Source organism: Marisediminicola sp. LYQ85 (genome assembly GCF_046600695.1).
Classification (GTDB): Bacteria; Actinomycetota; Actinomycetes; order Actinomycetales; family Microbacteriaceae; genus Marisediminicola.
In genome coordinates this window covers 561,389-618,100 of record NZ_JBKIWO010000002.1, presented here as the reverse complement: position 1 = coordinate 618,100, position 56,712 = coordinate 561,389, and the positions used below count along the sequence as shown (strand labels likewise).

At 65.2% G+C, this 56,712-nt stretch carries 54 protein-coding genes and 3 tRNA genes (2 of these 57 only partly in view); 28 read left to right on the top strand and 29 right to left on the bottom strand.

Annotated features, from left to right (window positions below; genetic code table 11):
- Together ACLHG5_RS11315 and ACLHG5_RS11310 are read right to left on the bottom strand one after the other, a co-directional pair.
- A protein-coding gene (locus ACLHG5_RS11315) for an ABC transporter ATP-binding protein (RefSeq protein WP_411318889.1) crosses the window boundary here: on the bottom strand, positions 1–677 show its 5' portion. It extends 91 nt beyond the left edge of the window; only the first 677 of its 768 coding nucleotides appear in the window; the start codon lies at positions 675–677; its stop codon lies off the left edge, out of view.
- Between the two features lie 227 nt (positions 678–904).
- Positions 905–1,843: an AraC family transcriptional regulator gene (locus ACLHG5_RS11310; RefSeq protein WP_411318888.1), complete on the bottom strand. Its 939-nt coding sequence runs from the start codon at positions 1,841–1,843 to the stop codon at positions 905–907.
- Positions 1,844–1,924: 81 nt separating this feature from the next.
- Here ACLHG5_RS11310 and ACLHG5_RS11305 point away from each other — a divergent pair, with 81 nt between their 5' ends.
- The 3 genes from ACLHG5_RS11305 (at position 1,925) to ACLHG5_RS11295 (ending at position 4,610) form a co-directional block, all read left to right on the top strand.
- Positions 1,925–2,731, top strand: coding sequence for an SDR family oxidoreductase (locus ACLHG5_RS11305; RefSeq protein WP_411318887.1), 807 nt, complete (start codon positions 1,925–1,927; stop codon positions 2,729–2,731).
- Positions 2,728–3,159, top strand: a complete 432-nt coding sequence (locus ACLHG5_RS11300; protein WP_411318886.1) for an anthrone oxygenase family protein — start codon at positions 2,728–2,730, stop codon at positions 3,157–3,159. Before ACLHG5_RS11305 ends, ACLHG5_RS11300 begins: the two co-directional genes overlap by 4 nt.
- A 296-nt stretch (positions 3,160–3,455) precedes the next feature.
- Complete coding sequence (locus ACLHG5_RS11295; protein ID WP_411318885.1) at positions 3,456–4,610, top strand: epoxide hydrolase family protein; 1,155 nt, start codon at positions 3,456–3,458, stop codon at positions 4,608–4,610.
- A 34-nt stretch (positions 4,611–4,644) separates the two neighbouring features.
- Here ACLHG5_RS11295 and ACLHG5_RS11290 read toward each other — a convergent pair whose 3' ends face one another.
- The 4 genes from ACLHG5_RS11290 to ACLHG5_RS11275 form a co-directional block, all read right to left on the bottom strand.
- Positions 4,645–5,613, bottom strand: a complete 969-nt coding sequence (locus ACLHG5_RS11290) for a helix-turn-helix transcriptional regulator (RefSeq protein WP_411318884.1) — start codon at positions 5,611–5,613, stop codon at positions 4,645–4,647.
- Between the two features lie 967 nt (positions 5,614–6,580).
- Positions 6,581–7,159 carry a hypothetical protein gene (locus tag ACLHG5_RS11285; RefSeq protein WP_411318883.1) on the bottom strand — a complete coding sequence of 193 codons (579 nt, stop codon included), beginning with the start codon at positions 7,157–7,159 and terminating at the stop codon, positions 6,581–6,583.
- Positions 7,160–7,541: 382 nt separating this feature from the next.
- Positions 7,542–8,147 (bottom strand): helicase associated domain-containing protein, encoded by a 606-nt coding sequence (locus ACLHG5_RS11280; protein ID WP_411318882.1) that lies wholly within the window; start codon positions 8,145–8,147, stop codon positions 7,542–7,544.
- Between the two features lie 399 nt (positions 8,148–8,546).
- Positions 8,547–9,086 (bottom strand): hypothetical protein, encoded by a 540-nt coding sequence (locus tag ACLHG5_RS11275; protein ID WP_411318881.1) that lies wholly within the window; start codon positions 9,084–9,086, stop codon positions 8,547–8,549.
- 91 nt (positions 9,087–9,177) lie between these two features.
- Between ACLHG5_RS11275 and ACLHG5_RS11270 the strand changes: the two genes are divergently transcribed.
- A complete protein-coding gene (locus tag ACLHG5_RS11270) occupies positions 9,178–10,287 on the top strand; it encodes a tyrosine-type recombinase/integrase (protein WP_411318879.1) in 1,110 nt (369 codons plus the stop codon).
- Positions 10,284–12,122 carry a hypothetical protein gene (locus tag ACLHG5_RS11265; protein ID WP_411318877.1) on the top strand — a complete coding sequence of 613 codons (1,839 nt, stop codon included), beginning with the start codon at positions 10,284–10,286 and terminating at the stop codon, positions 12,120–12,122. Before ACLHG5_RS11270 ends, ACLHG5_RS11265 begins: the two co-directional genes overlap by 4 nt.
- Before the next feature lie 229 nt (positions 12,123–12,351).
- On the opposite strand, the gene ACLHG5_RS11260 is transcribed toward ACLHG5_RS11265, so the two are convergent.
- A tRNA-Leu gene (locus ACLHG5_RS11260) sits at positions 12,352–12,438 on the bottom strand.
- 272 nt (positions 12,439–12,710) lie between these two features.
- Between ACLHG5_RS11260 and ACLHG5_RS11255 the strand changes: the two genes are divergently transcribed.
- The 7 genes from ACLHG5_RS11255 to pknB all read left to right on the top strand — a co-directional run bounded on the left by ACLHG5_RS11255 (position 12,711) and on the right by pknB (position 21,583).
- Complete coding sequence (locus tag ACLHG5_RS11255) at positions 12,711–13,427, top strand: FhaA domain-containing protein (RefSeq protein WP_411316620.1); 717 nt, start codon at positions 12,711–12,713, stop codon at positions 13,425–13,427.
- Positions 13,424–13,966 carry an FHA domain-containing protein gene (locus ACLHG5_RS11250; protein WP_411318875.1) on the top strand — a complete coding sequence of 181 codons (543 nt, stop codon included), beginning with the start codon at positions 13,424–13,426 and terminating at the stop codon, positions 13,964–13,966. Before ACLHG5_RS11255 ends, ACLHG5_RS11250 begins: the two co-directional genes overlap by 4 nt.
- Before the next feature lie 6 nt (positions 13,967–13,972).
- Complete coding sequence (locus tag ACLHG5_RS11245; protein ID WP_411318873.1) at positions 13,973–15,217, top strand: Stp1/IreP family PP2C-type Ser/Thr phosphatase; 1,245 nt, start codon at positions 13,973–13,975, stop codon at positions 15,215–15,217.
- A complete protein-coding gene (locus ACLHG5_RS11240) occupies positions 15,210–16,631 on the top strand; it encodes an FtsW/RodA/SpoVE family cell cycle protein (RefSeq protein WP_411316623.1) in 1,422 nt (473 codons plus the stop codon). Before ACLHG5_RS11245 ends, ACLHG5_RS11240 begins: the two co-directional genes overlap by 8 nt.
- Positions 16,631–18,070 (top strand): peptidoglycan D,D-transpeptidase FtsI family protein, encoded by a 1,440-nt coding sequence (locus tag ACLHG5_RS11235; RefSeq protein ID WP_411318870.1) that lies wholly within the window; start codon positions 16,631–16,633, stop codon positions 18,068–18,070. The genes ACLHG5_RS11240 and ACLHG5_RS11235 overlap by 1 nt, the downstream gene beginning before the upstream one ends.
- On the top strand, positions 18,070–19,824 hold the full coding sequence (locus ACLHG5_RS11230) for a protein kinase domain-containing protein (RefSeq protein WP_411316625.1): 1,755 nt from the start codon (positions 18,070–18,072) through the stop codon (positions 19,822–19,824). The genes ACLHG5_RS11235 and ACLHG5_RS11230 overlap by 1 nt, the downstream gene beginning before the upstream one ends.
- A gap of 64 nt (positions 19,825–19,888) precedes the next feature.
- Positions 19,889–21,583, top strand: coding sequence for a Stk1 family PASTA domain-containing Ser/Thr kinase (gene pknB, locus ACLHG5_RS11225; protein WP_411316626.1), 1,695 nt, complete (start codon positions 19,889–19,891; stop codon positions 21,581–21,583).
- A gap of 65 nt (positions 21,584–21,648) precedes the next feature.
- Here the strand turns inward: pknB and ACLHG5_RS11220 are convergent, their stop codons facing one another.
- Genes ACLHG5_RS11220 through ACLHG5_RS11210 form a run of 3 tightly spaced genes read right to left on the bottom strand, consistent with a single transcriptional unit; the run spans position 21,649 to position 23,194 of the window.
- Entirely contained in the window at positions 21,649–22,284 is a 636-nt protein-coding gene (locus ACLHG5_RS11220) for an anthranilate synthase component II (protein ID WP_411316627.1), read from the bottom strand.
- Complete coding sequence (locus ACLHG5_RS11215) at positions 22,281–22,439, bottom strand: hypothetical protein (protein WP_411316628.1); 159 nt, start codon at positions 22,437–22,439, stop codon at positions 22,281–22,283. Before ACLHG5_RS11215 ends, ACLHG5_RS11220 begins: the two co-directional genes overlap by 4 nt.
- The gene (locus ACLHG5_RS11210) at positions 22,439–23,194 is read right to left on the bottom strand and encodes a class E sortase (RefSeq protein WP_411316629.1); all 756 of its coding nucleotides are present in this window, start codon (positions 23,192–23,194) and stop codon (positions 22,439–22,441) included. The genes ACLHG5_RS11215 and ACLHG5_RS11210 overlap by 1 nt, the downstream gene beginning before the upstream one ends.
- A gap of 75 nt (positions 23,195–23,269) precedes the next feature.
- On the opposite strand from ACLHG5_RS11210, the gene ACLHG5_RS11205 reads away from it, so the two are divergent.
- Complete coding sequence (locus ACLHG5_RS11205) at positions 23,270–23,542, top strand: cell division protein CrgA (RefSeq protein ID WP_411316630.1); 273 nt, start codon at positions 23,270–23,272, stop codon at positions 23,540–23,542.
- A gap of 87 nt (positions 23,543–23,629) precedes the next feature.
- On the opposite strand, the gene ACLHG5_RS11200 is transcribed toward ACLHG5_RS11205, so the two are convergent.
- Both ACLHG5_RS11200 and ACLHG5_RS11195 read right to left on the bottom strand, forming a co-directional pair.
- Positions 23,630–24,328 (bottom strand): rhomboid family intramembrane serine protease, encoded by a 699-nt coding sequence (locus tag ACLHG5_RS11200; RefSeq protein WP_411316631.1) that lies wholly within the window; start codon positions 24,326–24,328, stop codon positions 23,630–23,632.
- Between the two features lie 163 nt (positions 24,329–24,491).
- Positions 24,492–25,031, bottom strand: coding sequence for a peptidylprolyl isomerase (locus tag ACLHG5_RS11195; protein WP_411316632.1), 540 nt, complete (start codon positions 25,029–25,031; stop codon positions 24,492–24,494).
- A gap of 122 nt (positions 25,032–25,153) precedes the next feature.
- Here ACLHG5_RS11195 and ACLHG5_RS11190 point away from each other — a divergent pair, with 122 nt between their 5' ends.
- On the top strand, positions 25,154–25,765 hold the full coding sequence (locus ACLHG5_RS11190) for a DNA helicase (protein WP_411316633.1): 612 nt from the start codon (positions 25,154–25,156) through the stop codon (positions 25,763–25,765).
- A gap of 133 nt (positions 25,766–25,898) precedes the next feature.
- On the opposite strand, the gene ACLHG5_RS11185 is transcribed toward ACLHG5_RS11190, so the two are convergent.
- The 10 genes from ACLHG5_RS11185 to dnaA all read right to left on the bottom strand — a co-directional run bounded on the left by ACLHG5_RS11185 (position 25,899) and on the right by dnaA (position 37,071).
- Positions 25,899–25,971, bottom strand: a tRNA-Ala gene (locus ACLHG5_RS11185).
- Positions 25,972–26,024: 53 nt separating this feature from the next.
- A tRNA-Ile gene (locus tag ACLHG5_RS11180) sits at positions 26,025–26,098 on the bottom strand.
- Positions 26,099–26,161: 63 nt separating this feature from the next.
- Entirely contained in the window at positions 26,162–26,569 is a 408-nt protein-coding gene (locus ACLHG5_RS11175; protein WP_411316634.1) for a DUF3566 domain-containing protein, read from the bottom strand.
- A complete protein-coding gene (gene gyrA / locus ACLHG5_RS11170; protein WP_411316635.1) occupies positions 26,562–29,126 on the bottom strand; it encodes a DNA gyrase subunit A in 2,565 nt (854 codons plus the stop codon). Before gyrA ends, ACLHG5_RS11175 begins: the two co-directional genes overlap by 8 nt.
- 66 nt (positions 29,127–29,192) lie before the next feature.
- Positions 29,193–31,238 carry a DNA topoisomerase (ATP-hydrolyzing) subunit B gene (gyrB, locus tag ACLHG5_RS11165; RefSeq protein WP_411316636.1) on the bottom strand — a complete coding sequence of 682 codons (2,046 nt, stop codon included), beginning with the start codon at positions 31,236–31,238 and terminating at the stop codon, positions 29,193–29,195.
- A gap of 162 nt (positions 31,239–31,400) precedes the next feature.
- Positions 31,401–31,892 (bottom strand): DUF721 domain-containing protein, encoded by a 492-nt coding sequence (locus tag ACLHG5_RS11160; protein WP_411316637.1) that lies wholly within the window; start codon positions 31,890–31,892, stop codon positions 31,401–31,403.
- The gene (recF, locus tag ACLHG5_RS11155) at positions 31,889–33,097 is read right to left on the bottom strand and encodes a DNA replication/repair protein RecF (RefSeq protein ID WP_411318867.1); all 1,209 of its coding nucleotides are present in this window, start codon (positions 33,095–33,097) and stop codon (positions 31,889–31,891) included. Before recF ends, ACLHG5_RS11160 begins: the two co-directional genes overlap by 4 nt.
- Before the next feature lie 39 nt (positions 33,098–33,136).
- A complete protein-coding gene (gene gnd / locus ACLHG5_RS11150; protein ID WP_411316639.1) occupies positions 33,137–34,027 on the bottom strand; it encodes a phosphogluconate dehydrogenase (NAD(+)-dependent, decarboxylating) in 891 nt (296 codons plus the stop codon).
- Between the two features lie 77 nt (positions 34,028–34,104).
- Positions 34,105–35,250 (bottom strand): DNA polymerase III subunit beta, encoded by a 1,146-nt coding sequence (dnaN, locus tag ACLHG5_RS11145; protein WP_411318866.1) that lies wholly within the window; start codon positions 35,248–35,250, stop codon positions 34,105–34,107.
- A 405-nt stretch (positions 35,251–35,655) separates the two neighbouring features.
- A complete protein-coding gene (gene dnaA, locus ACLHG5_RS11140) occupies positions 35,656–37,071 on the bottom strand; it encodes a chromosomal replication initiator protein DnaA (protein WP_411318864.1) in 1,416 nt (471 codons plus the stop codon).
- Between the two features lie 314 nt (positions 37,072–37,385).
- Between dnaA and rpmH the strand changes: the two genes are divergently transcribed.
- The 8 genes from rpmH (at position 37,386) to ACLHG5_RS11100 (ending at position 42,630) form a co-directional block, all read left to right on the top strand.
- Complete coding sequence (gene rpmH, locus ACLHG5_RS11135) at positions 37,386–37,523, top strand: 50S ribosomal protein L34 (protein ID WP_010204566.1); 138 nt, start codon at positions 37,386–37,388, stop codon at positions 37,521–37,523.
- An 18-nt stretch (positions 37,524–37,541) separates the two neighbouring features.
- Positions 37,542–37,880: a ribonuclease P protein component gene (gene rnpA, locus ACLHG5_RS11130; RefSeq protein ID WP_411318863.1), complete on the top strand. Its 339-nt coding sequence runs from the start codon at positions 37,542–37,544 to the stop codon at positions 37,878–37,880.
- The gene (gene yidD, locus ACLHG5_RS11125) at positions 37,877–38,209 is read left to right on the top strand and encodes a membrane protein insertion efficiency factor YidD (RefSeq protein WP_411318862.1); all 333 of its coding nucleotides are present in this window, start codon (positions 37,877–37,879) and stop codon (positions 38,207–38,209) included. Before rnpA ends, yidD begins: the two co-directional genes overlap by 4 nt.
- Positions 38,210–38,212: 3 nt before the next feature.
- Positions 38,213–39,178 (top strand): membrane protein insertase YidC, encoded by a 966-nt coding sequence (yidC, locus tag ACLHG5_RS11120; RefSeq protein WP_411316644.1) that lies wholly within the window; start codon positions 38,213–38,215, stop codon positions 39,176–39,178.
- Positions 39,179–39,264: 86 nt separating this feature from the next.
- Positions 39,265–39,744: a protein jag gene (locus ACLHG5_RS11115; RefSeq protein ID WP_411317277.1), complete on the top strand. Its 480-nt coding sequence runs from the start codon at positions 39,265–39,267 to the stop codon at positions 39,742–39,744.
- A gap of 3 nt (positions 39,745–39,747) precedes the next feature.
- Positions 39,748–40,416 (top strand): 16S rRNA (guanine(527)-N(7))-methyltransferase RsmG, encoded by a 669-nt coding sequence (gene rsmG, locus ACLHG5_RS11110; RefSeq protein ID WP_411316645.1) that lies wholly within the window; start codon positions 39,748–39,750, stop codon positions 40,414–40,416.
- A 325-nt stretch (positions 40,417–40,741) separates the two neighbouring features.
- Positions 40,742–41,689: a ParA family protein gene (locus ACLHG5_RS11105; protein WP_411318858.1), complete on the top strand. Its 948-nt coding sequence runs from the start codon at positions 40,742–40,744 to the stop codon at positions 41,687–41,689.
- Complete coding sequence (locus ACLHG5_RS11100) at positions 41,689–42,630, top strand: ParB/RepB/Spo0J family partition protein (protein ID WP_411318857.1); 942 nt, start codon at positions 41,689–41,691, stop codon at positions 42,628–42,630. The genes ACLHG5_RS11105 and ACLHG5_RS11100 overlap by 1 nt, the downstream gene beginning before the upstream one ends.
- A 58-nt stretch (positions 42,631–42,688) precedes the next feature.
- Here the strand turns inward: ACLHG5_RS11100 and ACLHG5_RS11095 are convergent, their stop codons facing one another.
- The 6 genes from ACLHG5_RS11095 to ACLHG5_RS11070 form a co-directional block, all read right to left on the bottom strand.
- On the bottom strand, positions 42,689–43,663 hold the full coding sequence (locus tag ACLHG5_RS11095; RefSeq protein WP_411316647.1) for a D-alanine--D-alanine ligase: 975 nt from the start codon (positions 43,661–43,663) through the stop codon (positions 42,689–42,691).
- 54 nt (positions 43,664–43,717) lie between these two features.
- Positions 43,718–45,052, bottom strand: a complete 1,335-nt coding sequence (locus ACLHG5_RS11090) for a PLP-dependent aminotransferase family protein (protein WP_411316648.1) — start codon at positions 45,050–45,052, stop codon at positions 43,718–43,720.
- Between the two features lie 124 nt (positions 45,053–45,176).
- Positions 45,177–45,503 (bottom strand): thioredoxin, encoded by a 327-nt coding sequence (trxA, locus tag ACLHG5_RS11085; RefSeq protein ID WP_411316650.1) that lies wholly within the window; start codon positions 45,501–45,503, stop codon positions 45,177–45,179.
- 46 nt (positions 45,504–45,549) lie between these two features.
- Positions 45,550–46,500 (bottom strand): thioredoxin-disulfide reductase, encoded by a 951-nt coding sequence (gene trxB / locus ACLHG5_RS11080; protein ID WP_411316651.1) that lies wholly within the window; start codon positions 46,498–46,500, stop codon positions 45,550–45,552.
- Between the two features lie 123 nt (positions 46,501–46,623).
- Positions 46,624–48,300: a murein biosynthesis integral membrane protein MurJ gene (murJ, locus tag ACLHG5_RS11075; RefSeq protein WP_411318855.1), complete on the bottom strand. Its 1,677-nt coding sequence runs from the start codon at positions 48,298–48,300 to the stop codon at positions 46,624–46,626.
- Positions 48,297–50,678 (bottom strand): DUF6049 family protein, encoded by a 2,382-nt coding sequence (locus ACLHG5_RS11070; RefSeq protein WP_411318853.1) that lies wholly within the window; start codon positions 50,676–50,678, stop codon positions 48,297–48,299. Before ACLHG5_RS11070 ends, murJ begins: the two co-directional genes overlap by 4 nt.
- 151 nt (positions 50,679–50,829) lie before the next feature.
- Between ACLHG5_RS11070 and ACLHG5_RS11065 the strand changes: the two genes are divergently transcribed.
- Positions 50,830–52,257: a CCA tRNA nucleotidyltransferase gene (locus tag ACLHG5_RS11065; RefSeq protein ID WP_411316654.1), complete on the top strand. Its 1,428-nt coding sequence runs from the start codon at positions 50,830–50,832 to the stop codon at positions 52,255–52,257.
- A 39-nt stretch (positions 52,258–52,296) separates the two neighbouring features.
- Here the strand turns inward: ACLHG5_RS11065 and ACLHG5_RS11060 are convergent, their stop codons facing one another.
- On the bottom strand, positions 52,297–53,367 hold the full coding sequence (locus ACLHG5_RS11060; RefSeq protein WP_411317279.1) for an inositol-3-phosphate synthase: 1,071 nt from the start codon (positions 53,365–53,367) through the stop codon (positions 52,297–52,299).
- A gap of 149 nt (positions 53,368–53,516) precedes the next feature.
- Between ACLHG5_RS11060 and rpsF the strand changes: the two genes are divergently transcribed.
- The 5 genes from rpsF to dnaB all read left to right on the top strand — a co-directional run.
- A complete protein-coding gene (gene rpsF / locus ACLHG5_RS11055) occupies positions 53,517–53,921 on the top strand; it encodes a 30S ribosomal protein S6 (protein ID WP_411316655.1) in 405 nt (134 codons plus the stop codon).
- A 3-nt stretch (positions 53,922–53,924) separates the two neighbouring features.
- Complete coding sequence (locus tag ACLHG5_RS11050) at positions 53,925–54,446, top strand: single-stranded DNA-binding protein (RefSeq protein ID WP_411318851.1); 522 nt, start codon at positions 53,925–53,927, stop codon at positions 54,444–54,446.
- 47 nt (positions 54,447–54,493) lie between these two features.
- A complete protein-coding gene (gene rpsR, locus ACLHG5_RS11045; protein WP_411316657.1) occupies positions 54,494–54,757 on the top strand; it encodes a 30S ribosomal protein S18 in 264 nt (87 codons plus the stop codon).
- 11 nt (positions 54,758–54,768) lie between these two features.
- Entirely contained in the window at positions 54,769–55,221 is a 453-nt protein-coding gene (gene rplI / locus ACLHG5_RS11040; RefSeq protein ID WP_411316658.1) for a 50S ribosomal protein L9, read from the top strand.
- A gap of 424 nt (positions 55,222–55,645) precedes the next feature.
- Positions 55,646–56,712 carry the 5' portion of a replicative DNA helicase gene (gene dnaB / locus ACLHG5_RS11035; RefSeq protein ID WP_411316659.1) on the top strand. Its footprint extends 325 nt past the window's final position, so only the first 1,067 of its 1,392 coding nucleotides appear in the window; it begins with the start codon at positions 55,646–55,648; the stop codon falls past the right edge of the window.

Here is a 56,712-nt window from a genome sequence, read left to right as displayed (position 1 = left end):
TCAGCGTGGATCTCCCCATCACGGAGTACCAGAACTCTGTCTGCCAGAGCAGCAGCCTCCAGGTCGTGCGTAACCAGCACCACGGAGCGGGTGCCTGTCGCGAGTTGTCGGAGGAGTGAAAGCACCACGGCACTCGTTTGCGTATCGAGAGCCCCGGTGGGCTCGTCGGCGAATATTAGTTGGGGTGACGTGGCGAGTATTCTCGCGATGGCCACCCGTTGCTGCTGCCCGCCCGACAGCTCGCCTGGGAGATGAGATGCCCGCTCTGAAATACCGACGGCAGCCAGCGCTGCGTCGACAACTCGCGAATCAAATCTTCCTTTCCGCAACCGCAACGGGAGTGCGACGTTTTCCCAGGCGGACAACGACGCAATCAAGTTGTAGGCCTGGAAGATGAAGCCCACACGTTTCTGACGTAGGGATGCCAGCCTCCCCGCTGATATCCGCCCCAACTCGGTGCCGAGAAGGGTTACGGCTCCACTGGTGACCTTCTCGAACCCGGAGAGGCAGAACAACAGTGTGGATTTCCCGGAACCGGAGGGGCCGACAATAGCAACCATCTCGCCGGCAGAGACGTCCATCGAGATCTCCCGTAGCACGGTGATGCGGTCAGCACGCTTGCCGTCGCCAAATTCTTTCGTCAGGCCCTGCGCGCTTAGAAGCTTCTCTCGAGTCATTGGCACAATGCTTGCAGCCGAGCGGCCGCCTGGCAGTGGGGAAAACCATACTCTTCGCAGTCTGACCGCCGTATTTGCGGGCGTGAGGGTGAAGGACTCGCGGAAGACGTGATCCATCGCGGTGCGCGCGCTCTTACCCAAGGGGCGTCAAGCAACTGCGGGCGTCATGACCAACGAAGGCCCTGCCGGCTATGCCCGACTGCAAGATTTCGGCCTGCAGGACGCTGTCACCCTGCTGGCGAGAGTGCGGGCCGGCGCCGACGAAACTCCGACGGCGTCACCCCCACTTGGCGCTTGAAGGCAGTACTGAAAGCGAAAGCGTTGCTGTAGCCAACTGTGCGGGCGACGTCGGAAACCGTGACATCGATTGAGAGCAGCAAGTCTCCCGCCAGCGTGAGACGCCAGCGAGTGAGATAGCTCATCGGTGGTTCACCAACGCCGACGCGAAAGCGCGCGGCAAGTGACGCACGCGACGTATTCACTCGGCGGGCAAGCCTCTCGACAGTCCATGCCGCCGCAGGATCGGCGTGGAGGTATCCCAGGGCCTGCGCCACCAAGGGATCACGGCACGTGAGCCACGTCGGTTCCTCAGAGCGGCCCGGATCGTCGACCCAGCTACGGATCGTACTGACGACGAGAATGTCGAGAAGGCGATCGATCACGACCTGGGCCGCGGGGTCGTCATTCGCGATCTCGCGCTCGAGCAGGGCAACTAGAGCACTGTCGGCCTCGTTGTGAGGTACGACTGCCATTCGGGGCAGGGCGCGGGCGACGAGGCCGCCAGCCTCGTCGGGACGCTCATACGTGCCAACGAGAAGGGACGTCTCACCATCCGACGCGTTACCCCACCGCCGGACACCATGTCGGAGTTCATCCTGGAGGTCGCGACCATCGAGGGTGGTGCAGTGCTGCCCTGGGCCAATCTCGATGGAGGGTTCGCTGCCTGCATCATCAGTCACGCTGTACGGCTCAGGCCCACGGATCAGCGCGACATCACCAGCGGTGAGCAGCACCTCGTTGACGAGGGCCCGGCCTCGGCTGACGACGACGACCGTCAGGGCGGCCTCGTCATGAACGGCGAGACCCCACGGGGCGCTCATATTCATCGAAAGGGCGAAAGCTCCCACGGCCCGAGGCCCGTCTAGGAAATGCGTTAGTGGATCCACGTCCGCAAGGTTAGACGATTACGAAGCTTTCTCGCCCTCTCACCCATTCCCCGTCTCGCCAAGCGCATGTGTACTTGGTCCATGACATCTCTCATCCTCGGCGGAGCTGGACGTTCCGGCTCGCGCATCTTCGACCGACTGACCACCATGGGCGTACCCACTCGACTCGCATCCCGCAAAACAGGGTTCGACTGGGACGACCGCGAGACATGGCCCGCAGCCGTCCGCGGCGTCACGGCGGCCTACGTCTGCTTTACGCCTGACCTCGCTTTCCCGGGAGTGCCCGACAAGATGCGCGCCCTGGGCCTTTTGGCTGCGGCGGAGGGGCTCGAACGGCTGGTGCTGCTCTCGGGCCGCGGCGAAGAGGGCGCGAGAGCTAGCGAGGACGCCCTCCGCCATGGCGGGGTTCCGACGACAGTTCTGCGATGCTCCTGGTTCCAGCAGAACTTCTCCGAGCATTTCCTCACCGGTCCGGTTCGCCGCGGACGACTGCGACTACCAGCCCTCGACGTCCCCGAAGCGTTCGTCGATCTCGACGACGTCGCGGACGCTGCCGTCGCCGCCTTGACGCAGCCGGCCCCGCAGAATGCCACCTACGAACTGTCGGGGCCTGAGCTGCTGACGTTCACGCAAGCAGCAGCGATCATCGCCGACGCGTGCGGGCGGCCGGTGACCTTCGAATCGACCGACGTGCCGACCTTCGTCGAGGACCTAGCCGCGGACGGGGTGCCGGCCGAGGAAGCTGAGCCGCTCGCGTACCTTTTCACCGACATCCTCGACGGACGTAACGCGTCTCTCGCTGACGGAGTTCAGACGCTGCTGGGCAGGCAACCATCGTCGCTGCGTAGCTATGCAGCGCGAACGGCGGAATCGGGAGTCTGGTCGTGATTCACGTCGCCGCGGTCGTAGGGGCTGGGTTGCTCAGTGGGGTGTATGCGGCGTTCTCGACGATTGTCGTCCCTGCGCTGCGGTGCCTTGACGATCGTGCTGCGACGGCCGCGATGATCGAAATCAATAGAAGGGCCGAGCGCGGGCCGTTCATAGTGCTTTTCGGATCGGCAGCTGTTGCCGCCGTCGCTCTGGGCATAGGCGCGATACCCCGAGGAGCTGTTCCGGAGCTCGTCATTGCGGGAGCGTCTCTTGCAAGCACTGTCGTGACTATGACCGTCAACGTCCCCCTCAACCGGCGGCTCCACAAAGACGGGGCGGGATTCTGGTCTGAATACAGCCGACGCTGGGCTGCAGCGAACACGGCTCGCGCGGCCTTCGCCGCCACCGCCCTCATCGTCGCCGGCACGCACTGGTCGCTCAAGTGAACCGGCAGCGCCCCTGACTCCCCCAACCCGCAGCTGCATTCTCCGCCTGATAGACGCCCGGCCATGGAATTGATCGCTTTCAGCGGCTCCTGCTGTTGGCTTCGAGCATTGCTCCCCGAGGCGACAGAGCTGCAGTTTTCGTGATTGGTCGATATGAGCGACTCAGAATCAGGGTTTGAAATGAACCTAGGTCTCGACTCTGTCCTGGCGGCGGACAGGTTGTGTCCTCGTTCATTTCTACTGTCGGTGCAGTGGCGTGGCCCGCCTGAGCCCGCACGCGATGGAAGGAAGTTTTGATGAGTGCCGAGATTTTGCCGTTTCGAATCGACATACCGACGAGTTCGGTCGACGACCTCAAGCGCCGATTGGGTGCGACCCGGTTCCCGCCCGCCCTTCCGGGCGATGATTGGCCTGCGGGAGTTCCGGTGAGCTACCTTCATCGACTGGTCGGGTACTGGGCGGAGGAGTTTGACTGGACAGCACAGCAGGCCGCTTTGAACACACTCCCGCAGTTCACGACGGTGATCGAGGGTCAGACGATCCATTTCCTTCACATCCGATCAAAGGTCGACGGGGCTCTGCCCCTGGTGCTCACTCATGGGTGGCCGGGTTCGTTCGTCGAGTTCGTCGATCTCATCGGCCCGCTAACGGACCCCAAGAGACACGGGAGATCCGCTGCGGACGCGTTCGATCTGGTCATTCCTTCGTTGCCCGGGTTTGCGTTCTCGAGCCCGGTTGCCGAGGGTGGTTGGGATGCCGCTCGGATCGGGCGCACGTGGGCGACGTTGATGGAACGCCTTGGGTACGATCGTTACGGCGTGCAGGGCGGGGATATTGGTGCCGCCGTGTCACCGGAGGTGGCCCGCGCGGCACCGACTCACGTGGTTGGTGTGCACGTCAACGGGTCGATGGGGATGCCATTGCAGGCCCCAACCGAGGCTGATCTTGCGTCCTTCACACCGTTGGAGCTCGACCGTCTCGCACGAGTGCAGACGTTCATGCACGAGGAATACGGCTACATCGCGATCCAGTCCACCAGGCCACAAACCCTCGCGGCCGGCCTCGTCGATTCGCCTGCCGGTCAGCTCGCCTGGATCGTCGACAAGTTTCACAAATGGACTGTCCCGCACGAGGCCCTCCCGGAAACGGTAATCCCGCTAGATCGAATCCTGACCAACGTGTCGATCTACTGGTTCACCGAGACTGCCGGCACAGCGGCGTACATCGGGTACGCCCAGCACTCAGCCTGGGGAGCGACCAAAAAGCCCTCCGGTGTGCCGACTGGTGTCATCATGTACGCCCACGACGTGGGTATCCGCAGTTATGCAGAACGAGAGAACACCATCACCCGGTGGACCGACATTACTGATCGCGGCGGTCACTTTGCCGCGCTTGAAGAGCCACAGCTGCTCATCGAAGACATCACCGAGTTCTTCCGGCCGCTCCGCTGACCGAAGTGGGCCGGTTCTCCGGGGCCGGCCCGCTCTAGCCCTGCAGTGATGCTCGGCCCGCCTGTTCCGCGACTCTGCCGAATGCATCGCGCAGTCCATCAGGCTCTATCACCTCGACGTCGGCCTGGAGAAGCAGAAGCCACCGTGCGATTGCGTCGTAGCTGTCAGCTCCCGCACGCACAATCGACGTTTCGGGGGACTCTTCTTCAATGGCACCCCACGCAGGTGCCACCCAACGGCTCACGGCTTCGACGGATGCGTGAACGCGGACGGTGGCGGTGACTTGTTGCCATCCGGCGCTGAGCTGTCGGGTGATCCACTCTTCGATGCTCGGCCCCGGAAACACGTGCGCCCTGATGAGCATCGCCGTCCCCGCGAATTCTGAGATGCGGTCGACGCGGTAGGTGCGCCAGTCGTCGGCGTCGATATCGAACGCAACGAGGTACCACCGGCGCACGGTGTTGACCAGAGCGTGAGGGTCGACCCTCCGCATCCTCGATTCCCCGTTCCGTTGCGTGTGCCGAAACTCCACTCTGCGTTGCAACTGACACGACCTCGCCAGCTCGCCTAGAAGACCAACGTCGACCATCGGGGAAATGAGCGGCTCCACACCATCTATTGGGACGTCGACAGTGACCTTCGCCACTGCGTCGATGACCCACCGCACTCGTGGAGGCAACGACGCCAGAATCTTCCCGAGGGAACTGGCGGCGAGAGTCTGGTCGGAGTCCTCTGTCCATCGCCGTAAGGCGAGAGCGCAGGCCAGGGCCTCGTCGGTGGAGAGAAAGATTGGCGGCAGAACCGAGCCTGGCTCGATGGAGTACCCGCCGTCCACGCCGAAGCGGGTGTCGATCGGATACCCCAGATCGCGGAGGCGGGCCACGTCGCGCCGCACGGTTCGCGTTGTCACACCGAGGTCGCTTGCCAGCCTGTCGCTGGCCACGAACCCATTCCGTTGAAGCATCCCCAGCATCTCGAAGGTCCGTGACGTCGTATCCCACATAGGCCGATCATCCTCCAGAGCTAGGACACGCATTGTCCGTAGAGCAGGGTGCTGACCCAGTGATTCGTGCAGCGCGGCCGAGCCCCCCCTCGACAACTAAGTCCCGCCGGAGCAACAGCCCCGGTTACATTGCTTATGTGGCTAGCGTTTCTCTCTACCCCGGGTTCCCTCTGCCCGACAGCGATTACGGCGCGTTAGTCCGGATTCTCGGCCGCGAGCTGGCAGGTGGAGGGCCGGTGCGAATAGCGCACTCCTTCGGGTCGTTCGCGGCGTTACAGGACGCGTGTCAGGAGCCCGCAGTCCCAACGGTTCTCCTCGCGCCGAGCACACCACGCCAGCGACCCGGCCGACCTGTCGTGAAGGCGACGTTGGAGCTCGCCAGTCGTCTGCCTGGTCACCGGGGCCTCGCCTATCGGATGCGCATGGCGACGTATAAGCGATACCGTTCGCCTGCGCCTCCCGGGTCGGGTCTGCCGCTCAGCGAGGCCGCCGCACGCCTGGACGGCGTGACGTCGAATGCTGTTCCTGCCATGCCTGGTGTGATGGTGATCTGCTCGCCCGGGGATGTTCGGCGGAATGCGCAGATGCAGCTCGCACAGTCCCTCGGCGCGCGTACCGCTTGGGTCGACGGCGGACACCTCTTCCCAATCACTAACCCGGGCGCGACTGCAAGGGCAATAATCGAGCTCCTCGGACCTTGAGGGATAACTCGCCGCGGCCGCATAAGAATGCGGCCTTAGGGAGATCGTAGATCGTCAGTCTTGCCGAAGCCCCATCTTCGAAAGCTGCACGATCCACTCGGGCGTCGGAAGACCTACACGCCGGTCGGCGTTCACTCGGACCCGCGCCGCCACTGCACGCACCCGGTCTGACGGGATCTGGTTCGGGTCCTGTCGCTGCGGGATTTCCCGGATACCCACCAGGTTCTCCCTAGCCGTTCTTCCGCCCGTCGAACTCATCGCGTCGCTCAGTTTCGCCGGTGCGGTCCGGGGATGATTGCTCGCATCGACAACATCGGGTCGACCTCTCGCTCGTTCAGCCAACACCAGACGGCATGCGCTCCAACTTCGGGTGGCAACAGCCCGTGTTCGTGAACCGGAGCGACGTCGGCGGCGTTCCAGGGCGCCGCTACCTCCACTTGGCTGTCCGGCTTGCCCGTGAGGACGAGGGCGAGGAGTTCGTCTGCTCCCATCCTCCCTACTTCCACGGCGACGAGTTTCGACTTTCCGTCGACGATTACTTGCGCCCATGGGCTACCGGGCCGCTCGTCCTCGATGAAAAATTCTTGCCCGTCTGCGACGCCTCCGCACATCAACGCGCGGATTTGGATCTCGCCGTAACACCGCCCTCGAGCATTCGAAACACGCGATCGCCAGACGAACTTCCGATCCTCCACTGTGGGCGCCTCGGCATGTTGCTCGTCGAGGCGCGGGTCCGCATGCCCACCATCAAGCACGGGCGCGCCCAGGATCCCCGTCGAGTTCATCAGATGCGATATTCCTGGGGTACCGCGCGAGACCGTCTTGAGGCCGCTCGCCCAGGTCATCGTTTCGATTCCACCGGCGCCCCTTCCGGCCGCGGACGGATGAGGGGGCCGACGGACCCAAAGGACTCCGGCCCTCTTTCTCGGTCCCGGCGAGAAGCTGGTTGAGAACCTCTTCGGCAAGGAGCTGCAGTTCTCTTGTAGTGATCTGGCGCACACGCGAATGAGCCGGGGGTTGAGCATCCACTGGCTGCTCACGACGGCAGAACCTGAACCTCATGAAGACCAACTCCCCTTCACGGCATCTGTCTGATGCATGCACGGCCGAAACCTCCTGGGCTTGACAGTGATGCTGCTGTGTCATCGACGGTAGAACGGTGCACGGACCGGTTGTTCCCGCGCCGGAAGGCACCATCCGTCGCTGTCGCTCGGCGGCCCGGGCGGGTTAGTCCGCTTGCGGTCCTCGTCCCCATCCCCACACAGGCAAGCTCTGCAGTTGAGCTTGGTGATGCGCGGCCAGCTTCCCGGACCAGTAAGCGGCTCTCTGCTTGCTGGCCCAGTTCGCGAGGGTTCGTTCCTCTGCACCGCGACGCTCGGTAGGAGCTCGGCCGTGCTCGCCGAGGAAGCGCGCATACCGGTTGAACGTCGCCATCCATGCGGTCTCACGAGGGTCCCAGTCGAACAGGTCGATCAGATCGAGCCGTTCGCGTTGATAAGCGCACAACCGCCCTGCCCGATCTGCTCGGCGTTGCGTGCGCGACCACTCCGCGAGAGTCAGCTCCTCCTGCCGAGTCGCCGACCCGGGGCGCCGATTGTTCGCGGGAGCCTTCCCTGTTCGAGCGATGTGCTGCTCCAGCGCCTGCCTTCCATCGGTCCACTGGATCACGCGAAGCGGAATAGGGGGATCTGCCGGACAAGTTCCCAAGGGATTCGTCTCGGCGCGGAAGAAGAGCATTCCCCGCCGCATGTCGTAGGTCAGCTTCTGCGGTGGCAGCGCTCGTTGTGATCGGTAGTGGTCGTGCATCGCGGCGAGGCGAGCGCGGTCGAGCATGAGGTCCCTTCCCGAACCGCACGGTGCGGTTCGGGAAGGTCATGCGCGGCATGTCGCCGTATTGGGCATCAGGGTGCCTTCCGGCGCGGGACCTACTGGCCTGCGCCGCTCGTTACCGTCAATCCCGAGCGCGCGGAGTCCCGTCGCAGGAAGGCAACGCCGTGTTCAGAGGCGTTCCAGCCGGTTGGTGCTGTCTGACGGCAGGAGAAGGGTCGTCGTCAGGAGGCAGCGACCGTTGGTTCGCGGAAGTCGTGACGCGGTGGAAGTGAGATCGGATGGAACGACGCGCTGCGGTGAGGTCGGCCGAAACCTCCTGCCCCACTATCGCGCGAGGTCGGAAGCCTGTCCGATAGCCGTCTGCCGGCACGGGGCAGGTCGAAGCTGGTCCGCTATGCGGCGCTACTCAGATGCGCTGCGCGCCTCCGACGAGATCGAGCCGTCGGGGACCGCCTGCGAAGGCTCAGAGAGAGGATCAAACGAATGCTCGCGAAGAAGAGATGCGACCCGGGGGAACACGGCCGCCCAGTGAAAAAGATCAGCGATCTGCATCAGCGTCTCGCCTCGCTGAATTCGGACCAGACGATCGTAGGAAAGGCCGGCAGGGAGCTGGTCCTCATTCTTCGTAACCCACGCACGGAGGTTGGTTCCTTCGGAGGCCAGGCTTTCGCGCACGGCGTTCGCAACCTGATGTTGAAGCTCCGTCGCACGCCACCGCGGGCCCGTCGCACGCTTCTTGTCGACCGGTGTTAGCGGAATCGTCGAGATCCCGAAGGCCTTCTTCTGCGTGGCGAGAGCCCGTGGTTCGACGACGAAGCCGACCGCGGGATCAGAAGACGCTTCCGAATCGGTCTTCGAAGCCGTCGCCTCAGGCCCGCGCTCACTCTTTTCCACCATCTCGCTCCCAATGTAGGACGGGTTTGCACCGCCCATGTCTGTCACTGCCGCACTCGTTGAGAGTATCCGCGTCCCAAGTAGGGAGATACCGCAAGAGGGCGCACGCCGCTTTTTCTGAGCCGCACACAGAGAAGGCATGCAACTCAAACACCCCTCACCTCTGGCTCCAGAGCGACACAACGCTCCTCACCTCGACCCCCGAATCGGGTCGACCCATTTTCGCCCTCTCGTTTACCTCGATAGCGAGCGAGCGCAGCTTCGAGAACTCGTCGGCTCGTTCATATCGGCGACCTTTTCTTCTCATCGCAGCCTGGTCGCCAAGGTGTTGGGTGCATGTGGTCGTGGGGCGCTGGTTCACATGAGCGAGTACACGCCCCGGCTCGCCCCTCAGCGGTGGGAACCCATCGCCGACTTCGTCCGCGACGCCGTCGCGGTAACCGCGCCGCAGACCAGCTACACCTCGAACCGCATCTTCCTCGTGCTCTCCCTCTACGTCGACTGGGCCGTCAACATCGTCGGACTCCCGATGACGACGAAGGTCCTGTTCCGGCGCGAGACGATCGCGATGTTCATCGCCCGCCCCCCGCGAGAACTCGGAGAGGGAACTCTCCGCAACTACCGGTCCATGCTGCTCCGCGTAGCCGAGGTGCTCCTCCCCGAGCACAATGCGACCGCGATGAAGCCCCTGAACGGACGAACCAGCGTCGCCCCGTACACAGAGAAGGAAGAGGAGCAGCTCCGCCTCTGGGCTGCAGGACAGAACACCGACCTGCGCCGCCGCCGCGCGAAGGCGATGATTGCCTTCTGCGGAGGCGCCGGCCTCCGTGCCGCGGAGATTGCCGAACTCAATGTCGGCGACGTCATCTTCGACGGCGGCGCACTTGTCACCGTCACCGGCACCAACGCCCGCGAAGTCCCCATGCTCGCCGAATGGGCGGGATTCGCCCACGAAGCCCTGCACGATATGGAACCGGACGCTCCAGTGTTCGGCACTCGCAACAGGAACTCCCACAAGAACTTACTCTCGCGCTTCACAGAGAAGACCTCCGGCCCTATCCGACCGCGCAGCGACCAACTTCGGGCAACCTGGATCGTCAAGCACCTCACCGCGGGCACCCCCATGAAGGAACTCATGAGGGCCGCCGGAGTGGAGAAATTCGAGAACCTCGCGCGCCACCTGCAGTACGTCCCCTCGCTCGACACCGCCGACTACCGCCGTCGCCTCCGTCTCGAGGCCGGCAGGTGAGCGCCGCGAAGCGCCGCCGCGCCGAAGAACTCATCGCACACGCATTCCCGGGGCACACGCTCCGAGACGTTCAGCGGGAGTCACTGTCCCCATTCCCCAACGCCTACGTCAATCAGGCGATTCAAGTGATAGAGAACTCGGGGGCCGCAGCACTCCTCACCCGGTGGCGCCTCGACGATGAGGTGGCGGCGTGCGGCCGGAAGCCGCACATCCCGATGGAGTCCGCCCTCGTCATCATGCTTATGCACATCCGCGAAGGAACCGGCATCCTCTTCACCGATATGGCGAAGACCCTGGCGTACCGACTGACTGATGAGCAGCTGCAGAGAATCGGAATTACGCCGCGACACGACGGCTTGCGCAAGTGGTACAACCGCTTGTGGCACAGCGTCGAACGAATCGTTGACCTCATCGACGCCTACCCCGGACAGCGTTACCGAATCCCGGTCAAGGGAGGCTATCGGCAGATCATCGAGGCCCGCGACCCGGAGGAGTGCGAGAAGAAACGCCTTCGCGCCTCCCGTCTGGCGAATCAAATCGTCCGGGGCTCAGTCGAGCTGGTCGAACCCAAACTGTTCGACCGGTGGAGGGGGAACGCCGCCTTCGACGCAACGATCGTCGGGATGGCAGGCAAAGCCGGAAACCCGAGAACGAACGAGATCGACCGGGATCGCCGGTCCATCAACTACGACGCCGGTTCCTACGTTCGAGGCGGAGACCACAATGGCGACGCCGCTCCTCGAACCGCGAAGAAATTCTGGGGACTGGAACTCGAAACCATGACCATGACGGCAAACGCCCCGGGAGTACCAGCAGACTTCCCGCTCCTGACAGTCGCCATCGACTACCACCGACCCGGCGCCATCAAGCTTGCCGGACAGCGGCTCCTCACAGAACTGCAGCGGCACGAGTACCCCGCCGGTCATGTCGCTTGCGACCGTGCCTACATGCCGGGCGCCTTACCGGAAGAAATGCAGGGCCCGTTCCTCGACGCCGGCTACACCGCCGTATTCGACTACGGCCTCGACGACTTCGGCCTGCAAGCATATTACGAACACGCCATCCTCGTTATGGGCGCCTGGTACGTCACCGGCATGCCAAGCGACCTCATCGAAGCAGAGACCCTCCACGCAAAGGCTCTCACCGCGTTGCGGAAAGGGCACTTGAAAACGGCCGCCGCCCTCGAAGCCGAGCTCAAAGAATTGAAGGGCGGCAGCCCGCAACGACGTGTCCTCGAAGCCAAACTTCGGGCGACCGTCCGGCAATCCGTGAAATTAGAGGTGCCCGAACGTCGCGCCGCCGACGACCTATTGGAAGAACGTCAGGCCCAACGGGCCACCTACCGTCTGAAGCGGAAGGGCCGCATCCGACCCGACGGCTCGCAACAGTACTTCTACCCGGATCCCACCAGTTATCAGGTTGTCGACCGTCACACCGGCGAGCTCGCGAAACCAGTCGGAAAGAGCACCGTCGTCATCCCACGGGAGGCCGGACTCAAGTACAAGCAGCACTACCTCCACGGCTCTGCAGAATGGCAGGGCTGGTACAGCCTCAGGAACACCGTCGAAGGAAGCTACTCTCACCTGAAAGACGCCATGAAGGAAGACCTCGGCAACCCGGCCAAGCGTCGAAAGCGAGGGAACACCTTCGCGTTCCTGGCCATGGCGCTCATCGTTGCGTCCGCAAACACCCGGAAGTTCCTCGACTGGGTCGCCCAGAATCACTCGGACGAGAAGATCACCCCGAAGAACCGGGCATCGTTCGGACTCGACGCCGAGATATCCGCAGAGCGCATCAGCCTGACCGTCGTCGATGACCCGCCGCCCATAACTTAGGCAGTAGCCAGCACGACTAACACTTCACCCGCACGATTCAGACGATTCGCCCTGCCCAAAAGCGGGGCGTTTCGTTTTCAACCCGCCCGCAAAGCTGTTCTGCAGCTCGTTGAGCCGACGGCTGGGGGGAAACAGGCGGAAACGGCAGAGGGCCGACCGGGATATCTCACCCGATCGGCCCTCAAATTGTAAAAGCCGAACTCTTTCAAGCTAAAGGCTGAACTCACCCTGGTGCGCGAGGGGGGACTTGAACCCCCATGCCCTCTCGGGCACACGGACCTGAACCGTGCGCGTCTGCCAATTTCGCCACTCGCGCAGACTCAGCGACATTAGCACAGCGGATGCCGCGACATCCGGTGCCCAGACGGCCACCGCCACCGCTTCACCCGCCCGTTCCGCCGCCCGAATTCGCATCCGCCGTGCACCTTCGCCGCGCGGATGCCGAAACGGGCAGCGGATGCGCCGAGTCGAGCGCCGAGCCGGCCATCACCCGCGCACCGCGACCCCGTCCCGCCCCACCGCGCAGGGCACCTCCCGGGAGGGCCGCTAGCATACTGACAACTGCGCAACGACCGGATAGAGGACACCGTGGGCCTGTTGGACAACTTCGAGCAAGGGCTCGAGCGCGTCGTCAACGGCACCTTCGCCAAGACGTTCCGGAGCGGCCTCGCCCCCGTGGAGATCACGAGTGCCCTCCGACGCGAGCTCGACACGAAGGCCGCCGTGGTCTCCCGCGACCGCATCCTCGTGCCCAACAACTTCACCGTGCGGCTCGGCCGCACCGACTTCCAGCGCATGTCGAGCATGGGGTCGAGTCTCACTGACGAACTCACCGGGCTCGTGCACACGCACGCGACCGCTCAGGGCTACCAGTTCGCGGGAGCCGTGACTATCCGTCTCTCCGAAGACACGTCGTTGAGCGAGGGCATCATCCGCATCGATTCGACGAACGTGTCGGGCGAGGTCGCCTGGACTCCCGTGCTCGAGATCGCCGGCAAGCGCCACCCACTCACTCGCTCGCGCACCGTCATCGGGCGTGGCAGCGACGCCGACATCACGATCGACGACACCGGAACCTCGCGCAAACACGTCGAGGTGCTGTGGGACGGCAAGCGCGCGCAAGTGCAGGATCTCGGCTCTACGAACGGCTCCAAACTCAACGGCGAGCCGGTCACGAAAGCGCTCCTGGCCCCCGATTCGGTCATCACGATCGGCAGAACCCGTATTGTTTTCCGAGTGCTCGCCCAAACCGTCGATCCATCCGCTGCGCGAAACGCAGGCCGTGAGCGAGGCAGCGCCCAGTGAGTGAGCTCACGCTCCTCATCCTGAGGATCGCCTTTCTGGTGATTCTCTGGTTGTTCATTTTCGGCATCGTCTACGCCCTCCGATCCGATCTGTTCGGGTCGAGCCCGCGACGCCAGAGTGCGGATGCCGCCGTCCCGGCCCCCGCCCCCGTCGCGTATCAGCAGTCCGCACCTCCCGTCGCGGCTACCCCTCGACCGACGCCTGCGAGTTCTCTCCCCCACAACTCCGCGCCGGCGGCGACCGCCCTCACGGCGAGCAGGCTCGTCGTGACGATCGGCCCGAAGGCGGGGATCGAGATCCCGCTCGGCTCGAAGCCACTCACGATCGGGCGGTCGAGCGAGAGCGGCCTCGTGATCCGCGACGACTACACGTCGACGCACCACGCTCGTCTCATGCTCCTCAACGATTCGTGGGTCATCCAAGACCTCGATTCGACCAACGGCACGTTCCTCGACGGCATCAGGGTCGACGTGCCCACGCAGGTTCCTCTCGGCGCTCCGGTCAAGATCGGCACGACGAGCTTCGAGCTCCGGCGGTAAGCGCTCATGGCCACTGCGGGCAAGAGCGCGGCCGTCTCCCACGTGGGGAAGGTGCGCGCCAACAACCAGGACTCCGGTTACGCCGGAGCCCGCTTGTTCGTGGTCGCCGATGGCATGGGAGGGCACGCGGGCGGCGATGTCGCTTCGGCGATGGCGGTCAAGCGCATCATCGAGACCGACACCGCCTATTCGTCGGCGCAAGACGCCGAGTTCGCCCTGCAGTCGGCGCTCCTCGCCGCCAACTCGCTCCTCGCCGAGACGGTCTTCGAGCACCAGGAGCTCACGGGCATGGGCACGACGGTGAGCGCGATCCTCCGGGTCGGCGACCAGGTGGCTCTCGCTCACATCGGCGACTCGCGGGTCTACCGTTGGCGCGCTGGTGAGCTCGAGCAGATCACGGCCGACCACACCTTCGTGCAGAGGCTCGTCGACTCGGGCCGCATCACCCCCGAGGAGGCCGCGGTGCACCCGCGTCGCTCGGTGCTCATGCGCGTTCTCGGCGACGTCGACGCGGCGCCCGAGATCGACACGACGATTCTCGATGTCCGGCCGGGCGATCGTTGGATGCTGTGCTCCGACGGCTTGAGCAGTTACGTCTCCGATGACAAGATCCTCGCCGTGCTCGACAGTGTCGCCGACGCGACCGAGGCATCCGACCGTCTCGTCAAGGAGAGCCTCGACAACGGTGCCCCCGACAACGTGACGGTTGTGCTCGTCGACATCGACGAGTCGGGCGCATCGTCGTCGGTGCCCCCCGTTCTCGTCGGGTCGGCCTCGGCCCCGCTCTCATTCGAGCCCGAGCCGAGCCGGCGTCCGCTGCGACTGCCGACGATGCTGCTGCACCCGCTGCGTCCGATCCCTCCCGAGCCCGAGCACTTCGAGCCCGAATCGGAGGAGTACCTCGACGAGCTCATCCTCGAAGACCGGCGCAGAGCTCGCAATCGCCGCATCGCGTGGCTCGTGGCCATCGGCCTCGCGATCATCGCGCTCGTCGTCTCCCTCGTCGTCGCCTACCAGTGGACGCAGACCCGCTACTTCGTCGGGGCCAACGGCACGACGGTCGCGATCTATCAGGGAGTGCAAGCGGATGTCGGCCCCCTCTCCCTCTCGAGCATCTACCAGCAGACGAGCGTGACGCTCGAAAGCCTCCCGCCCTACACGCGCGAGCGCGTGGAGAACACGATCAACGCCAACTCCCTCGACGGCGCCGAAGCGATCGTCGACCGGCTCGCGGAGGTGGGCGATGAGTAGCTCGACGCAGGTCGACAGCGGTTCGCGCACCCCGTTCACCGAGGCGATCAAGATCCGTCTGCGCGAACCCGCCAAGCTCCGCAACCTCGAACTCGTGCTCTTGCTCTTCGCGATCGCGATCAATGTCGCGTCGCTCGTGCTCGTGCAGCTCGGTGTGCTCGGAACGGTGAGCGAACAGCTCTTCACCTACTCCGCGATCCTCGCTGGTCTCGCTCTCGCGATGCACATCACCCTGCGCATCGTCGCCGTGCAAGCGGATCCGTTCATCCTCCCGATCGCGACGGTGCTCAACGGCCTCGGCATCGCGATGATCTACCGGCTCGACCTCGCCGCGGGGCGCGAGGGCTGGGGCGCCTCCGGCATCCGGCAGATGGCGTGGACCGCCGTCGCCATGCTCGCGGCCTTCGTCGTGCTCGTGGTCATCCGCAACCACCGGGTTCTGCAGCGCTATCGTTACATCGCGATGTTCCTCGGCATCGCTCTGCTCCTGCTTCCGCTCATCCCCGGCATCGGCCGCGAGATCAACGGTGCGCAAGTGTGGATCGGAATCGGCCCGCAGCGCGAAGACGGCAGCGTTCCGCTCTCGTTCCAGCCCGGTGAGCTCGCGAAGATCGCCCTCGCCGTCTTCTTCGCCGGCTACCTCGTGACCGCGCGGGACAGCCTCTCGATGGTCGGCAAGAAGTTCCTCGGCATGCGGTTTCCGCGCGTTCGCGACCTCGGCCCGATCCTCATCATCTGGGTCGCGGCGATGGGCGTGCTCGTCTTCCAGCGCGACCTCGGAACCTCGCTCTTGTACTTCGGGCTCTTCCTCATCATGATCTACGTCGCGACGGGGCGGTTGAGCTGGATCCTGCTCGGTCTCGGACTCTTCGTGGGCGGCGCCCTCGCCGCCCAATCGGTGCTCGGATACGTCGCGAGCCGATTCGACGGGTGGCTCTCGGCGTTCGACAACGACGTCTACACCCAGATCGGTGGCAGCTACCAGCTCGTGCAGGGTCTCTTCGGTCTCGCCGACGGCGGCATCATCGGCACGGGTCTCGGCCAGGGCAGCCCCGACATCGTGCCCTTCGCCGAGAGCGACTTCATCATCGCGAGCCTCGGCGAGGAGCTCGGGCTCACGGGACTCTTCGCGATTCTCGGCCTCTTCCTGCTCTTCGTCTCCCGGGGCTTCCGCATCGGGTTCGCGGGGCAAGACGATTTCGGCCGACTGCTCGGCGTCGGGCTCGCGTTCGTCGTGGCCCTGCAGGTGTTCATCGTCATCGGTGGAATCACGCGCGTCATTCCGCTCACGGGTCTCACGACGCCGTTCATGGCCGCCGGCGGGTCGTCGCTCATCGCCAACTGGATCATCGCCGCGCTCCTGCTGCGCTTGTCCGACACCGTGCGCAATCAACCGAGGGTCGTGGTCGACTGATGAACAAGGAACTGCGCCGCGTCAGCCTGGTCGTGCTCGCGATGTTCGTCGCCCTCTTCGTGTCGAGCTCCATCGTCACGGTCTTCGAGAGCGACAACCTGCGAGCCGACAGTCGCAACACCCGCACGCTCTACGCGAGCTACTCCGCCGAGCGCGGCCCGATCCTCGTCGACGGAACGCCGATCGCGTCATCCACCCCCGTCGACGACGAGTACCGGTTCCTGCGCACCTACGAGAACCCCGAGCTCTACAGCGCCGTGACCGGGTACTTCACCCTCAACCAGGGCACGACGGGCATCGAGGGGGCACTCAACGACTACTTGAGCGGCACCGCGAACGACCAGTTCTTCGACCAGGTGAACGCGATCTTCACGGGCCAGAACCCTCGCGGCGCATCCGTCGAGCTCACGATCGACCCCGCGGTGCAGCAGGCCGCGTGGGACGCCCTCGGTTCGAACACCGGCTCGGTCGTCGCCCTCGACCCGCAGACCGGCGAGATCCTCGCCATGGTGTCGAAGCCCACCTACGACGCCAACCGCCTCGCCTCCCACGACATCCCCGCGGTCATCGAGGCCTACGACGAATTGATCGCCGACCCCGAGGGCCCGCTGTTCAACCGCGCGATCGGCGGCGACCTCTACGCGCCGGGATCGGTCTTCAAGCTCGTGACCGCGGCGGCCGCCCTCGACACCGGTGATTACACCCCCGAGAGCGAGTTCCCCAACCCGCCGCGCCTGCCGCTGCCCCTCACCGACGGGCAGACGATCTCCAACGCCGAGGGCGGCAACTGCGGCGGCACCGAGAACGCCACCCTCGCCACCGCGCTCCGCTTGAGTTGCAACATCCCCTTCGCCCAGCTCGGTGGCGAGCTCGGCTCGCAGACCCTCTCCGACTACGCCGACGCGTTCGGCTTCGAGCAGGACCTCGAGATTCCGCAGTCGGTGACCCCGAGCGTTTTCCCCGAAGACGACATGGACGAAGCCCAGCTCTATCTCTCGTCGTTCGGACAGGCGAGCGTGCGCGTGACACCGCTGCAGATCGCGATGGTCTCGGCCGCCCTCGCCAACGAGGGCGAGCTCATGCAGCCGAGCCTCATCGAGTCGATCTCCGACTCCGACCTGACCCCGATCGAGGAGTTCGAGGAGACGGTCTTGAACACTCCCGTGAGCAGCGAGACCGCCGCGACGATGACAGAACTCATGGTCGACGGCGTGAACAACGGCGCGGCCAGTAATGCAAGAATAAGCGGAGTCGATGTGGCCGGGAAGACCGGTACGGCGCAGAACGACGGGGCGGGGAACACTCTGTGGTTCACGGGGTTTGCGCCTGCGAACGACCCCCGGGTGGCGGTCGCTGTCGTCGTCGAGAACGGCGAGGGTTTCGGTAATTCGGTTGCGGCTCCGATCGCAAGGCAAGTGATAGAGGCGGTGCTGAACTAATGAGACCAACGAGCGGCCTCACCTTCGGAGGCAGGTACCAGCTCTCCACTCGCGTCGCGATCGGCGGCATGGGGGAGGTCTGGGAAGCCACAGACCTCGTGATCGGGCGAACGGTCGCGATCAAGATCTTGAAAGACGAGTACCTCGGCGATCCGGGCTTCCTCGAGCGTTTCCGCGCCGAGGCGCGCCACGCCGCCCTCGTCAACCACGAGGGCATCGCCAACGTCTTCGACTACGGAGAAGAAGACGGCAGCGCCTTCCTCGTCATGGAGCTCGTTCCCGGCGAGGCGCTCTCGACCATCCTCGAGCGCGAGCGCGTGCTGTCGACCGACCGCGTCCTCGATATCGTCGCGCAGACGGCTCTCGCACTCCACGCGGCGCACGCCGCCGGTCTCGTCCACCGCGACATCAAGCCGGGCAACCTGCTCATCACGCCGGACGGCCGCGTCAAGATCACCGACTTCGGCATCGCACGTCTCGCCGACCAGGTTCCCCTCACTGCTACCGGCCAGGTCATGGGCACCGTGCAATACCTCTCGCCCGAGCAGGCGAGCGGTCAGTCGGCCTCGTCGACGACCGACGTCTACTCTCTCGGCATCGTCGCCTACGAGGCCCTCGCGGGTCGACGTCCGTTCACGGGCGAGTCTCAAGTCGCGATCGCGATGGCGCAGATCAACGACACCCCGCCCGACCTTCCGGCGACGGTCTCCGAGCCGGTGCGCAACCTCGTCTACTCGAGCATCGCGAAGAAGCCGGCCGACCGCCCCGCGTCGGCGGCACACCTCGCGCGTGCCGCCCAGGCTCTGCGTCGCGGCGACGTCAACGGTGCTGCCGCGTCCGTGCCCGCCATCATCGGCGGTGGAGTCGGCGCATCGCTCGCGACCGAAGCGTTCTCGAGCGACGACATGCCGACCCAGGCCACGCGCCTGCTCACGTCTGCCGGCGCTGTCGGCGCAGCGGGGGGCGGCGTCGGCGGCGAGCCTCCCCAGGATGACGACGAGGAGAAGAAGCGCAGCCCGTGGATGTGGCCGCTCATCATCCTCTCCGGCCTCATCGTCATCGCCCTCATCTTCCTCATCGTCTACTTCCTCGGTGAGTCGGATGCCGACCCCGAGCCGTCTGCGTCACCGCGGCCGTCGGCATCCGCGTCTCCCACCCCGAGCCCCTCGCCGACGCCGAGCCCGACACCGACCGAGAGCAACGTCGTCGAGCTCGGTGACGGATCGCAGTTCATCGGTCTCAGCGAGGCGGATGCGACTGCTCAGCTCACCGAGCTCGGGCTCAACCCCGTCGCGAACGACGGGGACCCCGCCCCCGAGCCCGCCCTCGAGGGAACGGTCTACGCGATCAGCCCGCGCGGCAACGTCGAGCTCGGGTCTACCGTGAACCTCTCGATCTACACGGCCGTGCGCCAGCCCGACACCCCGGGCGCCCTGAGCGCGCCGGGCGGACCGTTCGAACCCGGCTCCGAAGTCGCCGTGCAGATCCCCGCATACACGGGGTGCCCGAGCGGAACCTCGCTCACAGCCTTCACCTTCTCGGTGAGCAACGGCACATTCGCGCCGGCCAACCCCGTGCCCGGCTCGACCTCGACCCTGCGTGTCACGGTGGGCGACTCCGGCGAGACCACGGTGAGCTACCTCGCGCAGTGCTCGGGTGTGGAGTCGGAGGACTCCGCGACCCTCGCCCTGCCGATCGCCGAGGCCGAAGCCGAGCCCGCTCCCGACCCGGAGGAGCCCGAACCCCAAGAGTAGGGTTGCCGCTCGCGCCGCCGGGTAGAGTGTTGAGACCCCTTACCCTGCGCTTGGAGATCGACACGTGACCGATGGTTCTCGCCTGCTCGCCGGCCGGTACCAGATCGGCGACCTCATCGGGCGAGGCGGAATGGCCGATGTGCATGTCGGGGTCGACAGCCGGCTCAATCGCAAGATCGCCATCAAGCTCCTGAAGCCGTCTCTCGCGACCGACCCGAAGTTCCGGTTGCTCTTCCGCGAGGAGGCACAGAAGGCCGCGCGCATGGCGCACCCCACGATCGTTCGCGTGTTCGACGCGGGCGAGGAGACGGTCACGGGCCCCGACGGCGTCGACAGGCAAGTGCCCTTCATCGTCATGGAGTACGTCGACGGACGACTCCTGCGAGACATCATCGCCGAGGGACCCCTCGACCCGAAGGAGGCGTCGCGCATCGTCGCGCAGATCCTCACGGCTCTCGAATACAGCCACCGGGCCCTTCTCGTGCACCGCGACATCAAGCCAGGCAACGTCATGATCACGCAGAGCGGTCAGGTCAAGGTCATGGACTTCGGTATCGCGCGAGCGGTGTCCGACAACTCCGCGACGGTCGCCGAGACGGGCGCCGTTCTCGGAACAGCACAGTACTTCTCGCCGGAGCAGGCGCGCGGCGAGACGGTCGATGCCCGCACCGACCTCTACTCGACCGGCGTCATCTTCTTCGAGCTCCTCACCGGCCAGGCCCCGTTCCGCGGTGAGCGTGCCGCGGCCGTGGCCTACCAGCACATCAGCGAAGCCGCCGCGGCGCCGAGCAGCCTCAACTCGGCCGTCTCGCCCGCGATCGACGCCGTCGTGCTCCACTCGCTCAGCAAAGACAAGTTCGACCGCTACCAGACGGCCGCCGAGTTCCGTGCCGACGTCGAGTCGGCCGCGGCGGGGGAGATCCCCACGCGGCGCATGCCCGCGCGCGAGGTCGACAACGTCGTTCTCGGCATCAACCCGCACGCGGCCCAGGGATCGAACGCCGCTCTGCGTCAGCTCACACCCGACGACGAGCGTGTCGTGCGCACCCAGCCCCGGCCCCCGGTCGCATGGATCTGGGCGGGCTTCGCCGTGCTCGTCGCGATGCTCGTGGCGGTCGTCTTCTGGGTCGTCAACCTGCCCGACGAACCGCCTTCGATCAGCTCGGGGTTGTCGGTGACGATTCCGGATGTCGAGGGCCAGACCTACGAGGATGCCGCGGCGACCCTCGAGGCAGCCGACCTCGTGCCGTCGGAACTCAGTCAGGCGAGCGACACGATCGACGAGGGAATCGTCATCAGCACGAACCCGGAGCCGGGAGCGCGCGTCGCGTCCGGTCAGCCCGTTCGCGTTTACGTGTCGATCGGTCCCGACCCCACGACGGTGCCGGCGCTCGATCAGCGCCCCGAGGCCGAAGCGATCGAGGCGATCGAGGACCGCGGTCTCGTCTACGGCTCGAGCACACCCGAGCGGTCGACGAGCATCCCCGAGGGCGTCGTCATCCGCGCCGATCCCGAGTCGGGGGCCAACCTGCGGGAGGGTGACACGGTCAACCTCTTCGTGAGCAACGGCCTCGTCGAAATCCCGTCGGTCGTCGGACAACCGATCAACACCGCCAACACGACCCTCGGTGAGCTCGAACTCAACATCGTCCCGGTGCAGGACCCCAATTGCGCCGGCGGCGAGGTGACGGCGCAGTCCCTGCCTGCGGGTGAGCACCCGCAACGCTCGGAGATCAGCGTCACGTGGTGCTCCGGCTGATCCCGGGAGCCCTAGGCCACGAGAGAACGGTCAGCAGAGACGGCGCACCGACGTGACCGTGGCGCCTACAGGTTGACGAGCGGTGTGAGACCGGATGCCGCGTCTCGAGCGGTCGGCAGTCCTGCCACATCGAGCCAATTCGCGAGCATGAGGTAGCCACCCTCGGTGAGCACCGATTCGGGGTGGAACTGCACTCCGTACACGGGTGCCTCGTCGTGCTTGAGGCCCATGACGACACCCCCCGTGGTCCGTGACGTCACGACGAGTTCGTCGGGCACGGTCTCGTCGACGACCGCGAGCGAGTGATACCTCGTAGCGGTGAACGGCTGCGGCACGCCCGAATAGAAGGCGCTGTCGTCGTGCGTGATGAGAGAGGTCTTGCCGTGCATGAGTTCGTCGGCGTGGGTGACCGTGGCGCCGAGAGCCTCGGCGATCGCCTGGTGGCCGAGACACACCCCGAGCAGAGGCTGGCCGGAGTCGAGAGCGGCGGAGACGACCGGGATCGACACTCCCGCGTCTGCGGGCGCTCCGGGACCGGGTGAGATGAGCACGGCGTCGTAGTCCGCGATGACCGAGGCCGCATCTCGCGCGGTGAAGTCGTCGTTGCGCACGACGGTCGTCTCGGCGCCCAACTGCAGCAGGTAGCCGTTGAGCGTATAGACGAAGCTGTCGTAGTTGTCGATCACGAGAACACGGGTCATTGCTCCACCGTAACCTCTGTCTGATTGACGAACGTGTTGAGCCACGGGAAGACGACCGTGACGCACAGGGCGAGCACGGCGGCGATGAGGACGAGGAAAAGTACGACCTTGAGCCACACGGGGCCCGGGAGTGCGCGGAACAGTGCGGCGTACATCAGGCTCCCTCTCCCACGATCGATGCGATCTCCTCGGGGGCGCCCGCGGATGCCGGTTGCCACGACTCGAACACCCCGTACGCGATGATGCGTTCCTGCGCCGAGAAGAGCGGGTTGCAGCTCGTGAGGGTGATGAGACGCTCCGTGGGTTCGATGTCGGGTGACTGCGGAACGGGTTCGAGAACCCCCACCCCCGTGGGCAGCACGTATTCGCTCGAGCGGTAGACGTAGGTGTACCAGCCGTCTTCGGTCTGCACGTACATCCGGTCGCCCACCTGCAGGTCGGCGATCCTGTTGAACGGAGCCCCGTGCGTCGTGCGGTGCGCCGCGATACCGAAGTTGCCGATCTCGCCGGGCATCTGGGTGTCGGGGTAGTGCCCGATGCCCTCGGTGAGCACGTCGCCTTCACCCACGCCCTCCGCGATCGTGCGCACGTAGTCCGCTCCGAACCGCGGCACATAGAGGTTGGCGAACTTCGTGGTCTCGTCGGAGACGGCGCTCACGACGGGATCGCCGAAGTCCTCCCCGGGTTCGACGGGGGTCGCCGGTGCGGCACCTCCGAGCTGCTGGCCGAACTGCTGCGCTTCGCTCTGCTGTTCGCCCCCGACGATGATGTCGTTGAGCCACAGCTGCCAGCCCAGAAAGAGAAAGATGAAGACGGCGGCGGTGAGCAGCAGTTCGCCGACGACTCCGACGATTGCGGAGACCACACCCCGTCTTCGCGACTTGCGCTGCGCGCGACGCCCCGAGACCATGCGCCGAGTCTACGGCCGTCTCGTGAACGCGCGATGGCCGGAAAGCGCAGATGGAGGGCACGGTAGTATTCCGGCATGGCCAGATCTAACGACCGCGGCACGCTCGCATCCCCTGACAACGATGGACCCGACCGTACAGGCTCCTCGACGCGGGCGGGAGACGATGCGCCCAACCCGGTGTGGTTCAAGCCCATCATGTTCGGCCTCATGCTCATCGGCCTCGCTTGGATCATCACGTTCTACGTGAGCGGCACGACCCTCCCGATCGCCCAGCTCGGTGACGGAAACATCCTGGTCGGCTTCGGGATCCTGTTCCTCGGGTTCCTCATGACCACTCGGTGGCGCTGAGCGCTCGGGGCACACGGCTGTCGGCACTTCTGCCGACAATTACACGCCTGTAACTATCCCCAGTGTGGATAGGCCTGTGGATAACCCCTAGGCGAGCAGAGTGAGCACGCGCACCACGGTGATCGCGAGCAGAGCAGCGACGACGCCGACGAGCATCAGAGCTTGTGCGGCCTTCTTTCGCGGCGAGCGGGTTTTCATGAAGATGAAGCCGATCGCGACACCCGCGATGAGGCCCCCGACGTGCGCTTGCCACGAGATGCCCGGGAGGATGAACCCGAGCCCGAGGTTGATGGCGATCAGGATCAAGAGCTGCGGGCTCGTGCCCCCGAAACCGCGCTGGATCACGAAGAACGCCCCGAGCAACCCGAAGACCGCACCCGACGCCCCGACGACTCCGCCGGACGGATCGAGCACGAGCACCGCGACCGACCCCGCGAACCCACTGATGAGGTAGAGCGCGAGAAAGCGCCAGCGGCCCACGGCCTGTTCGATCACCCGACCGAACAGGAACAGCGCGAGCATGTTGAAGATGATGTGGAAGAACGAACCGTCGGAGTGCACGAAGATCGACGTCAGCATGCGCCACGGCTCGATGACCGTGAGAACCGGGTAGTACGAGAGCAGGTTGGTGACCGCACCTCGTGAGACGAGCTGCAGCAGGAAGACGACCGCGGTGATCGCGATGATCGAATAGGTGACGATCGGCGAACCGTCGGTCCCGGCACGCTTCACGCGCGTGACGAGCCGGGGCTTCGTGCGCGGAGCGGACGCACGCGCTTCGCGCACGCACTCCGGACAGTGGAAGCCGACCGCGGCTTGCGTCTGGCACTCCGGGCAGATCGTGCGCCCGCATCGCTGGCACAGGATGAAGCTCTGCCTGTCCGGATGCCGGTAACACGTGTCAGTGCGGCCGTCTCCTGCGTTGCTCATCGGTGGAACAGGGAAGCGGTCAGGCCGCTTCGACCGTGACGCTCTCGATGACGACGTCGTCGATGGGACGGTCGCGGCCATCCTTCTTAACGGCTTCGATGGCCTTGACGACGTCGCGGGACTCCTCGTCGGCGACCTCACCGAAAATCGTGTGCTTGCCCTGCAGCCACGTGGTCGGAACGGTCGTGATGAAGAACTGCGATCCGTTCGTTCCCCGGCCACCCTGGATGCCGGCGTTCGCCATAGCGAGGACGTAGGGCTTGGTGAAGTCGAGCTCGGGGTTGATCTCGTCGTCGAACTGGTAGCCGGGTCCACCGGTTCCCTGGCCGAGAGGGTCCCCACCCTGGATCATGAAGTTGTCGATGATGCGGTGGAAGACGACACCGTCGTAGAGCTTGTCTTTCGTGGTGGCTCCGGTGCCCGGGTGAGTCCACTCGATCTCGCCCGTCGCGAGGCCGACGAAGTTCGCGACCGTCTTGGGGGCGTGGTTGCCGAGGAGGTTGACGCGGATGGCGCCGAGGTTCGTGTTGAGTGTGGCGACGTGTGTGTGCGTAGACATACCTCGATTCTCCCACAGGCCCGGCGAACACTCAGCGTGCGTCCAGCTTGCGCGGTATTGGTCCACAGGCGGCAGCGTGAAAGGATGGGATCCGTTCACAACCATTACCGGAGGGTGATCTCATGGGATTGTCACGCAAACGCGCGAAAGAACTGAAGCGACTGAGGAAGACCTCCTCCGAGCTGTGGGAAGAGCAGCGTGACGTCCTCGACCACGCGAGCAACGTCGTTCGTGAGGCCGGTCGCCAGCTCGGCAACGTCTCCCGCGAAGAGGTCGTGCCCCGGGCACGCGGCGCCTACGACGACTACGTCGTTCCCGCCGTCTCCACCGCTCGCGGTGCCGTCGGCGACGCTCGTCACAAGATCGTCCACGACGTGCTCCCGGGTGTCTCCGGTGCCCTCGCGTCGGCTCTCGCCACGCTCGAGGTGTCGAAGGACCCCCGCGTGCGCGAAGCTGTGAAGCAAGTGCACAAGACGAGCGACCGCGTGAGCAAGAACGCCAACAAGGCCTTCTCTGCGGCATCCAAGAAAGCATCCAAGGCCTACACGACCGTCGGAACGAAGGCGGGCTTCGTGAAGCCCAAGCCGTCGCTCGGCTTCGGCGGATGGGTTCTCATCTCGCTCGGCGTCGTCGCCGTCGCCGGTATCGCCTACGCGGCCTACCAGACGCTCCGCGCCGACGACGAGCTCTGGGTTCTCGATGAGGGTGACGACATCGAGGCTCCCAAGGAGTAGCTCACCGGTTGTGTCACAAGCGCCAGCGGCCCTCGGGTCGCTGGCGCTTTCTGTTTCTCGCCGCGCATCGGCGAACGCCGCCGGATCGCGCGAGAAGCCGCGCGATAAGGGGAAGGTGAGCACGAGCTCGATGTGGAGCCTAGGGGAATCGAACCCCTGACCTCCTGCTTGCAAAGCAGGCGCTCTACCAATTGAGCTAAGGCCCCGTGGAGGGACTGCGCCCCACACGAGGTGGAACTGTCGGATGCGAGCATCCGAGTGGGGCTACCTGGACTCGAACCAGGGACCTCTTCGTTATCAGCGAAGCGCTCTAACCGCCTGAGCTATAGCCCCGCAGGGCAGATACGAGAGTATCGCACCGCCCGCGAAACACTAAATCGTCTCGCCTCTCGCGACCTAGTTGTTCTGGAAACCGACGAGCAGTCCGCCCGTCACGCGTGCCGCGAGGTTGTAGAGCACCGCGAAGATCGCTCCGAGAGCGGTGCCCACGACGACGTTGAGCGCCGCGACGATGACGGCGAACAGCCCGACCTGCGTCAGGGAGAACTCGGCCGTGATCGTGAAGTTCTCGTCGTTCAATACGTCGCGCAAGAGCGTGTCGATCGAGGCGAACGCTTGGGTCGCGTCGAGCAGCAGCCAGACGAGAACCGCGAAGACGACCTGCACGATGCCGAGACACACGGCCGAGAGGAACGACAGCTTCACGAGCGACCAGAAGTCGAGGTAGACCAACCGCAGCCGCACCTGCTTGGTGTTGGCCTTCTTCGGTGCCTTGCGTTGGAGTTTCTCGGCGACGCTACTCATCTACTGATTCGTCCTTTCCAGCAGAGCTCTCACTCGCTGTCTCCGCGCTCTGCGCATCAAGATTACGTTCACTGTTCTTCGCAACCTCGATGATGCGATCGTTCTCGGCGAATCGCGCGAAAACCACCCCCATGGTGTCACGACCCTTGGCCGGCACCTCAGCGACAGATGAGCGTACCACCTTGCCGCTTTCGAGCACGACGAGCACTTCGTCGTCTTCGGAGACGATCAGGGCACCCGCGAGGTCACCCCGATCGGCCGCGAGCTTCGCCACCTTGATGCCGAGACCACCGCGGTTCTGCACGCGGTACTGGTCGACGCTCGTGCGTTTGGCGTACCCGCCCTCCGTCACCACGAACACGTATCCCTCGTCGGTGACGACGGACGCGTCGAGCAAGGTGTCGTCGTCGCGGAAGTGCATTCCGATGACGCCGCTCGTGGAGCGACCCATGGGGCGCAGTGCCTCATTCGACGCCGTGAAGCGGATCGACATGCCCTTGCGGGAGACGAGCAGGAGGTCGGAGTCGACGTTCACGAGCATCGCCGACACGAGTTCGTCGTCGTCGCGCAGGTTGAGCGCGATGATCCCGCCCGTGCGGTTCGTGTCGTACTCGGTGAGCGCCGTCTTCTTGATGAGCCCACCGCGCGTCGCGAGCACGAGGAACTCGGCCGCGGCGTAGTCGCGGATGTCGAGGATCTGCGCGATGAACTCGTCGGGTTGCATCGCGAGGAGGTTGGCGACGTGCTGGCCCTTGGCGTCTCGGCCCGCCTCTTGAACCTCGTATGCCTTGGCGCGGTAGACCCGCCCCTTGTTCGTGAAGAACAGCAACCAGTGGTGGGTCGTCGTCACGAAGAAGTGCTCGACGACGTCGTCCGCGCGCAACTGGGCGCCCTTGACGCCCTTGCCGCCGCGGTGCTGGCTGCGGTAGTTGTCGCTCCGCGTGCGCTTGATGTATCCCCCGCGCGTGACCGTGACGACCATCTCCTCTTCGGGGATGAGGTCTTCGACGTTCATGTCTCCGTCGAATCCGAACATGATCTCGGTGCGACGATCGTCGCCGAACTTGTCGACGATCTCGGTGAGCTCGGTGCTCACGATGGTGCGTTGACGCTCGGGGCTCGCGAGGATGGCCTTGAAGTCGGCGATCTCGGCCTCGATCTGGTTGGCCTCGTCGAGGATCTTCTGGCGCTCGAGCGCCGCGAGCCTGCGGAGCTGCATGTCGAGGATCGCGCGAGCCTGCAGCTCGTCGATGTCGAGCAGGTCGATGAGACCGTCGCGCGCGTCTTCGACGGTCGCCGAACGACGGATGAGTGCGATGACCTCGTCGAGGGCGTCGAGAGCCTTGAGGTACCCGCGCAGAATGTGGGCGCGCTCCTCGGCCTTCTTGAGGCGGTAGGTCGTGCGGCGGATGATGACGTCGATCTGGTGGGCGATCCACGCCGTGATGAAGCCGTCGATCGGCAGGGTGCGCGGAATCCCGTCGACGATGGCGAGCATGTTCGCGCCGAAGTTCTCCTGCAGTGGGGTGTGCTTGTAGAGGTTGTTGAGCACGACCTTCGCGACGGCGTCGCGCTTGAGCACGATGATGAGGCGCTGTCCGGTGCGACCCGAGGTCTCGTCTTGGATGTCGGCGATCCCGGCGAGCTTGCCCTCGCGCACGAGCTCCGCGATCTTCATCGCGAGGTTGTCGGGGTTGACCTGGTATGGCAGTTCGGTGATGACGAGGCACGTGCGCCCGCGGAGCTCTTCGACGTTGATGACCGCGCGCATCGTGATCGACCCGCGACCGGTGCGGTAGGCGTCTTGGATGCCCTTGAGTCCGAGGATCTGTGCACCCGTCGGGAAGTCGGGCCCCTTGATGCGCTCGAGGAGGGCGTCGAGCAGCTCTTCCCGCGACGCCTCGGGGTTCTCGAGCGACCACAGGGCGCCCGAGGCCACCTCGCGGAGGTTGTGCGGCGGGATGTTGGTCGCCATCCCGACCGCGATACCGACCGATCCGTTGACGAGGAGGTTGGGGAACCGCGACGGCAAGACGTCGGGCTCGAGGGTGCGGCCGTCGTAGTTGTCGGAGAAGTCGACGGTGTCTTCGTCGATGTCGCGCACCATCTCGAGAGCGAGGGGGGCCATCTTCGTCTCGGTGTAACGGGATGCGGCCGCGCCGTCGTTGCCGGGGGAACCGAAGTTGCCCTGCCCGAGCGCGAGCGGGTAGCGGAGGTTCCACGGCTGCACGAGGCGCACGAGCGCGTCGTAGATCGAGGAGTCACCGTGCGGGTGGAACTGACCCATGACCTCGCCGACGACGCGAGCGCTCTTCGAGAACGAGCGGTCGGGGCGGTAGCCCCCGTCGTACATCGCATAGATGACGCGACGATGCACGGGCTTGAGACCGTCGCGCACCTCGGGAAGAGCACGCCCGACGATGACGCTCATCGCGTAGTCGAGGTAGGACCGCTGCATCTCGAGCTGGAGGTCGACCTTCTCGACCTTGTCGTGCGACATGTCGATCTCGCGACCCGCGATCTGCGGTTCGTTCTCGTCAGGTGTCTCGTCAGCCATGGTTACTCACTATTCGTTTCTGGATGTTCGCGCGTCAGCGTCGGTCGTCGAAGTCGGACGACGGCGTCAGATATCGAGGAATCGCACGTCTTTGGCGTTTTGCTGGATGAAATTGCGTCGTGATTCGACGTCTTCGCCCATGAGCGTCGAGAAGATCTCGTCGGCGACGAGAGCGTCGTCGAGGGTCACCTGCAGAAGCGTGCGCGTCTCGGGGTTCATCGTGGTGTCCCACAGTTCCTTGTAGTCCATCTCGCCGAGACCCTTGTAGCGCTGGATGCCGTTCTCGCGCGGGATGCGCTTGCCTGCCGCGAGTCCCGCCTCGAGGAGGGCGTCGCGCTCACGGTCGGTGTAGACGTATTCGTCTGGCGAGTTCGTCCACTTGAGCCGGTAGAGCGGCGGCTGGGCGAGATAGACGTACCCGAGGTCGATGAGGGGGCGCATGTAACGGAACAGGAGCGTGAGCAGCAGCGTCGTGATGTGCTGGCCGTCGACGTCGGCATCCGCCATGAGCACGATCTTGTGATAGCGCGCCTTCTCGGGGGTGAAGTCTTCGCCGATGCCCGCACCGAACGCGGTGATCATCGCCTGCACCTCGTTGTTGCCGAGCGCTCGATCGAGGCGCGCTTTCTCGACGTTGAGGATCTTTCCTCGCAGCGGCAGGATCGCTTGGGTCTCGGGGTTGCGCCCCTGGACAGCCGAACCGCCGGCGGAGTCACCCTCGACGATGAAGATCTCGCTCAGGCTCGGGTCTTTGCTCGCGCAGTCTTTGAGCTTGCCCGGCATTCCGCCCGACTCGAGCAGCCCCTTGCGGCGGGTCTGCTCGCGCGCCTTGCGCGCGGCGAGACGCGCTTGCGACGCCTGGATGGCCTTGCGGATGACGTCGCGAGCTTGCGTGGGGTTGCGGTCGAACCAGTCGTTGAGCTGCTCGGCCGCGATGCGCTGCACGAACGACTTCGCGATCGTGTTTCCGAGCTTCGTCTTCGTCTGACCTTCGAACTGCGGCTCGGCGAGCTTGACCGAGATCACGGCGGTGAGGCCTTCGCGCACGTCGTCACCCGTGAGGTTCTCGTCTTTCTCCTTGATGATCCCCTTCTCGCGGGCATACCTGTTGACGAGAGTGGTGAGCGCGGCACGGAAACCCTCCTCGTGGGTTCCGCCCTCGTGGGTGTTGATCGTGTTGGCGTATGTGTGGACGCTCTCCTGGTAGGCGGTCGTCCACTGCATGGCGACCTCGACCGAGATCTTGAGCTTCGTGTCTTCGAGGTCGAACGAGATGATGTCGGGGTGAACGACATCGGCCTTCTTGGCCGTGTTCAAATACTCGACGTAGTCGACGAGACCCTTCTCGTAGAGGTAGGTGACCTCCACGGGCTCGGCCTCGGTGCCGTCGTCGTTCTTGCGCTCGCGCTCGTCGATGAGGGTGATCGTGAGGCCCTTGTTGAGGAAGGCCATCTGCTGGAATCGGGCGCGCAGAGTCTCATAGTCGAACTCGATCGTCTCGAAGGTCTCGGCGCTCGGCCAGAAGGTCACCGTCGTTCCGGTGTCGCTCGCGTCTTCGCCCTTCTCGAGCGGGGCGTTCGGAACACCGTGCGTGTAGCTCTGGCGCCACACCGAACCCTGGCGGTGCACCTCGACGTCGAGCTCGCGCGAGAGGGCGTTGACGACGGAGATTCCGACACCGTGGAGGCCACCCGAGACGGAGTACCCACCGCCGCCGAACTTTCCTCCCGCGTGGAGGATCGTCAGAACCACCTCGACAGTCGACTTGTTCTCCGACTTGTTGAGGTCTACGGGGATGCCGCGGCCGTTGTCGACGACCTTGATTCCGCCGTTGCGCAGCATCGTGATCATGATCGTGTCGCAGTGCCCCGCGAGCGCCTCGTCGACGGAGTTGTCGACGACCTCGTAGACGAGGTGGTGCAGACCGCGCGGTCCCGTCGATCCGATGTACATTCCGGGGCGTTTGCGCACCGCGTCGAGACCTTCGAGAACCTGGATCTGGTCGGCGCCGTAGGCGTCGTCGGACCGCGCGCGCTCACCCGTCGGCGTCGCCTCCGCTCCGGGGTCCGTCGTCGAGTCGTCGGGCTCACCAGTCGCGGGCGTCGTCGTCATATGGAATGTGCTCCTACCAGGAAGATCGGCTCTGTCTACCGCGGCCGGGCTCCCAGGGAAGCTGCCTCGAGGACCTCGTCATTCTACCAAATACCGACGGTGCGGCGGCGCTAAACGGGCCTCTGAGGACTTTATTTTTATCCCCCGACCTCTTTTGCCTTGTCAGCCGTAAGTATCGCGGGGGCCACGCCCTGGGATTGATCTGGGGCCGCGTTTCCATGAGGGGGCACCCGGCCCCTCGAAACGCACCGACGTGATGCCGGCATCCGGATAGGTGGAAACGATGTGATTCATCACCTGCACACGCATGATCCTCAACTGGGTCGCCCACGCCGTGGAGTCGCACCGCACCGAGAGCACCCCGTCTTCGATGCCGACCGGCGTGGAGTGCTCCGCTGTCTCGGCACCGGCGATGTCGGCCCACGACGCGAGCAGATCGGACTGCGCGAGAGGAGAGTTCCAGCCCAGTGTCTGGGTGAGCGAATCGAGCACGTCGCCGAGCCCGTGGGCATCCCGCCCTGCCCCGAATGCCGCACTGGATCCCGGCTCCCGAGTCGCGCGCTTGCGCGCATCCCTCGATCGGGACTGACCGTCGCCGAACACCCGACGGAACCTCTCGAACACGAGCTGGGCCTCGGAGCGGTCCTCCGTCATCTCTCCTCCTCCGGGTGAGCAGCGGAGGTCTCACGGGGATCGACGACGATGCGGCCTCGCGAGATGTGAACCATGTTGGCGGCGAGAGCGTCGGGCACGTCGTCGAGCACCGCCGCCGTGATGAGCACTTGCTCGAAACCACCGACGGCCGACGCGAGCCGGCCACGCCGCGACTGGTCGAGCTCGGCGAAGACGTCGTCGAGGATGAGCACGGGGTCGCCCGACGCGGAATCCCGACGCAGCACCTCCGCCGACGCGAGCTTGAGCGCGAGGGCGAACGACCACGATTCACCGTGGCTTGCGAAACCGCGCGCGGGCATGCCGTTGAGGCTCAACACCACATCGTCGCGGTGCGGGCCGATGAGGGTCGTCGCTCTATCGACCTCGGCCCGCCGAACCGCGGCGAGACCGGCTGTGAATCTCGCCCGCACATCCACGCGCGCCGCATCAATGGCCCCCGAGAGCACCCCGTCGGTGGACAACTCCGGAAAAGCGGAATCCGCATCGGGCGCGATCGTGAGCTGGTGGCCGAGCGTGGCGGAGTGGTCTTCTCCAGCGATGGCGACGTAGGCGCGGCTCACCTCGGGCAGCAGCGTCGAGACGAGACCCACTCGCGCGTCGATGATCTCGCTCCCGAGCGTCACGAGGCGCTCGTCCCAGATGTCGAGCGTCGACACCGAGTCGATCTTGACCCCTGACGCCCTCAGAGATTTGAGCAGCGTGTTCCGCTGCTTGAGCACGCGGTCGTAGTCGGAGAAGACACCCGAGAATCTCGGGTTGCGCAACACGAGCAATTCGTCGAGAAACCGCCGTCGTCCGGAGGGTTCACCCCGGACGAGAGACAGGTCTTCGGGAGCGAACGTGACACTCGAGAAATAGCGCGGCAACTCCCGCGTCTTGATCGCCGACCTGTTGATCTGCGCCCGGTTGGCCGAAGACCGGTTTAATTGCACTTCGGCGAGGATCTCGCGCTCCCCGTTTCGTAGGCGCGCTCGCACGATCGCCGACTCGCACCCCTGACGGATCATCGCGTGGTCAGTCGACACCCGGTGCGACCCGAGCGTGCTCAGGTAGCCGAGGGCCTCGACGAGGTTGGTCTTGCCCTGGCCGTTGCTGCCGACGAAGACGTTCGATCCCGCAACGAGCGCGAGATCGGCGCGCTCGTAATTGCGGAAGTCGGTGAGGTCTAGGTGAGTGACTAGCATCCGGCACGCACGCGGATGCCCGGTGCCCGAGTCATGACATCACTCGGCCTTCTTGACTCCGTGCCCGCCGAACTGGTTGCGGAGGGCGGCGACAGCCTTCATCGCGGGTGAGCCGTCTTCTTGACGCGAGACGAAACGAGCGAAGATCGACGCGCTGATGGTCGGAACCGGAACGGCGTTGGCGATCGCCTCTTCGACGGTCCACCGTCCTTCACCGGAATCTTCGACGTAGCCCTCGATGTCGTCGAACTCGGGGTTCTCCTCGAGCGCCTTGACGAGCAGTTCCAGCAACCAGGAGCGCACGACGGTGCCGCGTTGCCAGGCCTTGAATGTGCCCGTGACGTCTTTGACGATGTCGTCGCGCTTGTCGAGGAGCTCGTATCCCTCGGCGAACGCCTGCATGAGGGCGTATTCGATGCCGTTGTGCACCATCTTCGCGTAGTGACCCGCGCCGGTGTCGCCCGCGTGCACGAAGCCCTCCTCGCGAGGGCCCTCGGGGCGGAGCGCGTCGAACACGGGCATCACACGCTCGACGACGTGCTTCTCGCCACCGACCATGAGGCCGTACCCGTTCGCGAGCCCCCAGACTCCACCGGAGACTCCGACGTCGAGGTACTCGATCTTCTTCTCTTTGGCGAGCGCCGCGTGCACGAAGTCGTCACTGAAACGCGAGTTGCCTCCATCGATGATGAGATCACCCTCGTCGAGCAGACCGACGAGCTCGGTGACGACAGCCGTCGTCGGGGCGCCCGCGGGCACCATGACCCACACGGTGCGCGGAGCCGGCAGGGCCTCGACGAGGCCGGGGAGGTCGGCGACATCCGTCACGTCGGGGTTGCGATCGAAACCGGTCACCTCGATGTCGTGCTGCTGCAAGCGTGAGCGCATGTTGCCGCCCATTTTTCCGAGGCCGACGATTCCGATGTGCATGGTTGTCTCTTCTTTCGGGATGACGTGAGTCGAGGAGTCGGCGATCCGATCGGGAACGTCGACCGGGGGATGCGCGGTCAGCGGAGCAGCAGGTTCGGCTGAAGCAGGTAGCGGTAGGTGTCCGACCCCGCCTGGTCTTTCGACGACTGGCTCGTGATGAGCACCGGGCCGGGTTTGTTCGGATTGTCGGTCTTCGTGAACGAGATTCGCACGAACTCGGAGTGCACCGCGCTCAAGCCGTCGAGCAGGAACTGGGGCTTGAGTGACACGACGGTGTCGACGCCCGTGAGGATCGCGTCGATCGATTCGGATGCTTGCGCTTGCTCCGAGCCGATGGCCTCGAGGGTGAGTCCATCGGGGTTGAAGGTGAATCGCAGAGCTGCCTCGCGCTCGAGCACGAGCGAGACACGGCGCACCGCCTCGATGAGTTCGCCCGTGTTGATGACGGCGTAGTTGTCGACGGTCTCCGGGAAGAGTCGCTTGACGGGCGGGAAGTTGCCCTTGATCAGCAGCGACGTGACGGTCTTCTTGTCGGCGCGGAAGGCGATGAGCTCGCGGTCCTCCGACCCGGTGATCGACACCGAGATGGTGCCACTGTTGCCGAAGGTCTTGCCGATCTCCTGCAGCGTGCGCGCGGGAACGAGAGCCGTGATCGTCTCGACAGCGGAATCCGCGGAATCCCAGTCGATCGAGCGCACGGCCACTCGGTAGCGGTCGGTCGCGACGAGGCTCAGCGAATTCTCCGAGACCTCGAGCTGAACACCCGTGATCACGGGGGTGACATCGTCTCTCGATGCCGCGACGGCGACTTGCGAGACGGCACTCGCGAACGCGTCCGCCGGAAGGAGCCCGGTCTGCTCAGCGACCTGCGGGAGGGTCGGGTACTCCTCGACGGGCATGCTCAAAAGTGTGAAGTGGGCGGAGCCTCCCGTGACCGAGATCTTCGTGTCTTCGGTGGAGAACCGGATGGGCGCGTTGGGAAGGCGGCTCGCGATGTCGGCGAGGAGACGGCCCGACACGAGAATGCGCCCGGGCTCTTCGACATCCGCAGTGATCGACGTCTGCGCAGACACCTCGTAGTCGAACGAGGAGAGAGTGAGTCCGTCTTCGGTCGCTTCGATGAGAACACCGCTGAGGATGGGAAGAGTGGTTCGCTGGGGCAGCAACTTCACCGCAAAAGAGACGGCCTCGCTGAAGACGTCGCGATTGACCTGAAACTTCATGGGGCTCCCTGGCGCAGCGGTAGATGACTCGGGGCTCAATACTGCCACAGGGCCTCCGGGCCGGGGCGCGACGGGATTCTGTAGTTCTCCCCACCCCACAAGGTTCTTTCTCGACCCCAATCTTCTTTAAAAGAACAAAGTCATTAACCGATGTGTGAACTGTGAGTAACTCGCAGGAGGCCAGTGGGCGACGGGAAACTACACGCGTGCAAGTTGTGTAGACGGTGAGTGAAGTCCCGGGAGAATCGCCGTGCAGTTCGGCTGCACAGGAATGACATTCCACAGGAGGGCCGACCCGGAGGTACCGACGAAGGGTAGTTATCCACGGAATTCCACAAGTTATCCACACTGTGCACTACTGCTACCCTCTCAACCCCCCAAGGGAGGGGCGCCGAGGGCGGGCGGTCACAGGCTGCTGTAGCGATGGTTCTGCTTGATGCGACTCGTCAGTTCGGTGACCTGGTTGTAGATCGAGCGGCGCTCCTTCATGAGCTCGCTGATCTTCTTGTTGGCGTACATGACCGTGGTGTGATCCCGGTTGCCGAACAACTGACCGATCTTGGGCAGAGACAGGTTCGTCAGCTCGCGGCACAGATACATCGCGATCTGGCGAGCGGTCGCGACGGCTTGGGAGCGCGACGACCCGTAGAGGTCGTCGACGGTGAGCTTGAAGTAGTCCGCCGTGTGATTGATGATGTCGACCGGCGCGATGACGTTGTCGTCGTCGAGCGTGATGAGATCTTTGAGCACCGTCTGCACGAGGGCGAGATCGACGGGCATCCGGTTGAGGCTCGAGAACGCCGTGACCCTGATGAGGGTCCCTTCGAGTTCCCGGATGTTCGACGAGACCTTCGACGCCATGTACTCGAGGATGTCGTCGGGAACCTGCAGCCGATCGCTCTGCGCCTTCTTGCGCAGGATCGCGATGCGGGTCTCGAGGTCGGGCGCTTGGACATCGGTGATGAGGCCCCACTCGAATCGCGACCTCATGCGGTCTTCGAAACCGGTGAGGTGCTTGGGGGGCAGATCGCTCGTGATGACCACTTGCTTGTTGTGATCGTGGAGGGTGTTGAAGGTGTGGAAGAACGCTTCTTGCGTGGAGTCCTTGCCCTGCAGGAACTGGATGTCATCGATCAGGAGGATGTCGATGTCTCGATAGCGCGACTGGAACACCGAGGCCCTGTTGTTCGCGATCGAGTTGATGAAGTCGTTCGTGAACTCCTCACTGCTGACGTAGCGCACACGGATGCCGGGGTAGAGGCTCTCGGCGTAGTGGCCGATGGCGTGCAGGAGGTGGGTTTTGCCGAGGCCGGAGTCCCCGTAGATGAAGAGCGGGTTGTAGGCCTTGGCCGGCGCTTCAGCCACGGCGACCGCGGCGGCGTGGGCGAAGCGGTTCGACCCGCCGATGACGAAGTTGTCGAAGTTGTACTTGGGGTTGAGTCGCGAATCGGACCTCTTGCCCGAGTACTCGACGGGGCTCGGCGGGGTCTGCTGCTCGACCCACGGTGGTTCACTCGATTCCGCGGGTGATTCGAGCGAGTCGTGGGAGATCTCGGGGTTCACCACGATCGCGAAGTTCGCAACAGTGTTGTCGTCACCGAGGTCGGCGATCGCGTTGAGAAGAGGAAGACGGATGCGCTGCTCGAGCATCCCCCGCGTGAGGTCGTTCGGAACCTCGAGATAGAGGGTTCCCGCCATGACTCCCTTGGGCTCGACGAGACTCAGGAAGCCCTGCAGCTGCGGCGTGATCCGCTCGTCGGAGCGAAGGCTCGTGAGAACCGATTGCCAGATGCCCTGGATTTCCTCAGCACCGTCGGTCATGGTCGTCCTTACGCAATAGGGAGTTATACACAGAGTTATCCACTGGCTGTGCGATCAGACCACCTTAGTTTGCGAGGGTATGTCGTTCGCAAGAGCAGTTGTCCCCATGTGGATAATGCACGGTCAGGGGACGGGGAGTTTGACCCGAACGGGGAAAGACCGTATTTTTAATCAGTTGACTCCGAGCCGAACGGCCGAGCAACCATTCCAGGGTTCCCTCGGTCCGGCCTCCAGCCGGTACGCATTCGCATTGAACCTTGTTGCAATCGTGCCCGAGCACACCCCAGAAACACCGACGTCGTGGAGACCGAACAATGAGCAAGCGCACCTTCCAGCCGAACAACCGCCGTCGCGCCAAAGTGCACGGCTTCCGTCTTCGTATGCGCACCCGCGCCGGTCGTGCCATCCTCGGCGCGCGTCGCCGCAAGGGCCGCACCGAGCTCTCTGCCTAAGAACCTCGATCGACGTCGGTGATCGCTCGCCGTAATCGCGTCACGACCGCCGACGACTATCGCGCCGCGGTCCGACGAGGGGTACGTACGAGCGCTCCGTTGGCGACGGTTCACATTCGGAAAACCGAGCATCCCGATGCACGGTTCGGATTCATCGTCGCAAAAACCGTGGGCAATGCCGCACATCGCAATCTCGTGCGCCGTCGGTTGAAGTCGATCGCTCACGATCGACTGTCGACTGTTCCCGCGGGCACGGACATCGTCATCCGTGCTCTGCCAGGCTCGGCGCAGGCACCGTGGGTTAGCCTGAACGCTCAAATCACCCACGCTCTCAGTAAGGGTCTGACACGGGCATGAATGCGACAGCGACGTTCATCATGCTTATTCCGCGCAACGTCTGCGTGGTCATCCTCAAGGTCTACCGGGCTGTCATCTCGCCGCTCTACGGTGAGGTCTGCCGCTACTATCCCTCGTGTTCCGCGTACGCCCTGCAATCGATCCAACTCCACGGGGTCGTGCGCGGGGTGTGGATCGGGTCTCGTCGACTCGCTCGGTGCCACCCGTGGGCCGAGGGAGGAATAGACGACGTCCCTCCCTCTCATCGACACCACCACGCCGTGAGCGACTTCGGTTTCGTCACTCCCGAACGCACCACCACCATCGCCGCTCCCGGCGGAAAGGCCTGACCCATGCCGGATATCTTCGGAATTATCCTCTGGCCCATCAAGTGGGTCATCGAGGCCATCCTCGTCGCGTTCCACAGCCTGCTCACTGCGGCGGGACTGAATGGCGACGCGGGTCTCACCTGGGTTCTCTCCATCGTGGGTCTCGTGCTCGTCGTGCGAGCCGCCCTCATCCCCATCTTCGTGCGTCAGATCAAGAGCCAGCGGCGGATGATGGAAGTGGCCCCGCAGCTGAAGAAGATCCAGGACAAGTACAAGGGAAAGAAAGACCAGTTCTCGCGCGAGGCGATGCAGCGCGAAACGATGGCGCTCTATAAGCGCACGGGAACCAACCCGCTCGCGTCGTGTCTCCCTCTTCTTCTGCAGATGCCGATCTTCTTCGGTCTCTTCTCCGTGCTCCAGAACGCTCAGCGCGAGCTCGTGGGAGTGGGGCTGCTCAACGCCGAGCTGTCGCGCTCGTTCGGTGAGTCATCCCTCTTCGACATCGCTCCGCTGCGCCTCGCCATCAGCACGGCAGACGGCAATGTCGCGGTGATCGTGACGGCAGCGATCATGGTGGTCCTCATGACGGCGTCGCAGTTCATCACGCAGCTGCAGATAATGTCGAAGAACCAGTCGCCCGAGATGAAGAACTCGCCGATGTTCAAGCAGCAGCGGATTCTGCTCTACATCCTCCCCCTCGTCTTTCTCTTCTCGGGATTCACCTTCCCCCTCGGTGTCATGTTCTATTGGCTCGTGTCGAACATCTGGACGATGGTGCAGCAGTTCATCGTCATCCGGAACATGCCGACACCCGGCAGTGAAGCCGCGCTCGCGCGCGAGAACAGGATCGCGAAGAAGGCGCAGCGACGGGGAATCACCATCGTCGAGGACGACACGGCAGAGACGCCGGCCGTCGAACAGAAGACCACGCAGCGTCAGCAGCCGGTCGGCAAGGCTCGGGCGAAGAAGAAGCCCAAGGGGCGTCGTTGACCATGAGCACCACTCCCCCGAAACCCACAGAGAGCAGACCGATGAGCGAGAACATCCCGGCGGGCAGTCCGGCCGAGATCCCGACCATGGATGAGGCGCCGCGCTCGGTGTCCCAGCTCGAAGAAGAGGGCGATATCGCTGCGGACTACATCGAGGAGCTACTCGACATCACCGATCTCGATGGCGACATCGACATCGAGGCCCGCGACGGTCGTGCGTATCTGTCGGTGAACTCCGAGGACGAGAGCAACCTTCGCATCCTTGCTAAGCCCGACACTGTGACGGCGCTCCAGGAGCTAACCCGTCTGGCCGTGCAGGCGAAGACCGGTGCCTTCTCGCGGCTGATCCTCGATGTCGGAGGATCCCGGGCGGCGCGCGCCGCTGAACTCGGCGCACTCGTCGACCGCGCGATCGAGCGCATCGAGCAGGGTGCAGAAGCGGCATCCCTACCTCCGATGTCGTCGTACGAGCGCAAGCTCGTTCACGACCTCGTCGCCGAGCGTCCTTTCGTCTCGGAATCCGAGGGAGAAGGACGGGACCGCCACACGGTCATCCGACGCGCCTGACGCATGGATGTTTCACGTGAAACATCGTTGGACGACGCGGCCGTCGCTCCCCTCGAGATGGAGCCGGGCGTTGCCGTTGACGTTTTCGGCGACCACATCGACGTCGCGCGCCAGTTCGCGGCTGACCTCGGTGCGCGCGGTGAACTCCTGGGCCTGATCGGCCCGCTTGAGCCACCTCGATTGTGGACCCGCCACATCATCAACAGTGCACTGGTTGCCCCTCTCCTCCACGCGGGTGCACACGTCGGAGATGTCGGTAGCGGTGCCGGGCTTCCCGGTCTGGTCTTGGCTATCGCGCGACCGGACGTGCGTTTCTCCCTCATCGAGCCCATGGAGCGTCGTGTCGACTGGCTTCGAGCCGAGTCGGAGAAACTCGGTCTCGAAAACGTCGCCGTGGTCCACGCGAGAGCGGAAGAAGCCGTTTTCTCTCCGTGGCTCGACCAGGTCACGGCCCGTGCGGTCAGTGCGCTGTCGAAGCTGCTTCCGATAACGGTTCCGCTGCTCCGATCCGGTGGCGAGTTGGTTCTCATGAAGGGCGCGAGCGTCGACAGCGAGGTTGCGGCGGCGACCAAGGTGATCCGGAAGCTCCGTTTGACCGATGCCGAAGTGGTCGTGCTGGGCGAGGGTGTCGTCGACGAAGTGACCCGGGTCTTCCGCGCTAAAGTTGATTGATGGATGTCGAGGGTTCGGACCCGAAACCCTCCCCACGATCACTGGTTAGAACGGCGCAAAGCCATGTTTCACGTGAAACATCACCGTGTCTCGTTGTCGTGTTTCACGTGAAACATCTCCTACCGGATTGGACGGACACATGAGTCCTCTGTGGCCTAAGAAGAACCGGCTCCCAGCGACGCGCGAAGCCGAGGCGGCGCCCCGAGAGACTCCGGTAGAAGAACCGCAAGCCCCTGCGGAGCCTGCGCAGCAAGGAGCCCCAGAGGTCATCAATTCCGAACCCCGGGTCGCTGACGTTGACACTGAATCCACGATGGAGTCGCCCGTGGATCTCCGCGCTGAACCCACTGTCGAAACCACCGTCGAAGAAGCGGGGGCACCGGCACTCGAGGATGACCTGCTGGGAGACACGCCCCTCGCCCGCGAGATATCGGATCTGACGACCCGACGTGCGCGGTTGTCTGCGCAGTCCCTTCCACTTCCGGAGACGACCCGCATCTTCACGATCGCGAACCAGAAGGGTGGGGTGGGAAAGACGACGACGACGGTCAATCTCGCCGCTGCTCTCGCGCTCTCCGGCGCGCGCGTGCTCGTCATCGACCTCGACCCCCAAGGAAACGCGTCGACGGCGCTCGGCATCGACCATCGCTCGGAGACGCCGAGTGTCTACGACGTCGTGATCGACGGCGTTCCGATGGCGGATGTCGTGCAGCGGAGTTCGGAGTCGGACACGCTCTATTGCGTGCCGGCGACGATCGACCTCGCCGGCTCCGAGATCGAGCTCGTCTCGATGGAAGCGCGGGAACGCCGACTGCACTCGGCCCTCCACTCCTACCTCGGGTCGACCGAAGAGCCGTTCCACTACGTGTTCATCGATTGCCCGCCGTCGCTCGGACTCTTGACCATCAACGCCTTCGTTGCGGCCACCGAGGTGCTCATCCCCATCCAGTGCGAGTACTACGCGCTCGAGGGTCTCAGTCAGCTGCTCAACAACATCTCCCTCATCGGAAAGCACTTGAACCCGCAGCTCGTCATGTCGACGATTCTTCTCACGATGTTCGACGCGCGGACCAATCTGGCGAACCAAGTGGCTCAGGATGTTCGCGAGCACTTTCCGACACAAGTGCTCACGACGGCGATCCCTCGGTCGGTGCGCATTTCGGAGGCACCGAGCTACGGGCAGACTGTCATCACCTACGACACCAATTCGGCAGGATCACTGTCGTATCGAGAGGCGGCCGCCGAGATGGCCCACCGAGGAGCACCGAACTGATGGCAACGAAGAGAACCGGACTGGGCCGCGGAATCGGCTCCCTCATCCCTACCGAGTCGTCATCGACCGAGCGCCCCGTCGACGTCTTCTTCCCGACGACGAAGGAGTCGAGCGAGACCCTCGTGTCGATTCCGGGCGCGCAGCTCGCCGCACTCGACCCCGCAGACATCGTGCCCAACGCGTCACAGCCTCGCACCGTCTTCGCGGAGGAGGAGCTCGCCGAACTCGTCACGTCCATTCGCGAGGTGGGTGTCCTGCAGCCGATCGTCGTGCGTCCGCTCGCCGATGCGGCTCCCGGTGAGCCGCGCTACGAGCTCGTCATGGGCGAGCGGCGCCTGCGTGCGAGCAAGATCGCGGGACTCGAGACCATTCCCGCGGTCGTGAAGAACACGGCGGATGACGCGATGCTCCGCGACGCTCTGCTGGAGAACCTGCATCGGGCGAACCTCAACCCTCTCGAGGAGGCGTCGGCCTACCAGCAGTTGCTCGCCGATTTCGGAATCACGCAAGACGAGCTCGCGACCCGCATCGGACGCTCGCGGCCCCAGATCACCAACACGATCCGCCTCCTGCGTCTGCCCGAGACGGTTCAGTCCCGGGTTGCGGCGGGGGTCCTGAGCGCGGGGCACGCCCGCGCCATCCTCTCGGCGGGTGACGCTCCCTCGATGGAGCGCCTGGCCGACAAGATCGTCAATGAAGACCTCTCGGTTCGCGCGGCGGAGGCCGCGGCAGCAGCGGGAACCCCCGCGGTCAAGGCCAAACCGAGCGCGGGGAGGCGCCAGGGCCAGCTCGACGAGATCGCCGAGCGACTCGGAGACCGACTCGACACGCGCGTTCGTGTGAGCCTCGGTGCCCGTAAGGGACAAGTGGTGATCGACTTCGCGACGGTCAGCGATCTCAACCGCATCCTCGGTGAGCTCGGGGAGCCCGGCTTCGGCTGACGCACGCTGTTTCGGCTCGCGCGCCGATGGTCGAGCGTCGACGCTGGCTCGCGGTCGATCAGGCTGAGATGTGGTCCGATTCACGAATGGCCGCGTCGGCGAGAGCCTCGTAGACCCACCCGAGGTCGTGGCCGGCGGCCTCGAGAGCGAGCGGGACGAGAGAGGTCTCCGTGAGCCCGGGGAGCACGTTGGCCTCGAGGAACTGCGGGGCTCCCGCCGCGTCGATGATGAGGTCGATGCGCGAGAGGTGCCGAAGTCCGAGGGCGACGTGGGCGGCTACCGCTGCCTCGGCGACGACAGCCGCGGCGCTCTCGGAGATGCGCGCGGGGGCGAAGAAGCGGGTTTCTCCGGCGTTGTAGCGTGCCTCGAAACTGTAGACGCCCGAGATCGGCACGATCTCGACCGCGGGGAGCGCGACCGGGCCGTCTCCGCTGTCGATGATGCCGACCGCGATCTCCGTGCCGCTCACGTGGCGCTCGATGAGCGCGGTGTCACCGTAGGTGTACGCGTCGATCATCGCGCGCGGCATCTGCTCGGGATCGGTGACGATGCTCACGCCCTGCGCCGACCCACCCTGCGCGGGCTTCACTACGAGGGGGAAGGCCATCGTGTCGGAGATGAGACCGAGAACGCTGTCGGCGCCGAGTTCGCGGAACGTGTCGCGAGGGAGCGTCACCCAGTCGGGCGTCTGCAGGCCGGCGCGCGAGACGATGGTCTTGGCTGTCGGCTTGTGCCACGCGAGCCTCGCGGCCCCGGGCCGCGATCCGACATACGGAATGCGGGCGAGGTCGAGTAGCGCGCGCAGGGCCCCGTCTTCTCCGCTCGCGCCGTGGAGCGCGGGCCAGACGACATCGGGCCGCTCTGTGCGGAGGAAGTCGAGCAGAGACGCGTCGGGCTCCCTCAGCACGGCGGCGATCCCGTGTTCTTTGAGACTGTCCGCCACGCGGCGGCCGGAGCGCAGTGACACGTCCCGCTCGTGGGAGATCCCCCCCGCCAAGACGACGATCGACCGTGGTTCACCGTGAGGAGACATACCTGGGGGTCCTTTAATAGCTGATCAAACGCGAAATGGGTCGGCGCGGGGTGCTCAGGTCAGGTTGGGTGGCGGGCTCGCGAACTGGCCGGACACGGTGGCGGGATGGTCGACAGCGCTGCCTCGGCGAGGACTGAACGTCTCGAGCAGATCGAGTTCGCCGTTGATGACGGTCGCGAGTCGACGCACCCCGACCCGGATGGTCTCGGGGGTCGGATAGCAGAACGAGAGACGCATCGAGTCTCGACCGCCGCCGTCGGCGTAGAACGCCGTACCCGGCGTATATGCCACGAGCTCAGTGACCGCTCGGGGAAGCATCGCTTTGGAGTCGAGTTGAGACGGCAGACTCAGCCACACGTAGAACCCACCGTTGGGCGTCGTGCGGGCGAGCTCGGGGAGGTGCTCGTCGAGCGCCGAGAGCATGGCATCACGACGCTCCCGATAGACGCCGCGGAAGATGTCGATCTGGCCGCGCCAATCAGAGGTGCTCAGGTACTCCGACACGACGTACTGGGTGAACGAGCTCGGCGACAGCACCGCCGACTCGTTCGCGAGAATCAATTTCTCGCGAATGGCGTGCGGCGCGAGCACCCACCCGATGCGGAAGCCGGGGGCGAGCGTCTTCGAGAACGAGCCGAGATAGACGACGCCGTCTTCGTCGATGGACCGCATCGCGGGTGGTGGCGGAGCGTCGAAATAGAGGAGGCCGTAGGGGTTGTCCTCGAGCACGAGGATCTGCTCCGCACGGCAGATCTCGAGGATCTCGAGGCGTCGCTCGCGGCTGAGGGTGACTCCGGCCGGATTGTGGAAGTTCGGGATCGTGTAGAGGAACTTGATGGTCTTGCCCGCGAGCCGCACCTCCGCGATGCGCTCTCGGAGCGCCTCGGGGATGAGCCCGTGCTCGTCGAGGGCGACGTGTTGGATGTCGGCTTGGTACGACCGGAAGACCCCGATCGCGCCGACATAGCTCGGAGCTTCGGCGAGAACGACATCGCCCGGATCGACGAACAGCTTGGTCACGAGGTCGAGGCCCTGCTGCGAGCCGGTCGTGACGACGACGTCGTCGACGCTACCGTGGATCCCCTCGAGAGACATGACCTCGAGGATGTGTTCGCGCAGTGACGGTTCGCCCTGCCCAGAGCCGTACTGCAGCGCTTTCGGCCCGGACTCCTCCATCACGCGGTCGAACGACGCTCTGATGAGCTCGCTCGGGAGCGCCGAGACGTAGGGCATCCCCCCGGCGAGTGACACGACCTCGGGCCGTGACGCCACGGCGAAGAGCGCTCGGACCTCGGACGCGCTCAGACCGGCCGCGCGGTCGGCGTAGTGGTCGTACCAGGGGTCGAGGTTCGTTCCCGAACCACCGACGGAGCTGCCGTGGTGTGTCATTGAGAGTCCCGAGTGAGGTGATGAAGCGGTGTCGAGCTTTCCGTTCACCCTAGGCGATCGTTCCGCGGGTCAAACGACGACGGCCCGTCTCGCGAGGAGACGGGCCGAACGAGTCGAGGTCGATCTACGCCAGGAAGTCGGCGAGATCTGCCTCGAGAGCGCCCTTGGGCTTGGCACCGATGACGGTCTTGACGACCTCTCCACCGCGGTAGACCTTCATCGCGGGGATCGAGGTGATCTGGTACTTCGCGGCGATCTGCGGGTTGTCGTCGACGTTGAGCTTCACGACGGTGATCTTGTCGGCGTGCTCGGCCGCGATCTGGTCGAGGATGGGGCTCACGGCGCGACACGGACCGCACCATTCGGCCCAGAAGTCGACGAGGATCGTCTTGTCTGACGCGAGGACCTCGGCGTCGAAGGTGGCGTCGGTTACATCGAGTGCGGTGGACATGTGTCTGCTTTCTGTGGACTGCGGGACTGCGGGATGGGTGTCGGTCTCAGACCGTGGCGCCGTCGAGCACGCTCGCGGGGAGAGCCGCGAGGTAGTGCTCGACGTCGAGAGCGGCGACGGTTCCGGATGCTGCCGCCGTGACCGCCTGGCGGTAGGTGATGTCGAGCACGTCACCCGCGGCGAAGACGCCGGGGATGTTGGTGCGGGAGCTGCGACCGTCGACGGCGATGGTGCCGTCGACGGTGAGGTCGAGCTGCCCGTGGACGAGGTGCACGCGGGGGTCGTTGCCGATCGCGATGAACAGGCCGGTCGCGTCGATCGTCGTCTCGGTGCCGTCGACGGTGTCGCGCAGGCCCAGTCCGGATACGAGCTCGTCGCCGTAGATGCGCTCGACCTGCTTGTTGAACAGGAACTCGATCTTCGGGTTCGCGTGAGCGCGGTCCTGCATGATCTTCGACGCGCGGAGCGACTCCGAACGGTGGATGATGTAGACCTTCTCGGCGAATTTGGTGAGGAACGTCGCCTCTTCCATTGCCGAGTCTCCGCCGCCGACGACCGCGATGGTCTTGTTGCGGAAGAAGAAGCCGTCGCACGTCGCGCACCACGAGACACCGTGGCCGCTCAAACGCTCCTCGTCGGCGATCCCGAGCTTGCGGTAGGCCGATCCGGTCGCGTAGACGACCGTGAGGGCCTCGTGAACGTCACCGTTTCCGAGGGTCACGCTCTTCACGTCGCCGGAGAGGTCGACCGAGACGACGTCGTCGAGAACGACCTCGGCCCCGAATTTCTCTGCCTGGGCCTGCATGTTCATCATGAGCTCGGGGCCCATGATGCCCTCCGGGAAGCCGGGGAAGTTCTCGACCTCAGTGGTCTTCATGAGCTCGCCGCCGGCCTCGACCGAGCTCGCGATCACGAGAGGGGAGAGGTTGGCGCGAGCCGCGTAGATCGCCGCGGTGTAGCCCGCGGGACCCGAACCGATGATGATGACCTGTCGCAAGGGAGTGTCTCCAGTTTCTGATTGCGGTGAGGTGTCGTTACCGCGTCGAGCGTTACAACACAGTGTATGGACTGGCTATTCCATGCCGCTGAGTCGGCGTCACACCGCCGCCCGAGGGCGGACTCAGCGGGAGCGACGGATGCGTGCGGTCACCTTCGAGAGCGCGCCTGCGGCATCCGGGTTCCGCATCAGAAGTAGCACAGCCGCGTAAACAGCGAGCATCACGATGCCCGCGAGAGCGATGACCGCGACGGCCGCGACGAGGCTGCTCTGACCGAAGCCGGCGGGGGTGTACCCGCCGGTCGCCGCGAGGACGCCGGCTCCCGCGGCCCCCGCGACGAGTGCTCCGACGAGGTACTGAGCGTGGCGACGCACGAGAAAGCGCCCGCCGATGGGGCCGAGATGACGACGCAGGAGGAGGAAGGTGAGCACGAACTGCACGAGGCTCGCGAGCACCGTGACGAGGGCGATGCCGAAGACGATGAACTCCACCGGGAGTCGCGTGCACGCGAACGCCCCCGCGACGAAGACCCCCGCCTTCGCGGTCTCGATGAAGAACGGGGTTCGCGTGTCTTCGAGCGAATAGAACACGCGCTGCAGAACGAAGACGGCGCTGAAGGGGACGAGACCGATGGCGAACGCCATGATGACGATCGCCATGGCCGCGACGTTGTCGAACCCGCCGCTCTCAAAGGCCCTCGCGAACGGGAACGCGACGACGAGGAGCGCGATCGACGCGAAGGTGATGAAGAGTCCGATCGCCGTGAGGGAGGAGCGCACGTCGGCGCGGACTCCCGCAAAGTCCCCGGTCGTGGCGTGACCGCTCATCCTCGTGAAGTAGGCGGTCGCGATCGACACCGCGATGACGGAGTGCGGGAGCATGAAGATGAGCCAGGAGTTGGCGAGAGCGGTGCTCGAGGCCCCCTCGCCCGTGGCGAGAGTCGCGACCTGGCTCTGGACGACCCCCGCGAGCTGGGTCACGAGGATCATGCCGAACACCCAGCCGGCGGCTTTGCCCGTGCGGGCGAGACCCACACCGCGCCACTGGAAATCGGGGCGGTAGGAGAGGCCGGCCCGGCGCCAGAAGAACACGAGAACGAACGCTTGAGCCGCGACCCCGAGCGTCGCGGTGCCCGCGAGCACGGCGATGCGCGAGGCATCCCAGACCCCCACGTCGGAGTTGTCGGACGCGCCCCCGAAGAGCACCTGGAAGAGCACGAGCGAACCGATGACGACCACATTGTTGACGACGGGGGCCCACGTGAACGGCCCGAACACCTTGCGGGCGTTGAGAACCTCCCCGAGGAGGCTGTAGAGCGCGTAGAAGAGCACTTGCGGCAGACACCAGTAGGCGAACGCCGTCGCGAGGGCGATGCCCTCGTCGCTGAACCCCCGCCCGCCGCCCGAATCGCTCGCGGCATAGACCGCGACGAGCACGGGCGCGAGAAGCGTGACACCGATCGTGATGACGATGAACGAGACCGAACCGAGGGTCACGATCTTGTTGATGTAGCGCTGACCACCGTCGTCGTGCAACCCGGCGCGAACGATCTGGGGCACGAGGATGGCGCCGAGGAGGCCGCCCGCGATGAGCGCGTAGATGTTGTTGGGAAGCTGGTTGCCGACGGCGAAGGCGTCGGCGGGAACACTCGCGACCTGCCCGATCGTCGCGGCGAGCACGATGACCTTGACGAAGCCGAGGATGCGCGAGACGAGGGTTCCGGAGGCGAGGATCGCGCTCGCGCGACCGAGACCGGAGCGCGCGGGTTCTGGAGCGTCTCCCGGGAGAGCGTCGGTCATCGATCCGCCTTCTCGGGGTCTGTCGGTGTCGGGTCGGCGGGTGTCGGGTCGGCGGGTGTCGCGTCGGCGTCTCCGTCGTCGTCGCTGTCGTCGGCGATGTCATCGCCGCTGCCCTCGCGTCTGCGGATGCGCCGGATGGTGCGGATGATCCCGAGGACGAAGACGAGCACGACGAGAATGAACAGAACCGTCGTGACCGTGGTGTCCCACCCCGCTCGAACGTCGACCTCGACGGAGGTCGGCGAGCCGATCGCAACCCCGTCGCCGCTCGCGAGAGAGATGTTGACGAGAACCTGGCCGTTCGCGACCGAGCGCACCGGAACGAGTGCTCGCGTCTGGGATCCGGGCGGCACCGTGATCTCGACGAGGGGATCCTGCACGTCGAGGATTCCGGTCTGCGGGCGAACCGTGACGTAGACCGTCGCGGGCACGTCGAGCTCGTTGACGATCGGGATCGGAAGAGCGGCGTTGTCGGCCGCGAGCACGAAGTCAGTCGTCGACGCGAGTTGCACCGACGCGACCGTTTGAGCGCTGTCGGCGACGAAAGAGTCGACGGCCGTCGGCCACGCGGACGAGGCGAGGTCGGTCGCCCACTCCTGCGACGAGAGAGCGAGGTGCTCGAGCCGCGAATCGGCGGTGACGGCGAGAGGGTCGTCGAGCACGGTCGCGAACTGCACGACGCTCGCCTCGGCCTCCGCGAGGTCGGCGAGCCTGTCGAGCCTTTCGGAGTCGACGGGGGACTCCACGAGGGTCGCGGGCACGGGATCCTGTGACCGCACCTCGGAGAGCGTCGACGTGTCGAGCCACGAGAGAGCGGCGATGGCCCGCGCGGTCTGCTCGACGCGATAGACCCCGAGACCCGAGTTGCGGTCGAATGTCGCGAACACGTCGGCGGAGGCATCCGGGTCGGCGGAGACGACGAGAGCGAGCGCCCCGGTGAGGCGAGCCATAGCGGCACGCCACTCGTCGGTCGTCGTCGCATCGACGGCATCACGCAGCAGGTCGGAGACGAGGTCGTCGGAGACGACGGCGTCGTGCTCCCCGATCGCGACGGTGCTCGGGATCGTGCTCGCGACGGAAGCATCCGGGGCGACGGAAGCCGAATCGAGGATCGTCGTCGGGAGGCCGGACTCGGTGAAGGTCGCGAGGTCGGCGGTGACGACCGAGGACTCCCGCGGCCAGGCCACCCCCTCCACGCTGTAGTCCCACGCGAGGATGCTCGATGTCGAGGGCACGCTCGAGCCGTCGGGCGAGACCGAGGGGGTGGGCGAGGGGTCGGGGACCGAGCTCGTCGACGGCCCCGGGCTCGACCCGGGGGTCGATCCCGGGGCCGTGTCGGTGTCGTCGTCGGGCGTCGAGCCCTCGGTGTCTTCCGGTGCCTCCGAGGCGGGGGCGTCGTCGAAGCGTGCGGGGTCGAGGTCGAATCCGACCGGGCCGAGCACGCCTGAACCCGCCTGGCTCGTCGCCGAGATGTCGGAGTCGCCGTAGGCGAGGGGGAACGTCTCGTTCTCGATCTCACGGAGGCGCTCGAGCCACGCCGTCGCCGACTCCGGCGCGTCGACGCCGAGAGCACGGATGGAGGCGATGATGCGCGGATCGATGCCGACGGCGATGTCCCGATCGCCGACCTCGTCGAGCTGGTTCGACAGCAGCCCGTCGGGCTCGGTGTAACTCGCGAGAGTCTCGGCGTCGAGGAGGCCGGCGGCGGTGACCGGAACCGTGAGGGGCATCGCGAGAGCGAGGCTCGACCCCGACTGCACCGAACCCGGATCGATCGTCACGACCGAGGCGCCCGCGCCGAGCGGTTCACCCCCCGAGGTGATCTCGGCCGAGACGACGTGGGCGCCGAAGGCGTCGGACGTGATCGACGTGAGTTCGTCGTTCTCGAGCACGATCGGGTCGAGTTCGATCGACCTGCCGGCGTCGAGCGATGGAACCGCGGTGCGGGCGATCTGCACGCGCGAAGGCGACGGAACCGCCGAGGGCGACTCGAGCTTGTCGAGGAACACGTCGCGATCGGTGGCGACATCGCGATCGAGAACGACGACGGCGGTCGCCCGCGGCTGCGTCTCGCCCGTATTGTTCTCGACCCTCACGACGAGCGAGAGGTCGGAGCCGTCGGAGACCGTGCCCGTCGACGACGGCACGATCTCGACAGACAGCTCGGTGGGGAGTTCGGCGACCGGGGTCTCATCGACCGGGCTTTCGTCGTCGGCTGCCTCATCGGTTTCGTCGCCGGGTGCCTCCTCGGCCGACTCGGTGACCGCCGCTGAGGCGGTGACCTCCGCCCCCGCGATCCGGTCGGTGCCGAGGGTCGCGGGCGCGAGCAGCGAACCGGCGATGAGGGCCGCGGAGAGGAGGGATGAGATGAGAGTCATGGGAACGGCCGCACACCCGATGGCAGGGTCGGCAAGAGCGATTCTAGGGTGCGGGCACCCGAGGGGCGCCGTCTGCGCCGGGCAGGTCGTGGCCTGGTCGCGGCCCGATCGCGGCCCTGCCGCACCGACGGCCTGTGACAAACTTTGCAGCATGGACAGCGTCGCTACCGCCGTGCAGCGCCTCGACGCTCTCGCTTCGTCAGCCCCCGTGGCCCGGCTCGCGCGCGCCTTCGAGGCGGCCGGACACGAGCTCGCTCTCGTCGGCGGCCCCGTGCGGGACTCCCTCATCGGTCGCGAAGTCAACGACCTCGATTTCGCCACCGACGCTCGCCCCGACCGCATCCTCGAGATCGTCAAGCCGCTCTCCGACGCCCACTGGGACATCGGTCGCGAGTTCGGAACCATCGGGGCCCGCATCGACGGCCACACCATGGAGATCACGACCTACCGGACGGATGCCTACGACGGAGCGAGCCGCAAACCCGTCGTCGAGTTCGGGGACTCCCTCGAAGGCGACCTCGTGCGTCGTGACTTCACCGTCAACGCGATGGCACTGCGGTTGCCGAGCCGCGTGCTCGTCGATCCCTCCGGCGGGGTCGAAGACATCCTCGCGAAGCGACTGACGACCCCGGGGCCCCCCGAGCGTTCGTTCGGCGACGACCCGCTGCGGATGCTGCGCGCCGCGCGGTTCACGTCGCAACTCGACTTCGCGATCGACCCCGCGACCCTCGGCGCGATGACGGCGCTCGCCGAGCAGCTGTCGATCATCTCGGTCGAACGCATCAGCGACGAGCTCGCCAAACTCCTCCTCACCCCCCGGCCGCGCGTCGGGCTCGAAGTGCTCGTGCAGACGGGCCTCGCGGCTCTCGCGCTCCCCGAACTTCCGGCGCTGAGGCTCGAGATCGACGAGCACCACCACCACAAAGACGTCTACGAGCACAGCCTCACAGTGCTCGACCAGGCGATCGAACTCGAGCGGTCGCGGGGTCTCGAGGGGGCCCCGGACCTCGTCGTGCGCATGGCGGCGCTGCTGCACGACATCGGCAAACCGTCGACCAAGCGCACCGAGCCCGGCGGCGTCGTGACGTTCCACCACCACGACGTGGTCGGGGCCAAGCTCGCTGCGAAGAGACTCAAGGCCCTCCGCTTCGACAAGCAGTTCATCTCGGATGTCTGCAGGCTCATCGAATTGCACTTGAGGTTCTTCGGCTACACCGAGGGGGCGTGGACCGATTCCGCGGTTCGGCGCTACGTGCGCGACGCCGGACCACTCCTCGAGCGCCTGCACGTTCTCGTGCGCGCCGATGTAACGACCCGCAACCGTCGCAAGTCCGACAGGCTCGGGTTCGCCTACGACGACCTCGAGCAGCGCATCGCGGTGCTCTCGGAGCAGGAGGAGCTCGCGGCGATCCGCCCCGACCTCGACGGCGAGCAGATCATGAGCATCCTCGACCTGCGCCCGGGGCGCGAGGTCGGTCAGGCCAGGGCGTTCCTGCTCGAGCTGAGGCTCGACGAGGGCGAGCTCGGTGCCGAAGAAGCGGAGAAGCGACTGCGTGCGTGGTGGGCCGCGCGGGAGTAGGCCCCGCCGAACGGCCCAGGGATCGGGCCGGTCGAACCCCTAGCTCAGCTCGGCGATGAACGCCTCGAGAAGGTCGCGCGCGACAGGGTCGGGCATCTGCTGCGGGGGCGACTTCATGAAGTAGGCCGACGCTGCCTCGACCGGTCCACCCTGTCCCGCGTCGAGCGCCATCTTCGCAGCGCGGATGGCATCGATCACGACACCCGCGGAGTTGGGGGAATCCCACACTTCGAGCTTGTACTCGAGCGACGTCGGAGCGCCGCCGAAACCGTGACCCTCGAGGCGCACGAAGGCGAGCTTGCGGTCGTCGAGCCACGGGATGTGGTCGCTCGGGCCGATGTGCACGTCGCGCGCGTTGATCTCGTTGTCGATGTTGCTCGTCACAGCCTGGGTCTTCGAGATCTTCTTCGACTGCAGGCGACGGCGCTCGAGCATGTTCTTGAAGTCCATGTTGCCGCCGACGTTGAGCTGGTAGGTGCGGTCGAGCACGAGCCCGCGCTCCTCGAATAGTCGCGCGAGAACCCGGTGCGTGATGGTCGCGCCGAGCTGGCTCTTGATGTCGTCACCCACGATCGGCACCCCTGCCGCGGTGAATTTAGCCGCCCACTCGGGGTCGCTCGCGATGAATACGGGCAGAGCGTTGACGAATGCGACCCCGGCGTCGATCGCCGCTTGCGCGTAGAACCGCGCGGCGTCTTCCGAGCCGACGGGCAGATAGCACACGAGCACTTCGGCGCCGCTCGACCGCAGGGCCTCGACGACGTCGACGGCTGCGACATCCGACTCCTCGACCGTCTCGCGGTAGTACTCGCCGAGACCGTCGAGCGTGGGTCCGCGCTGGACGGTGACCCCGGTCGGGGCGACATCTGCGAACTTGAGGGTGTTGTTCTCGCTCGCCCAGATGGCGTCGGCGAGGTCGACACCCACCTTTGCGTCATCCACGTCGAAAGCGGACACGAACTCGATGTCGCTCACGCGGTAGGGACCGAACTGCGAGTGCATGAGCCCCGGGATGACGTCATCGGCCGCGGCGTCCCGATAGAACGTCACGCCTTGCACGAGAGCGTTGGCACAGTTTCCGACACCGACGAGGGCGACACGAAGCGACATGGGGTAGGACTCCTTGATAGTTGCAGTACTCACTGACTACACTAGGCAGGTTGCCCGGGCTCCCGTTACACGGTGGCCCGCAACACATGCAGAACCCTCCTGTCACAGACCGTCTGTGACCGTTTCAGTCCGAAGGAGGTGGGTTAGTCATGCATCAGTACGAACTCATGGTCATTCTGGATCCCGAGATCGACGAGCGCACCGTTGCTCCCAGTCTCGACAAGTTCCTCAACGTCATCCGCAACGATGGCGGCACGATCGACAAGGTCGACGTGTGGGGCCGCCGCCGTCTCGCATATGAGATCAACAAGAAGACCGAGGGCATCTACGCCGTCGTCGCCTTGACCGCGAACTCCGCCGCAACCGTGGAGCTCGACCGCCAGCTGGGTCTCAGTGAAGCCGTCATGCGCACCAAGGTGCTGCGTGCCGAAGAGGCCATCGCTCAGGTCGAAGAGGCCGCGAAGCTCTCCGCAGAGAAGGCCGCCCGCAAGGCAGCCGCTCCGTCGAAGCCCGCCGCATCCGACGCCGCTCCCGCAGCTCAGGCCGCCGAGTAGTCGATGGCCGGCGAAACCGTAATCACCGTGGTGGGCAACCTCACGAGCGACCCCGAGCTGCGCTACACGCAGAACGGGCTCGCGGTTGCGAACTTCACGATCGCCTCGACGCCGCGCACCTTCGACCGCGCGGCGAACGACTGGAAAGACGGCGAGGCCCTGTTCTTGCGCGCGAGCGTGTGGCGTGAATTCGCCGAGCACGTCGCCGGCTCTCTCACGAAGGGTGCTCGCGTCGTCGCTACCGGTCGACTCAAGCAGCGTTCGTACGAGACCAAAGAGGGCGAGAAGCGCACGAGCATCGAGCTCGAGGTCGACGAGATCGGTCCGTCGCTGCGCTACGCGACCGCTCAGGTGACACGCGCGTCGAGCTCACGTGACGGCGGGGGCGGTGGTGGCGGTGGAAACCGCGGCCAGGTCGCCGACGAGCCGTGGGCACCGTCCGCACCGGCCGCTCAGGGTGGTGCTTCGGGCGGGAAAGACGTCTGGAACACTCCCGGCAGCTTCAACGACGAGACCCCGTTCTGATTCTCAGAACCCCTCGTTCGACAACTTCTACTGAAAGCAGATAAATCATGGCTGGAAAGAGCAGCGGCGATCGCCGTAAGCCCCTCCGGACCGCCAAGGGCGGCAAGAACGCCGCCCCGGCGAAGTCCATCCGCGTGGGTGTCATCGACTACAAAGACGTCGCGACCCTTCGCAAGTTCATCTCGGAGCGTGGAAAGATCCGCGCCCGTCGCATCACCGGTGTCTCCGTGCAGGAGCAGCGCCTCATCGCCCGCGCCGTCAAGAACGCGCGCGAGATGGCTCTGCTTCCCTACGCCGGCTCGGGCCGTTAAGGAGCATCGACATGTCAAAACTCATTCTCACGCACGAGGTCACCGGCCTCGGCGCGCCCGGTGACGTCGTCGACGTCAAGAACGGCTACGCGCGCAACTTCCTCATCCCCCAGGGCTTCGCGGTGACGTGGAGCCGTGGTGGCGAGAAGCAGATCGACCAGATCAAGGCTGCCCGCGCTGCGCGCGAGCACGCCACGATCGAAGAGGCGAAAGACCTCAAGGCCAAGCTCGAGGCCACGAGCGTCAAGCTCACGGTCAAGGCCGGCCAGGGCGGTCGACTGTTCGGTTCGGTCAAGGCGTCGGACATCGCTGACGCTGTCGCCGCTCAGGGCATCGGCTCGGTCGACAAGCGCAAGATCGAGATCACCACCGCCATCAAGGCGACGGGTGAGCACGAGGCGACCGTGCGTCTGCGCGACGACCTCATCGCGACGATCACCCTCCAGGTGGTTGCCGCGAAGTAGCACGACCTCATCGCGACGGCGGTGTCGGGCCTCAGGCCCGGCGCCGCCGTTTCGTCGTCTTGTCAAGGTTTTTATGCACAGCACGGCGTGTCGAGCGAAAGTCTCAACCTCGTGTTTACCCCTGTTTCTACACACAGGCATGTGACAATGAAACCCCTGGTGAGAGGGGAGTGAAGGGCTGAAGTGGAGGAGTTCTACACAGATCTCTCCACAGCTTGCCCACACAGCAGCCGCGATTTCTCCCGTTAATTCCACAGTTTTATCCACAGGGGCGCTTGGGGTCGTCGCTCACCTCTTCCTAGGGTGTGATCCGGCCCCCGGGGTGTCGTTCGACGCCGTACCGGCGTCGGCCCCGCGGACCCTCCCGACCGGCATGTCGGATGACGGTAGCGTGCGATAGAACTCAGCGAGAAGGAGGTGTGCGATGTCGATCACTCATCTGGGAATCGCTCAGTCAGGCCAGTCATCCGATTCTCGGAGCGACCAGCAGCGCCAGTCGGAGCGCACCCCACCCCACGACCTGCTCGCCGAGCAGAGCGCCATCGGCGGAATGCTCCTGAGCAAAGACGCCGTGGCCGATGTCGTCGAGTCGGTGCGCGCCATGGACTTCTACATGCCGCGTCACGAGATCATCTTCGACGCGATCCTCTCGCTCTACTCCCACGGCGAGCCCACCGACGTCATCGCGGTGACCGACGAACTCATGAAGAGCGGCGAGCTCACGCGAGCGGGTGGCGCCGACTACCTCCACACGCTCACGGGGCTCGTGCCCACCGCCGCCAACGCGGGCTACTACGCCACGATCGTCGCCGAGAAGGCTGTTCTGCGCCGGCTCGTCGAAGCGGGAACGCGCATCGTGCAGATGGGGTATGCGAGCGAGGGCGAGGTCGTCGATCTCGTCAACAACGCTCAAGCCGAGATCTACGCCGTCACGGGCGGCGTCGAAGCAGAAGACTTCATCCCTCTGACCGTCGCCGTCGAGACCGCGATCGACGAGATCGAAGCGGCCAAGGGTCGCGATGGCTCGATGACGGGAGTGCCCACGGGCTTCGCCGAGCTCGACGAGCTCACGAACGGTCTGCACGGCGGGCAGCTCATCATCATCGCCGCGCGTCCCGCGCTCGGTAAGTCGACTCTCGCGCTCGACTTCGCCCGCGCGGCCTCGATCAAGCACGACATGCCGTCGATCTTCTTCTCGCTCGAGATGGGGCGCAGCGAGATCGCCATGCGACTGCTCTCGGCCGAGGCATCCGTTCCGCTGCAGAACATGCGCAAGGGAACCGTCGACTCCCGCGACTGGACGACGATCGCGGCGACGCGCGGACGCATCAACGACGCGCCCCTCTACATCGACGACAGCCCCAACATGACTCTCGTCGAGATCCGTGCCAAGTGCCGGAGACTCAAGCAGAAGGTCGGCTTGAAGATGGTCATCATCGACTACCTGCAGCTCATGACGTCGGGCAAGAAGGTCGAGTCGCGGCAGCAAGA

Coding starts and splice junctions, on each gene's coding strand:
- ACLHG5_RS11305 (WP_411318887.1), top strand. CDS start 1,925: ATGACATCTCTCATCCTCGGCGGAGCTGGACGTTCCGGCTCGCGCATC.
- ACLHG5_RS11295 (WP_411318885.1), top strand. CDS start 3,456: ATGAGTGCCGAGATTTTGCCGTTTCGAATCGACATACCGACGAGTTCG.
- ACLHG5_RS11290 (WP_411318884.1), bottom strand. CDS start 5,613: ATGTGGGATACGACGTCACGGACCTTCGAGATGCTGGGGATGCTTCAA.
- ACLHG5_RS11285 (WP_411318883.1), bottom strand. CDS start 7,159: ATGACCTGGGCGAGCGGCCTCAAGACGGTCTCGCGCGGTACCCCAGGA.
- ACLHG5_RS11280 (WP_411318882.1), bottom strand. CDS start 8,147: ATGCTCGACCGCGCTCGCCTCGCCGCGATGCACGACCACTACCGATCA.
- ACLHG5_RS11270 (WP_411318879.1), top strand. CDS start 9,178: ATGCAACTCAAACACCCCTCACCTCTGGCTCCAGAGCGACACAACGCT.
- ACLHG5_RS11245 (WP_411318873.1), top strand. CDS start 13,973: ATGGCCACTGCGGGCAAGAGCGCGGCCGTCTCCCACGTGGGGAAGGTG.
- ACLHG5_RS11240 (WP_411316623.1), top strand. CDS start 15,210: ATGAGTAGCTCGACGCAGGTCGACAGCGGTTCGCGCACCCCGTTCACC.
- ACLHG5_RS11235 (WP_411318870.1), top strand. CDS start 16,631: ATGAACAAGGAACTGCGCCGCGTCAGCCTGGTCGTGCTCGCGATGTTC.
- ACLHG5_RS11230 (WP_411316625.1), top strand. CDS start 18,070: ATGAGACCAACGAGCGGCCTCACCTTCGGAGGCAGGTACCAGCTCTCC.
- ACLHG5_RS11220 (WP_411316627.1), bottom strand. CDS start 22,284: ATGACCCGTGTTCTCGTGATCGACAACTACGACAGCTTCGTCTATACG.
- ACLHG5_RS11215 (WP_411316628.1), bottom strand. CDS start 22,439: ATGTACGCCGCACTGTTCCGCGCACTCCCGGGCCCCGTGTGGCTCAAG.
- ACLHG5_RS11210 (WP_411316629.1), bottom strand. CDS start 23,194: ATGGTCTCGGGGCGTCGCGCGCAGCGCAAGTCGCGAAGACGGGGTGTG.
- ACLHG5_RS11205 (WP_411316630.1), top strand. CDS start 23,270: ATGGCCAGATCTAACGACCGCGGCACGCTCGCATCCCCTGACAACGAT.
- ACLHG5_RS11195 (WP_411316632.1), bottom strand. CDS start 25,031: ATGTCTACGCACACACACGTCGCCACACTCAACACGAACCTCGGCGCC.
- ACLHG5_RS11190 (WP_411316633.1), top strand. CDS start 25,154: ATGGGATTGTCACGCAAACGCGCGAAAGAACTGAAGCGACTGAGGAAG.
- ACLHG5_RS11175 (WP_411316634.1), bottom strand. CDS start 26,569: ATGAGTAGCGTCGCCGAGAAACTCCAACGCAAGGCACCGAAGAAGGCC.
- gyrA (WP_411316635.1), bottom strand. CDS start 29,126: ATGGCTGACGAGACACCTGACGAGAACGAACCGCAGATCGCGGGTCGC.
- gyrB (WP_411316636.1), bottom strand. CDS start 31,238: ATGACGACGACGCCCGCGACTGGTGAGCCCGACGACTCGACGACGGAC.
- ACLHG5_RS11160 (WP_411316637.1), bottom strand. CDS start 31,892: ATGACGGAGGACCGCTCCGAGGCCCAGCTCGTGTTCGAGAGGTTCCGT.
- recF (WP_411318867.1), bottom strand. CDS start 33,097: ATGCTAGTCACTCACCTAGACCTCACCGACTTCCGCAATTACGAGCGC.
- gnd (WP_411316639.1), bottom strand. CDS start 34,027: ATGCACATCGGAATCGTCGGCCTCGGAAAAATGGGCGGCAACATGCGC.
- dnaN (WP_411318866.1), bottom strand. CDS start 35,250: ATGAAGTTTCAGGTCAATCGCGACGTCTTCAGCGAGGCCGTCTCTTTT.
- dnaA (WP_411318864.1), bottom strand. CDS start 37,071: ATGACCGACGGTGCTGAGGAAATCCAGGGCATCTGGCAATCGGTTCTC.
- rpmH (WP_010204566.1), top strand. CDS start 37,386: ATGAGCAAGCGCACCTTCCAGCCGAACAACCGCCGTCGCGCCAAAGTG.
- yidD (WP_411318862.1), top strand. CDS start 37,877: ATGAATGCGACAGCGACGTTCATCATGCTTATTCCGCGCAACGTCTGC.
- yidC (WP_411316644.1), top strand. CDS start 38,213: ATGCCGGATATCTTCGGAATTATCCTCTGGCCCATCAAGTGGGTCATC.
- ACLHG5_RS11115 (WP_411317277.1), top strand. CDS start 39,265: ATGGATGAGGCGCCGCGCTCGGTGTCCCAGCTCGAAGAAGAGGGCGAT.
- rsmG (WP_411316645.1), top strand. CDS start 39,748: ATGGATGTTTCACGTGAAACATCGTTGGACGACGCGGCCGTCGCTCCC.
- ACLHG5_RS11100 (WP_411318857.1), top strand. CDS start 41,689: ATGGCAACGAAGAGAACCGGACTGGGCCGCGGAATCGGCTCCCTCATC.
- ACLHG5_RS11095 (WP_411316647.1), bottom strand. CDS start 43,663: ATGTCTCCTCACGGTGAACCACGGTCGATCGTCGTCTTGGCGGGGGGG.
- ACLHG5_RS11090 (WP_411316648.1), bottom strand. CDS start 45,052: ATGACACACCACGGCAGCTCCGTCGGTGGTTCGGGAACGAACCTCGAC.
- trxA (WP_411316650.1), bottom strand. CDS start 45,503: ATGTCCACCGCACTCGATGTAACCGACGCCACCTTCGACGCCGAGGTC.
- murJ (WP_411318855.1), bottom strand. CDS start 48,300: ATGACCGACGCTCTCCCGGGAGACGCTCCAGAACCCGCGCGCTCCGGT.
- ACLHG5_RS11070 (WP_411318853.1), bottom strand. CDS start 50,678: ATGACTCTCATCTCATCCCTCCTCTCCGCGGCCCTCATCGCCGGTTCG.
- ACLHG5_RS11065 (WP_411316654.1), top strand. CDS start 50,830: ATGGACAGCGTCGCTACCGCCGTGCAGCGCCTCGACGCTCTCGCTTCG.
- ACLHG5_RS11060 (WP_411317279.1), bottom strand. CDS start 53,367: ATGTCGCTTCGTGTCGCCCTCGTCGGTGTCGGAAACTGTGCCAACGCT.
- rpsF (WP_411316655.1), top strand. CDS start 53,517: ATGCATCAGTACGAACTCATGGTCATTCTGGATCCCGAGATCGACGAG.
- ACLHG5_RS11050 (WP_411318851.1), top strand. CDS start 53,925: ATGGCCGGCGAAACCGTAATCACCGTGGTGGGCAACCTCACGAGCGAC.
- rpsR (WP_411316657.1), top strand. CDS start 54,494: ATGGCTGGAAAGAGCAGCGGCGATCGCCGTAAGCCCCTCCGGACCGCC.
- rplI (WP_411316658.1), top strand. CDS start 54,769: ATGTCAAAACTCATTCTCACGCACGAGGTCACCGGCCTCGGCGCGCCC.